The organism is Leadbetterella sp. DM7, assembly GCF_040829825.2.
GTDB lineage: Bacteria > Bacteroidota > Bacteroidia > Cytophagales > Spirosomataceae > Leadbetterella.
Window position 1 is genome coordinate 1 of record NZ_JBFOLH020000021.1, and the last position, 55,773, is coordinate 55,773.

Sequence of the window (55,773 nt, forward strand, 5' to 3'; positions counted from 1 at the left end):
TATTTATTAACTCATTTCGATTTCGGGGGTTAAATAACCCCCTTTCTATTATGTATTAAATTTAAGCATTTTATACATTATAACCTAATATGCTTCAATGCTTTTTTCCTTAACTAAATGGCATTGAAATAAATATTCTGATATCTATATTTTTAACTGGAAATATCGTCATAGAAGTTGGGATAATTCTAATTCAAGAAAATTTATTGATATGGGGAAATATATACTCGAAATCCTGGATTCTAGCCTTGTAAAACGCTTATCAAAAGAGCAGTTTATAATGCTAGTGAAGAATCTTACCGATCAATAACTCTGGAAAGACATAGATACATCCCAAGGAATTAGTTTAGGAGTCAACAAACCGATATATACTTCCAAAAAATCTGACGTCATTTATACATATGTCAAGTAATTGTAATTTTAATCATGAATTTTAAAAATATAGAAAAAGCAATTTGGGTAACAGGTGGAATAATTGTGATCATAATCATCTGGGGGACATATGCTACAAGTAAAAGACCATTTTCCATTTCAAATGATTTAGATGTATGGAAAGATAGAGCAGAGTTCATAGGAATAATACTTGGGCCCTACATTGCTATAGTTGGGGCATACTATGTTTGGAAGACTTTAGATGTTCAAAGTGAAGCAAAGGTGGTAGATGCATATGGAAGTGTTTATTCTAAATTGGAAGCTGAATTCCAAAATATCGTCAGACACACATCTGAATGGAAATCCTTAATAGATGCTGGAAGAATTACCGAAGGTTCAAGATTAAAAATAGAAATAAACAATACTCTCTGTTACTTATTAAAAGAATATTTCAACCTAAATGATGCTACTTTTAGGACTACTAAACATGAAAAAAATATTGCTCTAACAGCGATATTCATGGAGAATTTTAATGTCCAATTTAAAGCCTTCTTAAAAGAACGTATTGGATATAAGATAGTTCAAGATCAAATTGTAATAGATGATCATTGGGATTTACTATTAGAAAATTCAAAAACTCAAATAGTATTATGGTATTGTCAAAAGCAGGCTATGTTTCATGGTAATTTTAAACTTCCCTTTGTTAAGTAATGCCGGAAAACCAGGAGGCCGACCATCAATCTGATGTGGATTTAAAACTTAATCTATCTTTTGAATAAAAATCTTGCGCTCTAAAGAGATTACTTTGTTACTTTAGATCAATATACTTTTCATTTTCAAAATAAGAACCAATAGTTGATTCATCCTCCAGGATTTCTCTATAAACTTCATTAGTTAAAATAAGTTGCACAAATTTATTATAGGAGTAACAAAACTTTGAAGTTAGTTTAGCGATGTCCGGGAAATAGACTAACACATCTCTTTTGTTTCTTAGACGGTCGTAAAGTTCTTTATTCTTCCTTTTCTGTTCAGTAGGATCTGAATATCCCTTGTAGTAACTAGTCACAAATTGTTCATTAATTATCTCTGTAAACTTCTTAGTATGAATAACACCACTACTTTCAAAGTCATATTCGGGATGATGAGTAAGAATAAAAGATTTGGGATGCTTAATAAAATTTGCCCACTTTCTTATTTGTTGAAACACTTTGAAGTGCTTGTCTTGATAACTTGTTGGAAGTTGAATTATCTCAAATATCATTTCAATTCTTTCTACCAAAAGATAAAGCAAAAGTATATAGACAGTAAAGTCTTGTTGGACATCCGTTAATTCTTCATTTTTCTCTAAGTAATTCAAAATCAAATGTGTACTATCTGCAAAATTGCAACCCAAACAATTATGCCGTTCCCCATCAATACTACCAAATGCATCATGCATTTTACAAGCATTGGGTATCCCCTTATCATCTAATGCTTCAGCACAAAAAATCTCATAACATTCTTTGAATTTCTCTTGCACACTTGTCATATTGTTCTGGTTTATAATAGTGAAGGACTGCTAAAATACCGTTTAGCTATCACTATTGCCAATGTTGAAAGCGAAATACAAATTATCTTGCCCATCCAAAAATAGACTTAGAATATATGTCTTTGTCTTTCAACAAAAGTAATTTTAGGTTCTTCATATTTGCTGAGTGAACTTACCGTAAAAACTTCTTTTCTCAATTCAAGAGTTTCCTTAACTATTGTACTACAATGAACCTCATTTTCACTTATTCTTTCAATAATCCATTTAATAGATGAATTAGACTTGTGGAATACCTCATCTCCAATTTTAAAGTCACTCATAATTTAATTACTATGTTTTCTCATGAACAAATTTACCCCTTCAATGGCATTAAGTATCCTTTTTCTATCATTGACATCTTCAAAGTTTCCGTGAGTTGCCTCATTTCTGATTCCTGCCCATGAAGTGATATCTTTTAAGTCTTGTTTAGAAATTATGTTCTCTTCATAGAGTTTCCTGGAAATAGGGTCAATGGTTAATTTTACTTCTCCTACATCAACCTCTTTCTCTTCTGCTAGCTTCTTTAAAAACTCTTCAAGTGATGCTCCCATCAATATTCCGGCCGCGGCAGGATGAAACTTTTGATTATTCGCAAGTTCAATAGCCTGAACCATAAAGTCACTAATAATATCAATTTTAATATTATAGTTTTCCGTCTTATTTAAATCCAGATTAAGATTAAGATAATCTTTTAAAGATTTTAAGATATTCTTTGCTGCCCGGGCTTTTTCAGTTGCAGGACCATAACCAATAGAACTAGACCCACTTAATATCCTATAGAATTCAGTATCTCGACCAATATAATTATTGATAAATTGCAGAATTGTTATGAAGAAAGAATTACATGCAGAATTCGACCAATTATTTTCATCTTTTGGAAGAATTTCATCCAATTCCTCAATTTTTTTAATTAACTCGTTTACCTCCATTTTTACTGAGAGGAAAAGTCCTCTATTATTGTAAGTAGTTTAAAATCAGAATAAAATTCACACAACACAATGTTGCAAGTTATGAGTAAAACAGAAATACTAAAAGCCATTAATATCATTTTTGTTGGGAAGTACTTGCCTTACCAAACTGAAAATGATCCGAGTTTAATATTTCATTACCAATATTTAATAACTCACCCTTTATTTTCTCTATGATAGTATAAGCTTTTTCTGCTATTTGAATGATTTCTATGAGTCGCGCTTTATAACCTTGGTACTCAGTTGTCAGATCACACATTAAAAGCAGACGTTGTTGCCCCCAATAATTATTGTATAAACTTACCAGTGTTCTTACCTTCTCATATACCTGTGAGAAATAGATCAAAGCTTTACTTTCTACCCTTGACAACTTCTTGATTTCAATCAGGTAATTTTGATCAAAATTCTGGAAATTAAGTTTCTCAGATGCATCAATAACGCTTTTAGTTAGAGAAATCGAGTGTTGGATTTTACAAACAATTAAGCTTGCTTCTTCTATGTGCTTAGATATATTCATTTGATATTTTAATCGAGCATCCGAATCTATCTTATATTTCTCAATTTTGAAATCGTTTTCAGATTTCCGAATCTCCCGTTGCGTTTGAGATTTGTTATTCAAATATGTAGTTAAGAAAGCGATACCAGATCCAAAACCTGTAGCTATCAATGTGGCAATAATTTCATCCATTTTCATTATAAAGTCTTTCAACGTAGTGATTTAATAAATATAAAAAGATATGGTGGACTTCAGTGCTTGCTTTTAATAATAAAATTACAAAAGATATTTTTCAAATAAATAATTGGCTCGATCGATTTTGTCTTCTATTCTAAATGAGTTTTTATATGTCATTATGATAAGATTTGGAAACCTCTTCCGATTTTGTATAAGTCGTTAACTATTAACCCTTATTCATTTTATTATCTCTCATTTAACAATTTCATATTTCGCCCATTCAGAACTAAAAGAGTGCAAGAGTGCAACTTCTCCTTGCACCCTATCTTGCACTTGTACTCCTCTTCCCCCCGCCCTTACTTTGCCTCTGTAAATCAGGCAAAAGATCGGTTCAAACGGACTGGTTTAAAACAAAATAGCAAGCATATGTTCAGTAACATTTCATGGCAAAATTACTTGATAGGAGTGGCCATAGCCTTAGCGGTATACTACCTGGTGGTGGGGCTGAAGTTCTACCGCTCTGAAATCAGAAGTCTCTATAAGCCCAGGCCCAAAAGTACGCGGGAATTACAGGAAATAGATGAAGACCCGCCCGAGGAAAATGATGAGCTCACCGAGATAGAAAACCTGATCTCAGGGGTAAAAGAGGTGTTTAAAATGGCAAAAGATCAGCGACTGACTACCGGTGAGGTAGAAGAGTTTTTAAGCCTGGTCTTTGCCGAATACCCTTCTGTGAAACATTCTGACTGGCGAGACTCTGTCAATGAGCTGGTGGTTTCAGAATCCGAGAAGGTGGCTGGAATCCTTCTGACGACACAGCAGGTTAACCAGCTCTGGGCTAGATAAGGGCAAAATGCCCCCACACAACTTAAAGATTTTCGGGAGGTACTTCCCGCCGGGCCCCATGCGGCGGCGGCAAGAGGAGTGAGAGATGAGAGGGCTGACAGGCGGCAAAGGCCTCCCGATTTTATAACGATTTCAAACTTTTAAACGAGGAGACGGAAATGAGGAGGAGAACTAAAAGTTTGCGGGAGAGGTGTGCCCTTTGGGCCGCATTTATGGCAGCAGGCCTGCAAAGCATGGCTCAGGATGGCCTGGCCGGTATCAATGAAGCTGATCAGAAGGTAAGATCCTATTTCGAGCCAGGCACAAACCTGATGTATGCCGTGGGCGCTATACTGGGTCTGATAGGTGCCGTCAAGGTTTACCAAAAATGGAATTCCGGGGATCAGGATACAGGTAAGGTGGCAGCCGCCTGGTTTGGGAGCTGCATTTTCCTGGTAGTGGTGGCCACTGTAATCAAATCATTTTTCGGGGTATAAAGCGATGAAAGAGGTACTAAAAAAGATGTTGTGGGTTCAGTTGAATCACAGTTACCCCGAGCTACTTCTGCAGCTTCATCAGTCCGGAAGACTTACAGCCTACCTGGATGAAAGAACAGAGGAGATAATGGAGCAACTCGCTCTGGAAAACACGCAGGTTAACTATGCAGCAGTGGTAGAATCAGTAAAGGCGAGCACGGCCCGTCTGGGCCGCTCCGCCTACCGGTATGTTTACCTTACTCTTAAAGAGGATTTCCCCAGGGAATTTGAAGAAATGTGTACCAGTGGGCTGCTGGCCTATCATGTCATGAATATGCTCGGCGCGTGTCAGGAAGTAATGAACACCCTGGCGTTCGGCAAAGAGAATGAAGACGAAAGAGCTATACGGTACGCAGTGATTGAGAGGGTTCACAATTATCTATCGGGCGCTGATGGCTGGCAGCATCTATAAAATCAACAAGGGAATTAACCAGAGTATAGAGTTCCGGGGGCTTAAAGCTCAGTACATCTGGTACCTGGGAGGGGGCATGGTGGGACTATTGGTACTCTTTGCTATCCTGTACTTTATAGGTATTCCCTCACTAATCTGTGTAGGTGTTGTGGTCGTAAGCGGAGCTGGCATGATCATGCAGATTTACAGCATGAGCAGTAAATATGGTGAACACGGCCTGATGAAAAAGATGGCGGCACGGAGAGTGCCCAGGGCCATCCGGTGCCGAAGCCGGAGAGTTTTTTTAAAGTAATAAAAGACAACAAATATCAAGAGGAGATGGAAAAGGAGATGGTGGATATTTTGCCCATAATGGATGTAGATAACGACTGCATTCTTAGTAAAAACGGTGATGTAACGGTGGTATTTCGTGCCGAATTGCCGGAAATTTTTACCCTGTCGGATAGGGATTACGAGGCCTTTCATCAGGCCTGGGTGAAGGCTCTGAAAGTCCTACCCCCCAATACGGTATTTCATAAACAGGATTGGTTTTTGGACAGCCGTTATGAACCGGATTTTGAAAAGGAGGATCAGAGCTTTCTGAGCCGGAGCAGTGACCTTTTCTTTAATGAACGGCCTTACCTAAGGCACAGTTGCTATATCCTGCTTACCCGGAAACCTATGGGAATGAAAGCTGCCAGTTCGATGTTTTCGAGCCTTCTAAGAAAATCCATTGTGCCCCAGGAAACGCTGAGCCGCCAGATGCTTCAGGACTTCCTGGACACTACAGGGCAGTTCAGACGTATTCTGGAAGACAGCGGGTTTATACGCCTTACGCGTATGAAAGAAGCTGAGCTAAAAAGCAGCGCCAAAAAACAAGGGCTGATTGAACAGTATCTTTTCCTTTCAGAAAAACCACAGCCTTTTATCATTAACGATATCGTCTTTGATAAGGGCTTGCAGGTAGGTGATAAGCATTGCCAGCTCTACACCCTGGGTGATGCGGCCGACCTGCCAGCCTTGTGCGGTAGCCGTATTAATTATGACCGTTATAGCACAGACCGGACTAAATTCAGTGTCGGCTTTGCCTCAACACTGGGACAGCTGCTTCCCTGCAATCATATCTACAACCAGTACATATTCCTGGAAGATGCCTCCGCAACCATCCGTAAGCTGGAAAGTAAGCGGCTGAGACTACAATCGCTATCTGCCTACAGCCGGGAGAATCTCATCGCCCGTGATTCAGCGAACGACTTCCTTAACGAAGCCATCAGTGAACAGCGGCTACCGGTAAAAGCCCACTTTAATGTCCTGGTATGGACGGACGATAAAGATGAGTTGAAGCTGCTGAAAAACATGGTTTCATCTGCGCTCGCACAGATGGATGCAGTATCGAAGCAGGAGACACTGGGAGCTCCCCAGATCTTTTGGGCGGGAATTCCCGGCAACAGTCCGGACTTCCCGATGAATGATACCTTCGATACTTTTTTAGAGCAGGCTACCTGTTTTCTGAATTTGGAAACCGGTTACCGATCCTCTATAAGTCCGGTGGGGCTGCGGCTGGGAGATAGGCTCACCGGGAAGCCGGTGCACGTGGATATCAGTGATGAACCGATCAAACGGGGAATCTGTACTAATCGCAATAAATTTATCTTAGGCCCCTCCGGGGCGTACCGGGTCATTCTTAACTGAATGGCCCGGTACGCCCTGAAATTGGATCAGGAAAATCATTTTTTACTAACCATATGGTTCGAAGCTATTACGAGCAGGGAACCCACATCGTCTTGGTAGACGTCGGCCACAGCTATAAGGGCTTGTGCGATATGGTAAACGGATATTACTTCACTTATAGTGAAGATAACCCCATACGATTCAACCCCTTTTTTATCGGGGAAGGTGACAGCCTGGACACAGAGAAAAAGGAAAGCATCAAAACACTGCTACTCGCACTTTGGAAAAGTGGTAATGAACAGTTTAAGCGGAGCGAATATGTAGCGTTGTCTAATGCGATTACAGGTTATTTCCAATTTCTGGAAAAGCACAAAGATGTATTCCCATGCTTTAATACTTTCTATGATTTCCTGCGTGACGACTATGTACCGAGACTGGAAGCTGATAGAGTTAAAGAAAAGGACTTTGACATCAGTAATTTTCTTTACGTGCTCAGGCCCTATTATGCCGGAGGCGAATTCGACTATCTGCTCAATGCCACGGAAAATTTAGACCTGTTGCATGAACGGCTGATAATCTTTGAAATTGACGCGATAAAGGACTCTCCGATCCTGTTTCCCGTCACGGTGATAATAGTCATGGAGCTGTTCATAAACAAGATGCGCAAGCTCACAGGCATCCGCAAGATGATCTTAATAGAAGAAGCCTGGAAAGCATTGATGACAGAGAGCTTCTCGGAATACATAAAGTATTTGTTTAAGACAGTTAGAAAATTCTACGGCGAAGCGGTGGTGGTGACCCAGGAGATCGAGGATATTATTTCCTCGCCGGTCGTAAAGCAAGCCATCATTAATAACAGCGATTGTAAGATCCTCCTTGATCAGAGCAAGTACCAGAACAAATTTGATCACATCCAGGAACTATTGGGGCTGACTGACAAAGAGAAGGCATTGGTATTGTCCGTAAACAAAGCCAACGATCCGCTTAGGAAATACAAGGAAGTTTTTATCAGCCTGGGTGGCACCCTCAGCCGGGTATACCGAACGGAAGTTAGTATGGAGGAATACCTTGCCTATACGACCGAGCAGAGCGAAAAGCTCAGGGTGATGCAATATGCTGAAAAGTTTGGCGGCGATATCCGAAAAGGGATATCTGCCCTGGCGGAAGAACTCAAAACACAGAAGTCATGAAAAAGTACATCCGGATTTTTACTATGGCTATCCTGCTGACCGGAGTAGTCACCAGCTCTCAACCCGTGAGAGCTGCAAACCCGATCATTAAGGCCATCAAAGAGTTGATTATCAAGGTGATCAAAGCCATTGATATTGCTATTCAGAAACTTCAAAACAAAACCATTTGGTTACAAAACGCTCAGAAAGAATTGGAAAATATTCTTTCCAAGGCCAAGCTAAAGGAGATTGCTAACTGGACCGAGAAACAAAAGGAACAGTATCGCAAGTACTACGAGGAGCTCTCGAAAGTAAAAAACATCATTTCTACCTACCAGCGGATTCGGGATGTTCTGACTAAACAGAAAGATATGATCCGGGAGTATGGACGGGTTTGGGAGCTCTTTAAAGGGGACCGGAATTTTACGGCCGACGAGCTGGACTACATGGCCATTGTCTATGAGGGGATTCTGAAGGAAAGTTTGAAAAATGTGGACCAGATATCGCTGATCATTAAAGCGATGACTACACAAATGGCTGATGCGAAGAGGCTGGAAATCATTAATCACGCAGCCAGCCTGGTGGAACGAAACTATGACGATCTGAAGCTCTTCAATCAGGAAAATATGCTGCTGAGTTTGCAAAGGGCCAAAACACAGCAGGAAGTGCAGGCCGTTAAAAGCCTTTACGGCTTGCCCTGAATATTACCTGTAGTATCACTTAAGCAATTTTGATTATGAGACATTTACTGATTTGTGTACTGATACTTACCGTACTGCCGAACCTGAAAGCCCAAAAGCAGGATGAAAAATCGCTTACTCAGCATATCCTTCAGGTAGCAGCAAACAAGGTTCACCTGGAATACATAAAAAAGGGATACCGTATTGTACAGGAGGGCCTGGATATTGTAAGCTCCTTTAAAAGAGGGGAATACAAACTTCACGACGCCTTCTTTAAGTCTCTGAAAATGGTAAATCCGGCGGTTCGCCAATATGACAGGGTCGGACAGATCATCGACCTGCAAAAGCAGATAGGCCGCGAAGTCAATAGCTTAAAGAAAGAAACAGGAGGTTTCACAAAGCAGGAGGAGCTGTATATCCAAAGGGTTCTTAGCCGCTTGCTTAATCAATCCGAGTTTATCCTGGATGAGCTGATTACACTCACTACTGACTATAAGCTGGAAATGCGAGATGATGAGCGGATGGCGCGTATTGATAAACTATTTGCAGCCATGCAGGATGCCTACTCCTTCTGCAAAGCCTTCAGTGGTGATATCAGGCTGCTGGGCGGTTTAAGACTCAGCGAAGAAGAAGATGTTAAAATCAGCCGTGAGCTCCATGGGCTAAAAGATGAAATGCTATGAAAAAATGGATAATTGCTCTATGTCTTTTGGGGCTTTCTTTCGCTCATATTCCTCAGGCGCGGGCCCAGGAAACCGAAATTGCGCAATTGCTTCTCAACCTCGAAAAGCTCCGGCAGTTCCGGGCCATCCTGAAGCAGATGAAACAGGGTTATGAAATCCTGACAGGTGGTTATAATACGGTAATCAACATAGCGCAGGGAAACTTTAAAATTCACCAGGCGTTCCTGGACGGGCTACTAAAGGTTAGCCCGGCTGTAAAGAATTACAAGCGCGTGGCCGATATCATTGACTACCAGGTAATGCTGGTAAGAGAGTATAAAGCTGCATTGGGACGCTTCCGACAGAATGGAAACTTTAACGCTGACGAGCTGGCCTACCTGGAGAAGATCTATGGCAACCTTTTTAAAGGGAGTCTAAGAAATCTGGATGAGCTCACGGTGGTGATCACGGCCGGTAAGCTACGCATGAGCGATGACGAGCGGTTAAAAATGATTGACAGCATCTTTGAAGACATACAGGACAAACTCCTGTTTCTAAGACATTTTAACGCTGAAACCGATATACTGGCTATCCAGAGAGCCAAAGAAAAAAGCGATAGCCGCAGTGTTCAGGAGCTTTACGGAATCACCAATTAAGTAACGATGAAAATGGCAAATTGGAGAAGAGTTGCCTTTATGGCAGCAGTGGGATGGATATTGCCTCTAATAAGTAAGGCTCAGGGAGCAGCCGGATATGTGGGCGGATTGCAGGGCGTACTGGATCAGCTTTACAGTGAGATGCTTCCGCTGTGTAGTGGCCTGATCGGTGTCAGCAGGGGTATAGCCGGTTTTGCGGCTACCTGGTACATCGCCGCCCGGGTTTGGAGGCACATTGCCAATGCAGAACCGGTGGACTTTTACCCCTTGTTCCGCCCTTTCGTAATCGGGTTTTGTATCCTGATTTTTCCCACCGTACTGGCAATGATCAACGGTATCATGAAACCAACCGTTTCAGCCACTGCCCGTATGGTGAAAGATTCAGACAAGGCCATTGCCTTACTTCTTAAGCGGAAAGAGGAAGCCATAAAGAGAACCGACGCATGGCAAATGTATGTGGGAATAAATGGTCAGGGCGATAGGGATAAGTGGTACAAGTATGTCCACGGTGAGGATAGTTCCTCAGAGGGAATGCTGGAAAGTATAGGTAATGACATCAAGTTCGCCATGGCTAAGGCTTCCTATAGTTTTAGAAATTCAGTTAAAGAATGGATGAGCGAGGTGTTGAGGTTGCTTTTTGAGGCGGCAGCCCTCTGTATCAATACGCTGAGGACCTTTCAGATGATTGTGCTGGCTATACTGGGCCCGCTGGCCTTCGGGATTGCTGTCTTTGACGGGTTTCAGCATACACTTACGGCCTGGCTTGCCCGCTATCTCAATGTTTTCCTCTGGCTTCCTGTGGCCAATATTTTTGGTGCCATTATTGGTAAGATCCAGGAAAATATGCTTAAGCTGGACCTGTCGCAAATCGCTCAGGCAGGAGATACCTTCTTTAGCCGAACAGACGCCGGGTACCTCATTTTTCTCATTATAGGTATTGTGGGATACTTTACGGTGCCTTCAGTAGCTAACTACATCATTCACGCTGGAAGTAGCGCCTTCACATATAAAACTACCAGCACATATACTGCCGGTACTGTTATGGCTGCCAGTACAGCTAGTGCTGTGACGAGCTGGGGATTCAGTAAGATGTATGACACTTTTGGCAGAAGGCCCTCCGATCCTTCTAAGGACACAATGGGAGAAAGATTAAAAGGAAACCCGTAAATACCAGAGCACTATGTTTAAAAAAATGAAAAACATTGACACGGCCTTCAGGCACGTAAGAAGCTTTACCCTTGTGGTAATCGCAGCTTGCACACTCATCAGCGGGTATGCCCTCTACCAAAGCTCGCAATCGGTCTCCCGGATGCAGTCAAAAATTTACATACTGGCAAACGGAAAAGCATTGGAAGCATACGCAGCAGAAAGAAAAGACAATATTCCCGTAGAAGCCCGGGATCATGTCAGAACCTTTCATCATTATTTTTTCACCCTGAGCCCGGATGATAAGGTGATACGGGAAAACGTCGGTAAAGCACTGTACCTGGCAGATGAATCTGCTAAGCAGGCCTACGACAACCTGAAAGAAAATGGCTTTTATGCCGGGATGATTTCCGGCAATATCAGCCAAAGTATACGGGTAGACAGCGTAAGCGTGGACATCGACCACTACCCTTACCGGTTCCGCTGTTACGCCAGCCAACAGATCGTTCGGCCTATCAGCGTGACTACCCGGAGTCTGATAACAGAAGGGGCGCTTCGCAATGTGGCCCGCAGTGATAACAACCCCCACGGATTTTTAATTGAACGGTGGCAAACCATTGAAAACAGAGAAGTAAAAACTGAAAACAGACGATAAAAATGGAAAACTTACTAAAAACAGGCGCGCGATGGGCAGCTAATCTAAGCCGTAGGTGCAAACGGCGTCACCGGGTAACCGGACTGATCTTGTTCACTTTGCTGGCCACAGGATTTAGCTTTTACCTGATTGCCACTGCATTTCTGCCCCCCAAAGATTACCGGCTAAAAATCGAGCCGATTTCCCTGCCAGGCCTTTTTCACAAAACGGGAGAAATCTCTATCGATCCCCTGGAAAAGGTCAGGGTATTAGCTGACAGTTTACGCAGACACTACGGTTACGGACGCGACAGTACTTTATCTATTGTGCCGAGGTCAAAGACAAATTAAAGCATTCATCTAAATTTTATCAATCATGGAAACATCTGCCAAAAAATTACAGGAAAGAAAGTTCTACATGGCGCTACCCGCCCTGGCTCTTCCTTTCATTACTTTACTGTTCTGGGCGCTTGGAGGAGGAAAAGTCACTGAAAGCACAGCCCAACAGCCCGCTCACAGCGGACTACTACTTAGTCTTCCCGACGCGGTTCTGAAGGAAGACGCCCGACTCACCAAGCTTGACTTTTATAATCAGGCCCGCGCCGACTCACTGAAGCTGCAGGAGCTGATCCGAAATGATCCGAATTATCAAAGAGTAAGGCCGGAGGCCGCACCCCAGACCCTTAACAGCTCACGGGGGCTGAATACTTCTCTTAACAGTGATAAGCGATACGAAGATGCTAATGAAGAAAAAATATACCGGAAGCTGGCTCAACTGGAAAAAGAGCTTAACGCGCCTTCTTACGGCTCTTATCGGGAAGTCCCAGCTCCCTATTCGTCTGCGAGCACAGACTCCTACTCTCCCGAGATAGACCGGCTGGAAGAAATGATGAAGACGATGACCAGCACAGAAAGTGAGCAGAAGGAAATCGAGCAGCTCAGCGGCATGCTGGAAACCATTCTGGATATTCAGCATCCTGAGCGGGTCCAGCAAAGACTAACTGCTAACAGGCAGGAAAAGGAAAGTTTGCCTGTGTCCATAAAAGGAGATGAAAATACAGTTTCCCTATTAGAGAAAGAGCAGGCAGACCAACAGGGCGTAAACAAAGTGACAGTGGATTCATGGGATAATGATCCGCCTAACGGGTTTTTCTCCTGGTCGGAAAGTTCTAAATCACAACAGGTACGAAATACCATCCCCGCGGTTATTCACGAAACCCAACGGGTGGTGAACGGTTCAACAGTAAAGCTACGGCTAACCCAGGATGTAACCATTAATGGAATCCTGCTGCCCAAAGACAACTTTGTTTTCGGCACCGCCCAGCTTAGTGGCGAGCGGCTAAAGATCCATATTGAAGATATCCGCTGTGAGGATTCCATTTACCCCATAGATCTTACTGTCTATGATCTGGATGGAATGGAAGGAATTTATGTCCGTGGGGCTATCACCCGGGACGCGGTCAAACAATCGGCTGATCGCAACATTGCTACTTTGGGAATAAGTAGCCTTGACCCTTCACTGGGTGCTCAGGCGGCTTCAGCCGGGATAGAAGTAGCTAAAAACCTTTTGAGCAAAAAAGTAAAACTGATTGAAGTAACCCTGAAAGCTGGCTACCAGGTGCTACTTCAGAACGAAAAATCGGCCAGTTAACCCAATTGATAACTTTAAATTGATTATGTAATGAGAAAGAATGTTATAGCAGGATTAATGAGTTTAGCACTTCTATTTTTAGAGATTCGTGCCGACGCCCAGGTGGCCATCAGTGCAAAAACGCTTGAGATTACCTACCAGAAAACTTCCAGTATTGTTTTTCCCTTTGCCATCAGAGCAGTTGACAGGGGAAGCAGGGATGTTTTGGTACAAAAAGCGGCTGGCGTGGAAAATGTACTTCAGTTGAAAGCAGCCAAAAAAGATTTCCCGGAGACCAGTCTGACTGTTATCACCGCCGACGGGCGCCTGTACTGTTTTAATGTGCAGTATTCCCCCGCCCCCCAGGTCTTAAATCTTTCATTTTCTGAGGCTAGTGAGAAGGTGGCTAGCTTCAACGAAGAAGAAACCGATCAGGCTCAAGTGCACTTCGACTGTCAGTTAATTGCAACAGAGACAAAAAGAAATGTTAGCAAGAGTGACCGCCGGTTTGGTGTAAAACTTCAGCTAAGCGGGCTTTATATTCGCAATAATGTGATCTACTGCCAACTGAAACTGGAAAATGATACTCACGTGGATTACGACATCGGGCAGCTTCGCTTTTTTGTCCGGGATCAGAAAAAGGCCCGGCGTACAGCCACCCAGGAAGTAGAGATAAAGCCGATCTATACCGAAGGTAATACTGAGCAGATTTTGGGTAAAACCCAACATATAATAGTGTTTGCCTTGCCAAAATTCACGATCCCGGATAAGAAGTACCTGGCTATACAGCTCATGGAAAAGGATGGCGGTAGACATCTGGCCCTGAAGCTGCGCAACAACACAATAATCAAATCCGAACCCATCGATATGTAGTATCTGAAGACAAGTCTGGTAGGTTGTCTGCGGAATGGAGGATAGTTTAATAAAACATTAAAAGTATAATGAGATGAATCAGAAAAATTTTGATTACCTGCGTGAGCAAATCATTGCCACCGGATTCAGCGAGACACTGGAGGATAAGCTTAAAGCAGCTATCCAGGAAGGAAAAGCGGAGTTTAAACTTAATCATTCCATCCAGTACGGAAGAGATAATGTAGGTGTTGAGCTCAACTTCACCAGATCGAAGCAAAGTGATATGTATTTCTTTAACTCGTACCGGGTGAGCCTTGAAAAGGCAAAGGCTTTAGAAAAACTGGAGCAGACATTTTATATCAATAAGGGGGATAATATTGCCTTAAAAGAAGCATATCATCTTCTGAACACAAGAGCAGTAAATAAAGACCTGACCACCAAAGAAGGTCAGGTGGCAAATGCCTGGGTTATGATTGACTTCAAAGAAACCACTGCCAGCGGTAATTTTAAACTAAAATACTTCTATGAGAGTTACGGCTATGATTTGGAGAAAGTTCTGAGTGCGCAACCTATCCGGCAGCTGGCAGATCCCGAATCGAAAAGTAATCTCATTTCGGCGCTGAAGGAAGGTAATCGGGTACCGGTAACCATTCAAGTGGATGGGGTCGATAAAAATTACCACATTGAAGCTAACCCGCAGTTTAAAACCCTCAATATCTACGATTCGAATATGCAGCGGGTAATTAACCGCCAGTCTCGGACTGAAAAGCAATCTGTGGAGCAGGGGCAATCGGCAAAACAGGAGAGTAGTAAAGAGCGACAAACAGTCGCTGACGATGATGGCCCCACGGTGAGTCAGCAGCCTAAAGCAAAAAGGAGAAAGCAGGCCCAGACTGTATAAAGAAGTGTAAAATTATAAAATACTACCAAAATGAAGAATCAGTTTGTTGGAGCAAATCGGGTAGAAATGGAGCTGACCCTGTGGCGAAGCCGGGAAGAGCGCTTCAGTAAACTATTCTCAATGAGTATTTCGGCCAATCGTGCACTGCTGAGAGAAAAGCTGCACCATTATGAACGCGCAGCCATCAAATATAAGGGGACGAGTGATCCGGAAGAGCGCTTTGCCCTACAGGTAATGCAGCAGGAGAGAAGACAGATGGAAAAGCAGCTCTATCCCAACTTTCTGCTCCGTATGCTTCGCCGTCTGCTGGTTCTACCTGCAAGAGAGAGGATAAGTGTAAGGAAGGATGTTAAGAATACAGAGGCAAATAGCCGGTCTTTAAAGGAGCAAATCCAAAAGGCCGGCTTCTCTGGTCTCGCTTCAAAATTGGACGAACAGATCAGACAAGGCCAACCTCAATTCTCTATTCCAAATTCCTACTACATAAATGAAAGGGAAAGGGTCGATCATCACTTACACTTTGTCAGGGACCATACCGGCAACTACCAGTTTAACGGTTTTCAGGCCAAGCTATATGATGAAGCGAAGCCAGAAGCGTCCAGGCAATATTATGTTGAAGCCAGGGAGGGTATGGATATAGGGCGCGTTTACCAGCTTCTGGAAGGACGTGCAGTTCAGAAAGAAGGCACCTGGATTCAGCTGGATTTAAATGACAAGGATGCACAGGGAAATAACAGGGTCAAGGAGTTTCCTTTCAGCTATGGATTCGATTTAGAGAGGGTACTACAAGATTTACCCATTAAGGAGTTGCGGAACCAATCTACAGCCTATCAGCTGTTGGATAAGCTGAAGCAGGGGAGCCGGGAAGCAGTATCCTTTTTACAGGACGACAGGGAATACCGCTACTATATAGAGGCTAACCCTCAATTCAAGTCTGTGAGTATTTTTGATGAGCACTCCCGAAAAGTAACACTTTCCTCGGCTTTGGGAAATAAAACGCCTGAGGCTATAAAAGTCAGCCAGCAAATGAACCAGCAGCAGCAGTTGAATTTTAAAAAACTAAACGGGGTGAAAGTTCACCATTAGGATATGATCGAGACAGAGGAAATATTGAAGCCGTTGTCGGACTTCTTCGGAGCTATTGAAAAAGATCCCCGCATCAGTATTACCCATATTGGTATCTATGCGGCCTTATTGCAGTACAGGAAACAAAAGGGGCTCATCAACCCGATTATAGCTTTCAGTCACCAGATCATGCGAATAGCAAAGATCTCCTCTCCCACGACCTATCATAAGTGCGTAAGGGATTTAAGTGATTTCGGGTACATCGAATATGAACCTTCATTTCGTAGAAACCTGGGAAGTAAGATCTACTTTCCTGAAAACCAAGGAATAGTAATGAGTCAATTAAGCAAAAATCAAATAGCTCAATATTAAGGTCTAAGGGTATCTAACCACTGTGCAAGTTGATCTGTAACTACTGTTGTATCAATCTCGGGGTAGTGTATTTTCATGTACTCCGTAAATGCGGTTTGAGTCTTTATATTTTGCCATTCCATAACTGTAAGGCATAGCATGGGCCATTGTTTTGTGTCCTGCACAAAACCATACAAAGGAAGATAAGGTGGAGAGAAGTACAACGAACTTTCAACGAGCTGGTCATAAAAAGATCGGGAAAGAGCCATTTTCATATCATGGATAACCTCATAAGCAATAGTATGTCTGGTACCCTCCCTGACCGTTACAGCGAGGGCCGGCATACCCCTGCTTTGGAAGAAAGTGTACAGGTAATTAATGTAGCTATCTTCAGTAATATCGCACAAATCCTTGCTATAAAAGGCGTATTCACGTTTAAACAAATCCAGTGAAAAATCGTCAGGGTGTCTATTTATAATAAAGTCAATAACCTCTATTTCCTTAGAGGTTATTTCCTCAATGGATGGACCAAACTTATCAATCCCTATCTCATTGCTTGCCTTCACTGTTTCCCCGGTCGCCGCAGGAAGATCAGCTCTCCTATCAGGCAAGAAATGCCTGGACTTCGAAAACAGGTCAAAGTAGTAGCTTTTAAAAAAAATGTGTATACGCTTATGTGTGACTTGAATGTATAGAGGGTAGGTCATGTGACCATATAGTGACACTTGCTTTAGCCTGTTATTAAAGTAGATTTTATAACTTACTTTACTCATTTATTCCTCTGTTGGCCCGTTGGTTGTCGCTTCCCATTCTTGTCCCAAAACAAAAGTAAGCAGTTATGTAAAAGATTAAAGAATGTATATGAAAACTTTCGCTGAAAGTTTTTATTAAAAAGCGTTGATAATATATATATTATCAATACAATTTATTATCTTAGTATTGTTAAAGTATCCATCTGCACGAAAGCATTGTGTAGTTGATTATGAGGAGTTGCAAAATGGAAAAACTTAAACCCGAGCAGGCTGTAGAACTGCTTAGTAAAAATGGCATTGAAGTATCATTAGAACAAGCTGCCGCAATTCTCGACTTCCTGAATTTATTAGCTAATATTCTAATAGAAAGGTACTTAAAAAAGAATTAGAGTTCTATGTTAATTATATGTTGATTTTAAATTTAAACGAGTATGAAAATCGCTGATCTGTACATCCGCGTAAGTACGGATGAACAAGCCGAAAAAGGCTATTCGCAACGCAATCAGGAAGAACTACTGCGTAAGTATTGTGAAACTAACAACATTACCATCCGAAGAGTAATGTTTGAGGATCATTCTGCTAAGACCTTTATCCGCCCGGAGTGGAAAGCATATTTATCAGACTTAAGAAAAAATAGAGGTAAAGCAGATTTGGTCTTGTTTCTTAAATGGGACAGATTCAGTCGCAATGCTGGTGATGCCTACCAAATGATAAGTACACTTAGGAGATTAGGTGTGGAACCACAAGCTATAGACCAGCCTCTGGATTTATCCATTCCTGAAAATAAAATGATGCTTGCTTTCTATCTGACAGGGCCTGAAGTAGAGAATGACCGAAGAGCATTAAATGTAATTGATGGAATGATGAAAGCAAGAAAAGAAGGCCGTTATATGGGCTTAGCTCCTATTGGTTACATTAATAGAGCGGATGAAAAAGGGAAAAAATACATCGCTATTAACGAGCCTCAGGCGAGCGCAGTCCGCTGGTCTTTCGAAGAATTAGTCAAAGGGGTATATAATACCGAGCAAGTCTATAAAATGGCGCGAGAAAAGGGATTCACGGGTACAAAAAGTCTCTTTTGGTTCGCTATTCGGAATCCCGTATACTGTGGAAAGATATTTGTCCCCAAATACAGAAACGAACCCAGCACCTTTGTCCAGGGAGTACATGACCCACTAATTACCGAAGACCTGTTTTATCGGGTACAGGATGTACTGGATGGAAGAAAACGCAACCAATACAGGCTAAAGGTAGTTTCCAATTCGACTTTACCTCTAAGGGGATTCTTAACTTGTCCCACATGCGGTAAAATACTAACTGGCAGTGCATCAAAAGGACATACCAAACACTATTCTTACTATCACTGTTCTCTCGGTTGTAAATTCAGACAAAGGGCTGATGATCTTAATCAACAGTTTATTTATGAACTCCGAAAGTATATGCCGCGTCCAGAACTGGCTGAATTATATAAAGTGGTACTGAAACAAACGTGGAGCAGTCAAAATGATCATCTTGTGAATGAAAAAAGACAATTGCAGAAACAGATGACAGAGCTTGAAAATAAGCTGATTTATATTCGTGAACTGTTATCATCTAAGCTCATACAACCGGACGATTACCTGGAAATGAAATCAGACTATAAAACAAAGTTAGAAAAGCTAAAAGCCAGATTAAGCGGACTTTCAGATAATGATCTAAACTTTAAAGAGCTTCTTAACAAAGGAGTTAGTAATCTTTTAAGGTTGGATAAGATTTACGAGACCACTGATATTGATAAAAAGCGAGAAGTAATTAGTTCGATATTTCCTGAAAAATTGTATATCGAAAACAATGTACTTCGAACTTTTAGAGTGAACGAAGCAGTCAACTATATCTACCTGATAAACAGCAATTTAAGAGAAAATAAAAAAGGACAAGCGGAAGAAAATTCCGACTTGTCCTGTCAAGTGATCCCGGCAGGATTCGAACCTGCGACCCACAGATTAGAAATCTGTTGCTCTATCCAACTGAGCTACGGAACCTTCCATAAATTAAGAAAGCAGCTGTGAAGCTGCTTTTGTCGGGGTGGCAAGATTCGAACTTGCGACCTTCTGCTCCCAAAGCAGACGCGATGACCGGGCTACGCTACACCCCGAGGTGCTTTTTCAGCGGAGAGAGCGGGATTCGAACCCGCGGTACCGTTACCGGTACGTCAGTTTAGCAAACTGGTGGTTTCAGCCACTCACCCATCTCTCCGTCTCTCCGAAAAGGTTTGCAAATATAGACCCTTTTTACAGCACCGCAAAACTTCCAGCCAATATTTTTATGATATTTTTACAAGAACACCGGCCCGATCCCTTTAAGAATTTGGCAATAAACTACTTAATTCTTTCGGGGTTTTCCGATAAAAAAGCGGCCCACCCTGATTTTTTAGACCCGTTGCCCGTAAGCGCCTTGGTTTTGCCGTGCATAAAATGACAAACACCCACTGCCAGGGCATCCGTAGCATCATAAAACTTTCTTTCCAACGGCTGGTTAAAGAGCTTTTCCAGCATATAAGCCACCTGTTCTTTGGTGGCATTCCCGTTACCCGTTACACTCTGCTTCACTTTCTTGGGCAGGTATTCCACTATACTCACATCACGGGCCAATGCTGCCGCCATGGCTACACCCTGCGCCCGTCCCAGCTTCAGCATCGACTGCACATTTTCGCCGTAAAACGGTGCTTCAATGGCCATTTCATCCGGGAGATACTCCGTAATCAGCTGGGTAATGCGCTCAAAAATTCTTTTCAGCTTCAGCTCGTGCGAGCCCATCTTTTCCAGCCGCAACACACCATACTGGATTATCCTGAGCTGCGAGCTCTTCACTTCTATGATGCCGTATCCCAGAACCCGTGTGCCCGGATCTATCCCCAGTATGATTTTTTCATTTACCTTTGCTTCCAAATCTCCTGCTGTTTGAAGTTAATTACGCAAAATACCGTCCAAATTTTATCTAAACCTAATCTCAGGCGGTTTTTCAGGATCGTATTTCCCATACTCATGGCCGGGCTCCTTTTCTACCAGCTCTCCAAACTGGATGTATCCGCCGCTTTTCTCCGCCAGCTCACGGGGCTCATACAGCCGGGCTGGCTCCTGGCGGGGATACTGCTGGTACTACCCAATTATTATCTCGAAATCACCAAGTGGAAAACCCTGGCCGGGCGCCTCGAAGAACGCGATTTCCCGGCGGCTACAGCAGAGGTTCTGCGCGGCCTGAAGCTGGGAGTGGTTACCCCGCTGATGGCCGGCGATTACGTAGGCCGCAGCATGGATTTCAAAAAAGAAAACCGGCTTTCTGCCGTCCTGCTGAACCTGTACAACAGCATGACCCAAACCTGGACCGCCCTGTTCTTTGGCGGAGCCGCTCTCTTTCTCTGGTATTTTCGCGAAAAAGCCGCCTTTCTTTTCTTCCCCGCTGCGGTCATTTCGGGCGCTGCGCTCCTGGGCCTGGGTTTCCTGTACGGGCTTCTGCCCGCATTTCTTCGTAAGTGGAAACCGGTTCAGAAATACAGGATCACCCTTCCTCTCCCCGTAAAAAACAGGGTCATCGGACTTTCCCTGGCCAGGAGCCTCGTCTATAACCTGCAATATATCTGCTTCTATTCAGCCTTCGGCATTCACCTGGATCCCGCCGTCTTCTTTATCGGCATTAACCTGCTCCTGCTGGTGAAAACCGTTGGCGGCGGCCTCAACATCTTTGGTGACCTCACCCTTCGCGAGCTGGTCAGCCTTCACTTCTTTAGACTATACCAGGCCGATGAACGTTTAATACTCGTAGCTACTTTTGCAGTCTGGTTTTTCAGCGTTTTTACGCCGGTGATCGCAGGCCTCTTCTATAAACCTCAGAAAAATGCTGCTCCTGATCTTATATAGCCTCTTTCTGCTCTTCGCCACCGTGTTGTGGCTATCGGTAAAAACGCCCGTTCCCGAAAGCGCAGAAGAGCCCGTAACGGCCATAGTGGTGGTACGGAACGAAGAGCAGAACATTATCCCGCTACTGGAGAGCTTCCGCCGCCAAACCTATCCTCACCTGGAAGTGATCCTGGTAGACGATCACTCAACCGACAAAACCTTGGAATATGCCCGAAAGCTGGCCCTTCCCAACCTCCGGATTCTGCGGCTGGAAGAAAACGAACGGGGCAGCGCACCCAAAAAAGCCGGGATCGAAAAAGCCATGAGAGAAGCCAGGGGCAGCCTCATTTTCACTACTGACGGCGACTGCGTTCTGCCTCCTTCCATCATTGCGGTTTATGCCGGGCTTTTTCGCGATCCCGGCATCCGGATGATCTCGGGCCCGGTCACGTTTACCCGCAAAAAAGGGCTCTGGAACCAGCTGCAAACCGTTGAATTTGCCTCGCTTGCCGGTTCTGCCGCCGTAGCGGTCTTCCTGAAAAAACCCATTATGAGCAGTGCGGCCAACCTGGCCTACCGGAAATCGGTTTTCCGGGAAGTAGACGGATACGAGGGCAATTCGGGCATGGCTTCAGGCGATGACGAGTTCCTGATGAATAAAATTCACAGGAAATACCCCGGGGGCATCTTCTTTGCCCGGAGCAGGGACTGCATCGTGGAAACCCGGGCCACTGAAAATCTCCGCCAGTTTTATCAGCAGAGGAAAAGATGGGCCGGTAAATGGAACGCCGGACAAAACCCGGCTTCCAAAGCCGCCGCCGTCCTGGTTTTCCTGGTCAATGCTCTCACCATCGGCTTCCTCTTTACCGGGAAATGGGAGGTGGTTCTTTTCCGTTTTCTGGCTGAAGGCCTCTTCCTTTCGGTAATATTGCTCTTTTTCCGACGCGGGAAAGCCATTTTTTATATACCTTTGACCCAGCTGATTTACCCGTTTTACGCCGTATTCTTCGGGCTGATCTCGCTGATCCCTTCTTCCTATACCTGGAAAGGACGCCAGCTGAAATGAACAGGATATTTGAACTCATATACCCCCGGTTTCTCTGGCGCATGCCCGCCACGGAAAAATGCATTTACCTTACGTTTGACGACGGCCCCGTGCCCGAAGTAACTCCCTGGGTGCTGGAGCAGCTGGAGCAATTCAACGCAAAAGCCACCTTCTTCTGCGTAGGCGATAACATCCGGAAAAACCCCGGAACCTTTCAGCAGGTAATCAGCGCAGGCCACGGCATAGGCAATCACACCTACAACCACCTGAACGGGTGGAAAACACCGGTAGAAGAGTATCTGGGCAACATGCATAAGCTGGAAGAGCTGTACGCTACGCGCCTGTTCCGCCCGCCGTACGGGAGAATAAAAAAAGCGCAGGCCCGGCAGATTCTGCTGCATCACCGCATTGTGATGTGGTCAGTGCTCACCCGCGATTATTCTGCGTCTCTTTCACCGGAGAAATGCCTGAAAAATGCGATCAGGGATACCCGGAACGGATCTATCGTCTTATTTCACGACAGCCTCAAAGCTCAAAACAACCTCCGGCATGTGCTGCCCCGGTACCTCGGCCACTTCAGCCGGCAGGGATACCGCTTTGAGAAATTACCCGGCTAATTCAGCCGGTAGCTGAGAAACGAATGGCCTTCAAACACGCCTTCCCGTAAATCCCCTATGGTTTTTTCTCTCAGCCTTTTTACGATGCCCGATTTAAATAAGGAGAAATCGTGGTGCAGTGGGCAGGGGTTCTCCGACGAACACTCTTCTATCCCCATAAAACAACGGGTTTTATATCCTTCACCGTCAATCATCTCCACGATATCCATCACGGGCAGGTCCAGTACCGACTCCTTCACATAAAAGCCGCCGTGCGGGCCCTTTACCGACTGGATGACCTTTTTACGTACAAGGTCCTGCAGAATTTTAGCCAGGAAATGCTGTGGAATTTCCAGCTCACCCGCAATTTCATGAATGCCCACTTTCCGGTCTTCCTCTATTTTTGTAGCCAGATACACTATTCCCCGGATTCCGTATCCACAAGTCTTCGATATCATTATCAAATCTTTAAACAGGGTTGAGTTTCCTGTTTTTGCTACAAAGATAAAAAGACCCTTATATCCTTTTTTATGACATCTATCAGTTTATTTCAAAATGTAGCTCATAGTTTTCGCGTCGTAGCAGCCTCAATTTTGTTCTATCAAAACCTTTAAGAAATATGAACAAATCGTTATGGGCAGTCTTTCTTATTCTCATCCTGGCCGGATGTGGTAAGGGAGCAAAACAAAGAGCCGAATCTCCGGAAGTCAGTGAAGATATCCTTGAGAAACAGGAAGTTATTCACGGTACCGAAGTAACGGAAGTGAAGCTGACCAATCCGCTGGATGCGGCTATGGTAAAACACGGTCAGGAGATTTACGAAATGAAGTGCATGTCCTGCCACCGGCTGGATGACACCCGTTTGGTAGGTCCGGGCTGGTCAGGCGTTACCAAACGCCGTACAGCCGTGTGGCTGACCAACATGATCACCAATGTTGACATTATGCTGGAAAAAGACGCTGAAGCACAGAAAATGCTGGAAGAATGTCTGATCCGGATGCCTAACCAGAACGTGTCACTTGAGGATTCCAGGAGCATAATTGAATTTATGCGCAAAAATGACGGTGAAATATAATTTTTTGACCTAATATGAAAACCAATTATTACCTGATCAGCCTGGCACTAGGTGCTTTGGCGGTATCCCAGACAGCCTGTAGGCCCGGAGGCGGAAACGCGGGCTCTGAACTCGCGGGTGACGCCGCCCAGAAAGTATACGTGGCACCGGGCACCCACGACGAGTTCTACAACATCGTATCGGGTGGCTTCAACGGCCAGGTTTCCGTGATCGGATTGCCTTCCGGCAGAACATTGAAAAATATCCCTGTATTCTCCCAGCATCCGGAAAACGGCTGGGGATACAGCGAAGAAACCAAACCCATGCTGAATACCTCTCACGGCTTCATTCCCTGGGATGACTCTCACCACATTGCCCTCTCTACCACCAATGGCGAGCACGACGGCCGCTGGGCATTTATCAACGGGAACAACACGCCCCGGATAGCCCGGATCAGCCTTTCTTCTTTTAAAACGGAAGAAATCATCGAAATCCCGAACTCAGGAGGTAACCACTCGTCGCCTTTCATCACCTCCAACACGGAATATACCGTAGCGGGAACCCGTTTCTCCGTTCCGCCCGATAACGTATCCGATGTGCCCATCAGCTCATTTAAAGAAAACTTTAAAGGATACATCAGCTTTATCAGCATCGACAAAGAAACCGGCCGCATGGCCATTAAGTTCCAGCTGAAAACACCGGGTGTAAGCTATGACCTGGCCCGGGCCGGAAAAGGCAAATCAGCCGACTGGTTCTTCTTCTCTACCTACAATACCGAGCAGGCCAACTCGCTGCTGGAAGTAAACGCCTCGCAAAAGGACAAAGACTTTATCCTGGCGGTAAACTGGAAAAAAGCAGAGCAGTACCTGGCACAGGGCAAAGGCAAAAAAGAAGCAGGTACGTATGCCCATAACACCTGGGATGAAGACACCCACTCGGCCACTTCAACCATCATCAATGGTGTGATGACCCTCGACCCCAAAGATTGTCCCGATATGCTTTACTTCATTCCATGTCCGAAGTCGCCTCACGGCTGTGATGTAGACCCAACCGGAAGCTATATTGTAGGTTCAGGAAAGCTGGCAGCCGTAATCCCGGTATTCTCATTCGACAAAATGCAGAAAGCCATAGCGGGTAAAAAATATGACGGTCAGTTCGACGGTATTCCTATCCTGAAATACGAAGAAGTGCTTCACGGCGAAGTGCAGAAGCCGGGTCTCGGACCCCTGCATACCGAGTTTGACGGCAAAGGCAATGCCATTACCTCTTTCTTTGTGTCTTCCGAGCTGGTTCGGTGGAATATCGAAAAGCTGGAGATCATTGACCGCGTACCTACCTATTACTCTGTAGGTCACCTGAGCATTCCCGGCGGACCTACCGCAAAACCGCACGGTAAATACGTAATAGCGTACAACAAGATCACCAAAGACCGTTACCTGCCTACAGGCCCTGAACTGGCCCAGTCGGCTCAGCTGTACGACATCTCCGGCGATAAGATGAAGCTTCTCCTCGACTTCCCAACCACCGGAGAGCCCCACTACGCCGAGTCTATCCCGGCCTCGATGATCAAAGACAAAACACGGAAGATCTACGAGCTGGAGAAAAACAAGCACCCGTATGCAGCCAGGAGTGAAAAAGAAACCCGCGTGGAACGTAAAGGCAAAGAGGTACACATCTATATGACGTCTATCCGTTCGCACTTTGCCCCTGACAATATCGAAGGAATCAAAATGGGCGATGTGGTGTACTTCCACGTTACCAACCTGGAACAGGACTGGGACGTTCCGCACGGATTTGCCGTAAGGGGAAGCCAGAATGCCGAGCTGCTCATTATGCCGGGTGAAACCCAGACCTACAAATGGATTCCGACCCGCATAGGAGTTACTCCGTTCTACTGTACCGACTTCTGCTCTGCCCTCCACCAGGAAATGCAGGGATACATACGGGTATCACCGGCTAACAGCAATGTTCCGCTCAAATGGAGCTTAGGTAATACGCCGGAAGCCGCCGCCGAAAAGGCCGTAGCCGGCAAATAATTTCACGAAGAAAACAGAATACAGGTAGCTCCGGGTTACTGATTACCCGAAACTAAAAAGCCCGGAGCTGCCTGTACTCCCTTCTTCATTTTCCCTAAAGAAATGAAAAAATCAAACACTCAGACAGGCAGGATCTCTACTGCTTCCCAATGGATATTGATTATTGGGGCACTCAGCCTCCTGATCACCTACTTTGTACCTATCTGGCGCATAGATCTCTGGGCGCCTCAATACCCTGAAGGACTCACCATGAAAATATGGCTCTCCAAGCTCAGCGGACAGGTAGAGATCATCAACGGACTGAACCATTACATTGGAATGGCCCACATTAAAGAAGAAATGTTCCCCGAATTCAAAATTCTCCCCTATTGCGTGGCTTTCCTGGCGCTGGCGGGCGTGGTAGCCGCTTTATTACGAAAAAAAACAGCCGTACTGGCTTACTTTATCGTACTGGTGGCCGGGGCAGTGTATGCCCTTTACGACTTCTGGAAATGGGGATACGAATACGGACATAACCTGAGCGATGACGCCCCTATCAAAGTACCCGGAATGGCCTATCAGCCCCCTCTGCTGGGTTATAAAGAGCTGCTTAACTTCGGGGCCTACTCTATCCCCGATATCGGCGGGTGGATCTTCGCAGCCTTCGGTGTGGCCCTGATCTTTATCCTGTGTTACGAATTCAAATTCAGAAAACATGAAAAAATATCTTAAATTTACCTTTTTACCTCTTCTCCTGTGGTCTTGTGCTCCAAAAACAGAAGCTTTCAACTACGGGGAAGACCAGTGCTCTTTCTGTAAGATGTCTATTGTTGATGATAAATATGCTGCAGAAACCGTTACCTCCAAAGGTAAAGTGTATAAGTATGACGATATCAGCTGCATGATCCGTCACCACCGTACCATGGACAAAACCGACTTCGCGTTCCGGGTAGTCAATAACTTTGATACCCCTGAAGAGTTCCTGGATGTGGAAAAGGCGTTTTTCGTTCAGTCGGATGAATATTCAAGTCCCATGGGAGGCAATACGGCGGCATTCTCTGCCGCAGAAAAGAATGCAGGCAGCATCACGTGGCCTGAATTGCAGAAAAAATTTGACTGAAACATGCGTATCCTGAAACATAGTATCCTTTTTATGCTGGCAGCCGGTAGCGCAATGGCCGGGAAATACCCTGTAAGTTCAGCCAATGAACTTTACAGGGCAGTGGAAATAACCGCCCGGGATGGAGATACCGTTCTGATCAAAAGCGGGAAATATGCCGTCAGGAATATCGTGATCAGTAAACGGCTCACCCTTCTGGGCGAAAATTTCCCGGTGCTTGACGGCGGGTTCCGGAATGAAATACTCACCGTGAAAAGTAACGGGGTGCACATTGAAGGCATACAATTCGAAAACGTTCCCCAGACCAGCACCATCGACTATGCCGGGGTAAAAGTGATCGAATCGGAATACGTCACCGTAAAAAACAACCGTTTCAGGAATTGCTACTTCGGGGTGTATCTCTCAGCCACCAATCTCTCAAAAGTGATCGGCAACGATATTGCCGGAACACCAAAGGAAGAGCAAACCACCGGAAACGGGATACACGCCTGGAAATGCGACAGTGTATTTATTGACCATAACCGGGTAACCGGTCACCGTGACGGCATTTACTTCGAATTTGTCACCAACTCTGCCGTAAAAAACAACTACTCTTCCCGCAATATCCGTTACGGGCTGCATTTCATGTTTTCGCATAACGACACCTACGAATACAACACCTTTGAAAACAACGGTGCCGGGGTAGCCGTCATGTACACCCGGAAAGTCACCATGAAGCACAACCGCTTTATCAACAACTGGGGAGCCAGCGCTTACGGATTACTCCTGAAAGATATCTCCGAAAGCCACATGGAGCACAACCTCTTCAGCTCGAACACCGTAGGCATCTATATGGACGGCTGCAGCCGTTCTGTGCTGGAAAAGAATGAATTTTCGGAAAACGGCATTGCCCTGCGCCTCCAGGCCAACTGCGATGCCAATACCCTATCCGACAATAATTTTATACGCAACACCTTTAATATGGGAACCAGTGGCAATACCACCTACAATACCATATCAAATAACTACTGGGACAACTATGACGGGTATGACCTGGACCGTGACGGTACCGGCGATGTACCCTTTCGGCCTGTGAGTCTTTTTTCCGTACTGATCGAAAGAGTACCCCAGGCCATGATGATCTTTCGCAGCTTTACAGCATCGCTCCTGGAGCGTGTTGAAAAGATCATTCCGGGCATTACGCCTGACCGGTTAATGGATGAAAAACCCCGGATGAAGCCCGTTAAACTAGCCTCATTCGCTGCAAATAAAATGAACGTATGATCAGCTTCGAAAATGTAAACAAATCGTTTGGTCGCCTCCAGGTGCTGAAAAACATCAGCTTTGAAATGGAGGCCGGTCAATCGGTAGCCCTTATCGGACCTAACGGATCGGGAAAGACCACCCTCATCAAAACCCTGCTGGGCATGAACGTGCCCACTTCCGGTAAAATACGGGTAAAAGGGTATGATATCCAGTCCGATTACCATTACAGGGCTCATATAGGCTATATGCCGCAGATCGGTAATTACCCTAAAAATCTTAAAATAAGCCAGCTTATCGATATGATGCGGGATATCCGCCGGGAAAAAGGTGTGGTACAGAAGACCGATGAAGAGCTGATCGACCTCTTTCACCTCCGCGATATTTACGATAAGCCCCTGGGCACCCTGTCTGGAGGAACCCGCCAGAAGGTGAGCGCCACCCTCGCGTTTCTCTTTAACCCGGAAATCCTTATCCTGGATGAGCCTACGGCCGGTCTCGATCCGCTGTCGAGTGAGATCCTGAAAGAAAAAATCCTGGAAGAAAGCCTGAAAGGAAAGCTCATCATTATCACCTCGCACATCCTGGCTGACCTCGAGGAGCTGGCCACCCATATCATGTACCTCGAAGAAGGAAACCTGCAGTTGTTCAAAAAGCTGAGCGATATAAAAGAAGAAACCGGTGAAAACCGGCTCTCCCGCATTATTGCCCACCTGATGTCAAAAAAGGAGACGGCTGAGCTATGAAAAACGCCATGTATATCGTCATGCCGCTGGCCTTTATTGCCATGATTGTGGGCATCTATTGCGGCATTATACGAATAGGCCAGCCTTTGCCTTCGGGCCCTTACCTGCCTGTAGCGCACCACGGCGTGCTGATGGCCGGCTCTTTCTTAGGCACATTGATCTGCCTGGAGCGGGTAGCCACCTTCCCGGATAAAAAAGCCTGGATATTCGTGATCGTCATGGCCCTCAGCTTACCCCTGTTCATCGCTAACCAGGGGCGGTACGGCGTGCTTTGCCTGCTGACCGGAAGCGCCGGCTACTGCTGGATAACCATCAGCAATTACCGGAAATACAGGCTCAAAGGTGACCTCATTATGGCCATCGGCGCCACGTTTCAGCTGATGGCCTATGCCGTTTTCCTGTTCAGCTTCTCCTACCCCAGGGCTTTTGCCGCCTGGATGCTCTTCCTGGTGCTGACCATTACCGGCGAGAGGCTAAACCTGACCCGCTTTCTGCCGGTCAGTAAAAAAGCCTTTTATGAAATATATTTCTGGATAGGGCTTCTGCTGGTCAGCTCCTTCCTGTACCACCTGGGCTCTAAGGTAGTGGTAGGTGCCAGCATGATCGGGCTGGCCAGCTGGCTTTTAAGGCATGACCTGATAAGGGTCAACCTGAAACGGGAAGGGCATTACCGTTTTCTCGGGCTGGCCCTGCTGCTGGCCTACCTCTGGCTGGCGGTAACCGGTGTGCTGAGCATGCTCGAAATGGGCAACCCCTACCTCTATGATGCAGTGCTTCACTCGTTCTTTGTAGGTTTTGTGCTGTCGATGATCCTGGCTCATGCACCCATTATATTTCCCGGCCTGCTGAATATAAACACCACTCCGTTCCATCCGGTTTTGTACCTGTGGCTGGCGGGTCTGCACATTGGCCTGATCATCCGTATTTATGGCGACATGACCGAAAATTTTGAGCTCAGAAAGCTGGGCGGCATCTATAACGGTGTATTTTTCCTGGTCTACCTGCTGACCATCCTCTGGCTTATTGTAAAATTCAAACGAAGCAAATCATGAATAAAGTTATCAAATACGTGATCTATGACATTGTCAGGAACCGTTTTGTGCTCAGCTATACCCTCCTGCTGCTTTTTACCAGCCTGGCCTTCTACGGCTTCGGATCAGAAGGCAATAAAGGCGTTCTGAGCCTCCTGAATATCATCCTGATGGTGGTTCCCCTGGTGAGCATTGTCTTTACCACCATCCAGTTTTACAACTCCTATGAGTTCCTGGAGCTGCTTTCTGCCCAGCCTATCAGCCGCAAAACTATATTTCTCAGCCAGTTCTGGGGCATAAACATTTCACTTTGCCTGGCTTTCTTTATAGGCGTGGGCATTCCTACCTGGATTTACGACGGAACCGGTGCGGGCGCTACGCTGGTGCTCTGCGGCTTTCTCTTATCGCTGGTTTTTGTATCCCTGGCATTTTTTGCCTGTACACTTACCCGCGACAGGGCCAAAGGCATCGGCATTGCCCTGGGAATCTGGTTCTATTTCTGCCTGCTTTATGATGGCCTGGCGCTTACCCTGCTGATGCTTTTCAGCGATTACCCGCTGGATAAAGCCTCGCTGGTGCTCACCGCTCTTAACCCGGTAGACCTGGCCCGGATACTCATCCTGATGAAGCTGGATATCTCCGCCCTTCTCGGCATTACCGGTGCCATATTCCAGAAATTCTTTACTTCGGAAAAAGGCGTGATCGTTTCTGTTCTGCTATTGCTCCTGTGGATAGCGTTTCCGCTTCTCAAAGCCTACAAAACTTTTTTGAAAAAAGACTTATAATTTCATTTTTAGGGATACGGGTCTGCACAACTTCTTTTTCTTCCTGCATTAAGCGGTTCCCCGTCAGCAATACAGGTTCAGCTTCCGGCTGCACTCCTTAATGAGCAGGTACCGGGAGCTTATCACCGCTGAGGTTTATTTTATACCACCTTTTATTTTCATACAAAGCCCCCTGGTGGTCACCGGTATGCTGGTTAACATCAATTCCCAGCACTTTCTGATGGTAATAAAATCCTACATTCGTTTTCACAATGGTATGGCCTACAATAATTCTTTCCACCCCATACAGCCGCAGCGTTTCATCCACCACTTTTTCGTCAACAACCGGTTCCCTGAAATATCCCCGGAACCAGAAGAGCCCGTCACGACTGTTGAACAGCTTCAGTATGGTATCCTCTTTCACCGTATTTTTCAGGTCTTTCCACCCAATATAGGGCCTTGCTTTCTCGTTTATCTCGCCAACGCTCAATTTCAGCCCGTTGACATCCGGAGAAACCCCGCCGTGCAGGCACAGGTTACCTCCTATCTTTTCCATGATATTTTTACTTCTCAGCCACTTGCCCAGTTCCGAGTCTTTGCTGTAAAAGTCTTCATAAGGCACGCCCATAGCTTCTGAATTTGCAAAATATTTTTTGGCCACATATTTAAAATTACCGGCCAGGTTCATTATATCGTGATTCCCTAAAATGGTATGCACATATCCTCCTTTCTTTACGGCATCCTGTTCCAGCTTGTACAGCAGCCACAGCGTGGCCGAAACCTCAAGGCCCCTGTCAAACAGGTCTCCGCAAATAACCAGGTGGCCTTTACCGAATATCCACTCGTATTTTTTGTTGATCACCCGGTTGGCCAGAAGCAGGTTCCTGAGCGCATCAAATTCTCCTTCAATATCCGACAGTACCAGCATTTTTCCGGGTTGCTTCCAGAGGCAGGGCTCTGTGGGGTTCCCCGGCTTAAGCATTACCTCAAAGTTCTTTTCCGGTGCATTGGAAAAGCCGATCCTGAGCTTTATTTTTTCCCGGGCCTCTTTAGGAAAAACGGTTTTCACAGCTTGCCCGTTTTCAACGGAAAATACCCGGATGCTGTCGTTGGTATAGAAAACATGAGGGCCGTCAGAAAGATTGTCCTGGGCTTTTAAAGAATGAAAAGCCAGCAGGGCAAAAAAGAAAGCCAATAAGCGGGCAGGGTAAAGCATCATCTGTAAATCATCTATAGGGCAAATCTATAAAACTTTTCCCGATCCCAGTCGATTATCCGTTCCCGGCCTGAAAGTATATTTTCAGTCAAAGTGCCCGTTCTTCAATAATCCGCTTCTTTTCTTACATTCAGAATCCGCTGCAGCCAGCCCTTCATCATCTCTTTCTCTTCTTCCGGGTCGGGAACAAACTTCGGAACGGTGTCCAGGTCGGGCTGCCCGGCATCAACCCAGGCCGTGTACCAGAGGTCAGCGATCATCCTGACCGAACGCTTCATCTGCCGCTCTACCTGGTCTTCCAGCATCCGGTGGTATTTTGCCGAGAACCCTCGGGAATAGCTCCGTACCGTAATGCCGTTCCGTTCTTCTATGCTGAACTTGCGGTCAGGCGGGGTTTCACGTGTAAGCCGGCGTTCAAATTCCAGGACACTATCCAGGGCGGCATGCGCCTGTAAAACGGCTTGCCAGCTTCTTTCCCTAACATTCTTTTCATAAGCGGCCTTCCCGATCAGCAGGTCGTAATCTGTACTGAACAGCTCGGGCAGCCGCGACTCCCAGAACCCGTGAATGCCGTGCTGGCCCGTAAGCTGGCCGTTATAATTCTTCGTGGTATGCAGCGGAACATTCGCATCGGCAATATAATGGCCCAGGTCAGTGGCTGTCTGAAGAATCCGGTCGCTTTGCCGCAGCCGGAAAGCTTCGGTAAGCTGGTATTTCATCTTCTGCACCTGCCAGGGCACTATCCCGCTGGCTCTCAGGGCATCTTCGCCCAGCTGCTTTACGGCCTCCTCCCAGCTCAAACGCGGTAAAACGGTTTTCAGCGAGTCCGGGTAATTGTCCAGGTCAATAAAGTGCCGTTCTGCTTCTCCCGCCATAGCATAGCGGCGGCGATCCGGGTTAACGGCTTTCTCGGTAATGTATTCAATATGTTTCTTGAAAAAACCAGTCATCTCAGGCGGTAAAGAATACACCGCCAGGCGATTGATCAGGCTATGGGCATAAAAGCCCCAGGCAGGTGGTTCCGGCCCCGCGGGCACCAGCATCAGAAAGATCAGGAGTGTGGTCTTCATATTTTTATGGATTTATTCCTTAAAAATACAAAATACCGCCCGGAATTCCTAATGAAATGCTGTTTTTTAAGCGGTTACCCGTTCAGCAGGCCTGAAATATACCGGAATACAAGACCCGTAAAAACCGCTATTCCGAAGCTCAGCAGTGTACCGATCAAAATATATTCGGTTAATTTATGGTCTTTGTTCGTGGTCAGGTCACCGAAACGGAAGATCGACTTCGCGGTCAGTAAAAAGCCTACACCCTCCCATCTTCCGGTAACAACAAAGAAGAAAATAAACAGCCGCTCCAGGATGCCGATATACCTTCCCGCCTCGCTCATTCCCTGGTACTTTTTATCGCCACGGATCTCCGTAGACCATTTGGATAACAATACTTTCAGGATAATTCCGCTGGCATAGGAAATAAAAACCAGCGCCGTAACGGTCAGCAGAACCTGCGGAGACCGGAGAAGCGACAGGTTCAGCCCTTCGGGAAAATAATACAAAGCTACCCCGCCGATCACCAGCAAATGAAGTGCCTGGTCGGTTAAAAACAGAATACGCTCATTGTACCGGCCGTGAAAGCTCGCTTTAAGGCCATCAATAAACAGATGCGACAGGGGAATCACCCCAAAAGCCAGCGGGTAGCCGCTGTTAAAGCCCAATATCACTATCATGCACAGGATATGTACGCCGGTATGGTAATACAGGGCCGCAGAACGAAACCTGCGTTTGTTCCGGTCGCGTATCCAGGAAGCCGGCTGCAGGACAAAATCACCCAGAAGATGGGCTAAAACGAGTTGTACAGATAATTCGATCATAATTTTGTTATTTGGATTTTATAAAAGTCAATTAAGTGCCTGATTTCGTCATATCCTCCTCTTTTCAGGCCTTCGCTTATGCTGGCCTGGCTTTTCCGGCCCATCAGCTGGGCCAGCTTTCTCTGGGTCAGCTCAGGATATTTCAATTTATGGCGAATGATCTCTGCCGTAACCGGTTTCCAGTTGCCCGTTATGAAGTCGGTCAGCGAAAACATCAGGTTCAGGGTTTCGTCCAGCTCCGGGAAATCCGATTTTATCCGGAGAGTATGCTTTTTCAACTGTTCAAAACACTCGCCTGAATACACGAAAGCAGGGCCGTTAGACTCCAGCACCCGCTTTGACCGGTAGCTTATGTGGCCCAGCCCCAAAGCCATGCGTACATCCAGCGGGGCGGTATCTTTAAGCGCCGATTTAATGTAAAATACGGCATCCAGTGCCCTGTCGGCCGCTACTACAAGCTGGAAGCTGTCTCCCCTGTAAATCTCCCAGTCATGCGTTTCGCAGCCAAAATCAGCCAGTGCTGCCTTTAATGCAGCCAGCCATTTTTCGCTCCTGACATTCCTGGAATTAACGATATCACCGGTTATAACAACTTTCATTCCCCTCTTAATTTCCATCAAATCTACATCAAAAGAATGAAAACAACAAAATATCATATAAAAAACCGATATTCACTAATATCATTATTTTAAACGATATTTAATATTATCGTATAAATAAACGATATTTATAAAAATCGGCTATATAAACGATCAGCACAAAATAATGTCTTGCCCGGCCTTCTGAGCCCGGAAACCACCCGTTATTATTGTATATTTGTAAAAAAAGCATTCCATGAAAGATTTCTTACAAGAGCTTCACCTGCAGGAAAACAATTACGGTTTCTCTACCGGCCTCAAAAACAGGGACGGCAGGGGAAGCACGCTCCACTCGTACAACCCTACAGACGGCGGGCTTATAGCCGCTACAACACTTTGCACCGAAGCAGACTACCATGAAGCGGTAGCCGTGGCAAAAGAAGCGTTCGGAGTATGGCGGAAAGTACCGGCCCCCAAACGCGGTGACATTGTTCGCCAGATGGGAGATGCCTTTCGCCGGCATAAAAATGCGCTGGGTAAGCTTGTATCCTTTGAAATGGGAAAAAGCCTGCAGGAAGGCCTGGGCGAAGTGCAGGAAATTATCGATATCTGCGACCTGGCCGTAGGGCTCTCGCGCCAGCTGTATGGCCTGACCATGCATTCTGAAAGGCCCGAACACCGCATGTATGAACAGTGGCACCCGCTGGGAGTAGTGGGCATTATATCTGCCTTTAACTTCCCGGTGGCCGTATGGTCATGGAACAGCATGCTGGCCTGGGTTTGCGGTAACACCACCATCTGGAAACCGTCAGAAAAAACCCCTTTATCGGCCATTGCCTGCCAGAATATCATCAGTGAAGTACTGAAAAATAATAACCTGCCGGAAGGGATTTCCTGCCTCACTATCGGTGACCGGCAAGTGGGCGAAGCCATGGCAGCCGATGAAAACATTGCCCTCCTTTCTGCCACCGGAAGCACACGGATGGGCCGGGCCGTAGCCCAAAAAGTTTCTGCACGCCTGGGAAAATACCTGCTGGAGCTGGGCGGTAATAACGCCATTATCGTCACTGAAAACGCCGATCTTAACCTTGCCGTTCCGGCAGTGGTGTTCGGAGCCGTAGGTACTGCAGGACAAAGATGTACCACGACCCGCCGCCTGCTGGTGCACGAATCGCGGATACAAGAGCTCACGGCACGACTGGTGAAAGCCTATGAGCAACTGCAAACCGGTGACCCGCTTGATCCCGCCAACCATGTGGGCCCGCTTATCGATCACCATGCCGTGGAAAGCTACGAAGCAGCCATAAAAACGGCTCAGGAGCAGGGTGGCAAACTCCTTACCGGCGGCAAAACACTGGGTGGAAATTTTGTTCAGCCGGCCATCATTGAAGTGCCGGAGCAGATTCCGGTGATGAAGCACGAAACCTTTGCGCCTATCCTCTATGTCTTGTCGTTTAAAACACTCGACGAGGCCATAACACTCCAGAACGATGTGCCCCAGGGGCTTTCTTCTGCCATATTTACCCAAAATCTGAAAGAATCGGAAGCCTTTTTGTCGGCCTGGGGCTCTGACTGCGGTATCGCCAATGTCAACATAGGCACCTCAGGAGCCGAAATCGGCGGCGCATTCGGCGGGGAAAAAGAGACCGGTGGCGGACGGGAAAGCGGCTCTGACGCCTGGAAAGCCTACATGCGGCGACAAACCAACACCATTAACTACGGCAATACCCTGCCACTGGCGCAGGGAATCAAATTCGACCTGTAAAAAATCAGCCGTTACAATTGATCAGTCCCTTAGCTGCCAGGTAAGGGACGATCAGCCACAACAGCCCTTTGCCCAGGAAGAAGAAAAAGCCCACCCAACCCAGCTTCTTAAAATATTTAACCACCTTCTCCTTACGGGTCAGGGTTTGAATTTCTGTATTGTTTTTTTCCATCGATATAGAATTAGTGCCGGATTTACCCCACAGGGTCTGTTCAAAATTCTCCACCCTGGCGTTTCAGCTTATTTTTCCGCGATTCATTCCGCACCCACTGGTTCAGTTTCCGGGAGGCAAAGGCCGTGCCTATTCCTATGGCCGCGCCGGCAAACACATCACTGGGGTAATGCGCCCCGAGGTGCAGCCTCGAATACCCCACCGTGCAGGCATACAGCGCAGACGGCAGGATCACATACCATTTGGGGTAGGCAAGCGACAGCCCGGTAGCCGTAGAGAAAGCCAGGGCCGTACTTCCGGAAGGGAACGAGCTTCCTGAAAACTCCCTGTAATTCTGAATAGCAGGATGGGTGATATAAGGCCGGTCTTTATCTACCGCCTTCTTCAGAACAAACCCTATCCCATAGGTAGCCGCAGTAGTCACCGCCAGCGTATATCCCTCCCGCTTCAGGGCTGCATTGTCACCGATATAACCTGCCGCCAGCATGGCCGCCGGGAAACCTATAGCCAGGTAGTCCGATGAATTGCTGAGAAAATCCAGGGGCTTATCCATCTTCGTATTCCGGCCCAGGTTAATATCTTCCAGCTTCTTAAGATCCCAGCTTTTCTCCTGGCCAAAGCCCCGGAGACTTCCCAGGAGCAGTAAAAGAAAGACGACTTTCCTGATCATAAGAAACCTTCTTTACGCATCGACGCCTCCATTTTCTGATACAGCTCATCAGAAGCTTTGGCCAAAGGCAGGCGTACCCTTCCGTCGTATATGCCTTTGATATCCAGCACACATTTGATTCCTACCGGGTTCGATTCCACATACAGCAGGGTATCAAAATCAAGGAATTTTCCCTGTAGCCGCTTGGCTTTCTCAAAATCTCCGGCCAGAGCCGATTGCACCAGCTCATAAAACTCTTTGGGAAAACCGTTGCCAATCACCGAAATCACGCCTTTGTACCCCAGGCTGGCCTGAGCCGTAAAAAGATTATCATCGCCAGACAACAGCAGGAAATCTTCAGGAAGGGTTCTGGACAGGTCTATTGCTACTTCAATGCTGCTGGAAGCATCTTTCAACCCGATAATATTCGGATGCGCAGCCAGCTCGGCAATGGTTTCAACACTCATGGAGATCACCGTTCTGCCCGGCACATTGTATAAAATTACCGGTACCGGACTGGCATCGGCAATGGCCTTGAAATGGAGGTATATCCCCCGCTGAGAAGGCTTATTGTAATAAGGACATACCGAAAGAAGGGCCGTTACCCCGTTAAAATCGGTCTGGGCAATGGTATCCAGCACCGCCTGGGTATTGTTGCCTCCTATACCAAACACTATCGGCCGTTTACCTCCGTTGTACTGCTTTACGTATTCCAGGATCTCCGCACTCTCCTCTTTTCTCAATGTAGCCGACTCACCGGTAGTTCCGTTCACCACGTAATAGTCAATACCCTCCTTGTTCAGGTAATCCAGGTGTTTTCTCAATGCAGGAAAATCCACCCGGTTATCTTCGGTAAAAGGAGTAGTTAAGGCTGTTCCGAGGCCATATAGTTCTTTCATGTTTATTAATATTTTTACAAATTTAGAATCTTTCTATTTTCAGCGGCCACACTAGGCTCCTTTTTTATATAAAATACATACGGCGTGGGCCTGGAGGCCTTCTTTCCGCCCCACAAAACCCATGGTTTCTGAGGTGGTGGCTTTGACAGAAACCGCATCCGGCTCCAAACCCAGGCATTCGGCTATAACCCTTTTCATTTCCGGGATATACGGGCCTATTTTAGGCTCTTCCAGGATCAGTGTTGAATCGATATTGCCCACCGAATACCCTCTCTCCCCGATCATCTCATTCACCCTGGCCAGGAAATGCTTGCTGTCCATTCCTTTCCATTGCGGATCCGTATTTTTGAAATGTTTCCCGATATCTCCCAGCGACAACGCCCCCAGCATGGCATCACAAATTGCATGCAAAAGCACGTCGGCGTCTGAGTGCCCCATAGAGCCCACGGTATGCGGAATTTTTATTCCTCCCAAACTTAGCTCATACCCTGCGCTGAGCTGATGAACATCATAACCGTGCCCTATTCTGAATTGCATATTTTAATGTATTAAAATCCCAAATTTACGTAATTTTGGGCTTCAATACCATTGTATGATCAATTTCAATTACTTTGAGCTCAATAACGGACTCAAAGTTTATGTACACGAAGACCCGAAGAGCCTCACTGCCGCCTTTAACCTCTGTTATAACGTGGGATCACGCGACGAGCACCCGGAAAAGACCGGCTTTGCCCATCTCTTTGAGCACCTGATGTTCGGCGGTTCACGGCATATTCCTGCATTTGATGAGCCCCTTCAGAAAGCGGGTGGTAATAACAATGCATTTACCTCACCTGACATCACCAATTACTATATTACGCTTCCTGCCCAAAACCTGGAAACCGCCTTCTGGCTGGAATCAGACCGGATGATGGGCCTGTCTTTTGACCCCAAAGTGCTGGAAGTGCAGAAAAACGTGGTTATCGAAGAGTTCAAGCAACGCTATCTCAACCAGCCTTACGGAGATCTATGGCTCAGGTTCAGGCCGCTGATTTACCGGCAGCACCCCTATCAATGGCCTACCATCGGCAAGGAGATCAGCCACATTGAAAACGCAGTGATGGACGATGTAAAAGACTTCTTCTACCGGTATTACCTGCCCAGCAATGCTGTGCTGGCAGTAGCCGGCCCGGTAACGGCCGCTGAAGTGGAAAGGCTGGCCCGGAAATGGTTTGGGGGTATCCCGGCAGGAAAAATCAGCCCGAAAAACTTTCCTGCAGAACCGCCACAAACCGCCCCGCGCCGGCTGGTGCACCAGGCCGAAGTGCCGTTGAAAACCATTTATAAAGCCTACCATACGCCTCAGAAATATGAGCGCGGGCAATACGCGCTCGATCTGTTCGGTGATATTTTCGGGAAAGGACAGACCTCTCCGCTTTACCAGAAGCTGGTCAAAGAGCAGGCGCTGTTTACCGGCATTTCAGCCCAGAATATTTCGTATCTCGACAGTGGGCTGTTCCTTGTGCACGGTTCGCTGGCCCCCGGCATATCCCTGGAAGAAGCCGATCACAGCATAGAACAATGCCTGGAAGACGCGCTGAAAGCAGGCGATTACGAAGAAAAGCTCCGGAAAGTGAAAACGCAGGCCCTCTCTCTTGACAAATTCGGGGAAACTGAAATCCTGAACCGGGCCATGAAGATCGCTTTTGCCGCCAATGCCGGGGACGTGAATCTCGCAAATACAAGCATTCAGCACCTTGAAGCAGTGGGTCACGATGAAATGATCACTTCGGCTCGTAAGTTTTTAACAACCGAAAATTGCAATACCCTGCTTTATTCTCCAATTAGTACGTAAGATACGGCCGGATTGAGCCACTTAAATAACATTTTCTCAAAATAAGAACATTAGGTCTTGTGGCAAATTATTTATAAATTTGCAATGTGTTTATCAGAGGTTACTATGGCAATTGTGATTAAAAGCGTTCCGGTATTAAAAGAGGCAGCAGCTGTCAGGTTTGATAGTAATGCTCAGGATGCTATTGCCCAAAAATCATCTGTTAAATTCTCACAACAAGTGGCGGTTTCTTCAAAAATACTGGCCAAAGCTAAAATCTAAACACAATTTAATGTGAGCTTTCTGTATGAAAAGTGTACACTAAAAGTATACAATAAAGCCATTTTGGAAAATTGCAGGCCTTTTGATTGCGGTAATGATGACTTAAATGAATTCTTTGCCAGAGATGTGCTGAACTATACTTCCGAACTACTTGGAAAAAGTTACTGCTTCATATTTGATGATGATGAAAGTCAGATCGTTGCCGCTTTTACCATTTCTAACGATAGTATAAAAACCTATACCCTTCCAAACGCCCGAAAAAAGAAAATAAATGCGGAAATTCCCCGGCAAAAACAGATGAAGAGCTATCCTGCTGTTTTGATCGGGCGTTTGGGAGTAAACAAAGACTTCAGAAAAATTACCGGAGAAGATAAATCAATAGGTGACCAACTTATGGATTTTGTAAAGTCCTGGTTTATTGACAAAGGAAATAAAACGGGATGCCGCTTCATAGTAGTTGACTCTTATAACGACGTTTTTGATATCCAATTCCTTACTTATCTTTTCAAGATAATGTAGGGCTATATTGCTTTCGCCATTTTACATCCTTCCATACTGTCTTTGCGAAATTCCTAATCTGTCAGCCATATATTCCTGTGAATATTCCTGATTTTCGAAGATATGCTTTTCATTCTGAGCGTCTAATTATTAGAAATTAAATGCATAAATTAGACATTAAATGCATAATTACAAATAAACAAACTTCATAATTTTGCAGGTAGCGAAAAACAAGAGATGTATAGTCAAATTATATGATTTTATTAATAGCACTCTTGCAGAATTATAAAATTAATATGGAGATGTTGCTAATATGGATTCAAAAATTAAGATTGTTACCTTGAAGACAGCGAATCATCTTGATTAATACACCTACGAATTTGGCCGATCCTTTTAGAAAACAACAATTTAATAATCAATTACTTATGAAGTTAAAACTATTAACCCTATTAATAATAATAGGGGCTTGTACCAAGGAAAGAAATGAAAAGTACGAAATTACGGAAGAAGATAGAATGCATGAAGAGCAAGCTATCAGGATAGTTGATGAAGCAGTATCAAATATTGACCAAACTTTATTAGATAAACCGAATAAAGTCGCAAGTCCTGTTTCAAGGCTTCTAGCTAGCTCTGAAGAGGAGAAGGAAATTTCAAGATTCGTTGTCAGTACTCTGTATGACAAAAAACCTTCATTAGTAAGAGTTATCAGCGATGGGGGTATTTATCACGCTAGTTACATTAACTCTGAAGGTGAGAGAAGATCTACTAAAATTCAATTTATAGGGAATAATATCAGATGGGGAAACTCAGAGGGGAGATGGAGAGATCATCCACTTGATGAACAATTATCATATGAGATCAATGGTAAAAAAGTTTTTATCAAAATAACGTATTCGTCTGGAGAAGAATCTACAGACGAATACCAATTATAGTTTTTATCTTAAACTTCAAACCTAATAACTCTCATGAAAAAGAAATTCTTCCTTTTTATTATTTTTTTTGGGCTTACCTGCTGTTCAGTCAATGACCCAACACCATATGGCGGGTGTGGAACCCACAACGGAAAGACACTTTACCGTGGCCCCAAAGGAGGATGTTATTATATCAATTCTAATAATAATAAAACTTATGTTAGCAGAAGTGAGTGTAATTGTTGATTTTACTCATTTACAGGACAAATTAGAACTGTTAAATCTTTCAAAGATTACTGACCCTAAGAAAAACCCTATAACTAACTTAGTGGCGGTAGGAGCTAAAGTGAAGTCATTTCTCTCACTTTATGGCGTAGTCACAGAAACCGGGATAACCTTACCGTTAAAAAAGCGGGAAGCGTTCAGGGCAAAATCAGCCACATAGGCGCCCATCTCAAACGCCATCACCGGGCTCTGGTAGCCGGGGAATGCCTCTTCCAGCATTTCCGTCTGTACAGAACCCAGGGCCAGGCAATTGACTTTTACATTGTACTCTGCCAGTTCAAGGGCCATGCACTCGGTTAAAACGGCCAAAGCGCCCTTGGAGGCCGAGTATGCCGACAGGCCCGGAAATTTCACGCTGCCCTGGTATCCGCCCATGCTGCCGATATTCACAATGTGCCCCCCTTTCAGCATAAACGGAACCAGCGCCTGCGATAGCTTAAAGTGGGCCAGCACATTGGTATTCAGCATCCGGGTGAGCTCTTCGGCAGTGGTCTTCATAAAAGGCTTATTCACCAGCTGCCCTGCGTTGTTGATCAGCACATCTACCGTACCCAATGATTTCAGGACAAAATCCTCCAGCAGGGCCAGGTCATCATTTACCAAATCAAAGCTTACCGGCAGCAGGTTACATTCGGGATTCAGGCCCCGTGCTATTTCCAGCAATCGCCGTAGCTTTCCGGCATTCCTGGATACCGCCACCACCCGGTGCTCTGTTTTACGCACCAGGTCTAAAACAATCTCAAATCCCAGCCCGCTGCCGGCTCCCGTCACTACTATATTCATTTTACGCCTGTTCTGAATTAATCACCCGCAACCCGTCAGTGATTAATTTCGTGTATTCTGTGTTGTTTTCTTTCAGCAAGGCCAGGTAACGGGCGGCTTCTTCTGCCAGCCCGGGCAAGACCCGGCTGGCTATTTCCAAAATTTCCAGGGGCGCTAGCCAGTCGTCCGGATACGCTCTTTTCAACAGGGCCAACAAGTCTTTAAGCTGCCCAGTATGCTCGCCTGACTCCCGGATCTCCCTTATCCTGCTGTAAATATCGTGCAATTTAAGCGTCTTTGCGTCATATTTTATTCTCTCCGTTTTTTTAGGACTGACATGCTGAGTTTCTTCCCAGGCTGATTTGTCGGCTGCCCCGTTAAAAACGCTTACAATAGCCTCTCCTACGGCCATATCGTACGTACCCCATCCCGGTAAAAACAAGGTTTCGCCTTCCGGTCCCTGAACCGTGCATTCCGTAAAAGTAAGCAGCAGCAACTTCCCGTTTCTGAAAAGTGCAGCCTGTAAAACGCCATGCAGCGAGACCCCGCTTTCAAAGTCTAAGCGGCAGGAGCGGTTTCTTTCCCAGCCCCGGCTCAGCAGGTCAGCCGGTGAAAAATCTTCTAAGGGCTTCCGGGTTTCTTTCAGCAGGCCTACGGGCGAAGAAAACCCGTGTGTATGGTAGCTGCGCGAATGCCCTTCCAGCTCTTTCCCCTCATACGACAAGGCAGAGGGTCCGGTTGTCCGGATAAAAGCCGGCCTGCCCCGGGCTGCCTCATAGCCGGTAAAAACTCCGCTTACTTCCAGGCCGGAAGAATACCGGGCCGTGGATACATTTTTGCAGTCCACGGCCTTTTTCAAGCCGGCTTCTCCACCCGTTCTGAAGGCCATGGTGTCGGCAAACTGCTCCAGCACATCCGTCAGGTTACGGAAATCGGGAGTTACAAACAGCTGGGGCTGCGGCCGCGTAATGTCATACGGGTAATGAACGGCCTCCGGCGTATACCACAGCTTGGGCACCGCAGGATTCATACAGGTGCTGCTCTCGCCTATGGAAGACAGGAGACCGGCTCCATAAATTTTCGGGTTTTCCGGGCTGCCTATCAGGCCGTATTCTACGGTCCACCAATGCAGGCGGCTCAGCAACGCCATCTCCGACGGCTCGCCCATCGTGTCGGAAATGAATTGCAGCTGTTCCTCCGCCTCCAGGATCTCCGCCTCAGCTACCCCGGGGGTTTCTTTTAAAATGCTCAGCCGGCGGATGGCTTCGTACAGCTCAAAATCCCGGGCAGAAAACATGGCTTTGGTGCCGATGCTGCCGAAATAGCTCAGGTAACTATTGTATTCGGGTTCTACAATGATGGGCGCATGCCCGGCACTTTCATGAATGATATCGGGAGCCGGCGTATACTCAATATGCTTCAGCTGGCGGATGTCGGCCGCAATCACCAGCACCTTATGCTGCTGGTACTCCATAAAAGCAGAAGGCGGGATAAAGCCGTCAACCGTCACCGCCCCCCAGCCTATTTTTCCCAGGTGGTCATTAATGGTCTGAAGATCGGGAATACACTCAATACTGAGGCCGGCCTGTTGCAGTCCGCGGATATACGGATAATAGGCTACATGCTTCAGGTAGCTGTAATTTTGCCGCATCACGTAACGCCACACAGCCTGGTCTGTCCAGGTGTAGCGATCATAGCACTGGTCTACCACATATTGCCGGAGATAGGCGGGAAGCCGCTCTACCTGTGGGTTATTAAAGGTGTTCATGACAGCTAAGTTACAACTATTAATTGTCAAAGCAAATAATACAAATGATTATTTCTTTTATGCAAAAATCAACCTATATCCTGAAAAATTCTTTTACTTTGCAGGGAAACCGGATGGAACCCTTATGGCGATGAGATTTTACTTTATCAGATTTACGTGGATAGCCTTTATTCTGCTGGGGCTATACCTTATTCTGGATGATTTCAACGACCGTTTTCAAACGGCCCTTTATGCATTATGGATAGTGGTAGGGGTAATCTATTACCTGTTCTCCAAAGACAATTTCAGGCATTTCTGGCTTTCTGTCCTGGTGGCACTGGCCACGGTGGGTACCATTATCTACTACTTTTATTTTAAGAATTGGATGTTGTAAGTACCGGGCGATCCGTTAGTGGCACTTAGCGGAAAACTGCCTGCCACGACTGCCTTCTTACTCCTTTCGGGGTTCTACCAGCAATGTTTTTTCTTTCTCTACAATGACCTGCCCGGCCGCCAGGTTTTTGGCCTTACGCACGTACTTCTTTTGGGTATAAAGCACGGTAACCAGCTTCTCCGATTTCCGTTTGGAATACCCGGCAGCCAGGGAGGCCGCATATTCCAGGACTTCCGATGACGGGTTCGGGCTTTTGATCACCACATGTGAACCGCTTGTATCCCGGGCATGAAGCCACCAGTCGTCCTTACGGGCATATTGGGTGGTCAGCAGATCGTTATTTTTAGCGTTTCGTCCTACCCATATTTTGATCCCTTTACAGGTATATTCTTTAAAAGGGAGATCATCTTTGGCTGCTGCATTGGCTGAAGAAGCCATTTCTTTAGACACGCCTCTCAACTGCCTCAGGTCTTCGGTGCGTTCTATTTCCTGCAACCTTTCTGCCAGTGCTTCCAGCTTACTACCGGCCGCTTCAAGGTTCTTTTGCGCGGTTTCTATTTCGATCTTTTCATTTTTACTTTTCCTGTAGTAGGCCTCCGCATTTTTCTGGGGAGAAAGTTCTTTCTTCAGCCTGATCCGTACCGGTTCACCGGTGTAGAAATTATCCAGCTCCACCTCGGTAGCGCCTTCCTTCACGGCGTGCAGGTTGGCCATGAGAATATTCCCGATCTCTTCGTTTTTCACCCCGGAGAGCAGCTCATCCAGCTTATCCCGGGTGGTGCTGATGTAGTTCCGGGTTTTAGCCATGTCTTTAACGAGCTTTCCCGTGAGGTCAGATTTCAGCCGGTCGAGGGCCGTTACTTTCTGGTACCGGCTCACAAAAGCATTAATGGCCGAAAGGGCATCCGGTTGCTCCTCCCCCTGCAAAAGCGAGAGTTTCGGAACCGGTCCGCCTGAATCTATATAAAACCGCGGATTTTCCAGATAAGCAAGAAGCTGTACAACCTTTTCCCATTTTCCGGGAATATCCAGGCCATCAGCAGCGCGGTCTAAAGCCTCAGACAGGTCTTTCCCCAACGTAAAAAACTGTTTCCGGTAATTCCCGTCCAGGCTTTCAAAAGTGGCAAAATCGGCGTTGAGCTCCCGGTCAAAATCTTCCGGCTTCAGGGTCTTATCGGTCAGCAGCTTATTATTGAACATAGCCGTCAGGGTATTGCCCCGGTAAACCAGGAAGTTCGGCCGGTTACCAAAAAGCTTAATGACCAGGGTGAATTCCTGTCCCAGGGCTATTTTTACGGCCCGCTCATTCTCAAACACCCGGATTTCATTCACCGTATTTCCGTACAGCTCCTCCCACAGCGACACCGAGTTTTTCCTTGCCCGGCTGAACTCGTCTGCCACGGTAACCGATGAAAAATCGGGCTTAAGAATACACTTCAGGTACACATTATTGGAAAACCCCAGAACCAGCTCATCTTTTTCCTGCGAAAAACAGGTCAGCAGCTGCGTTCCGCTCAAAAGCCCGTTCAACGCTGCTGCCAGTTTCCTGAGAAAAAAATAATTATTATGCATTTCCGCTTTTTAGTAAAGTAACAGCTTGTTTTTATACACCCGAAGACAACTGCGCCATAGCCCCTTCCTTTAACGCATAGTTCGATATTTTGATTTTCTTTATCCCGAACGCCTGGAGCAAAAACCGGATCAGTACCATAGCCACCACAATCATGTCTACCCGCAGCTCTTTCATGCCGGCAATACGCATCCGTTCTTCCCGGGTGCTGAAAACCAGCTGCTCATAAGCTATTCCGAACTCTTCTGCCGGGTAGTCAAAACCGGCTATGTCTTCGGGTGGAAAATCACCGGTAGCTTTACAATAATACATATCGTTCAGTGTATCAAAGCTTCCGCTGGAACCGATCATCACCGCTGGCTGATACTGGTGTACCGCGTTGGTGAGGGGTAAAAGCTCTTCACGGAAGTATTGTTCCATTTTATGGATTTCCGGCTGGGAAATCGGGTCTTTTTTCTTGAAACGTTCCAGCAAACGCTGTCCGCCCATCTCAAAGCTCCGCATCCAGAGCACCTTTTCAGGGTTACAAATAATGAACTCCACGCTTCCGCCGCCGATATCCACGATCATGGCCGTTTCTTCTATTGCTACCGCCTGCCTGATCCCCTTATAGATCAGCAAAGCCTCCTCTGCCCCGTCTATCACTTTTACGGAGATCCCGGTTTCCTCCCTGATCCGGGCAAGCACCTCTTCCTTATTGCCGGCAGACCGCAGGGCAGAAGTACCGAAAGCAAACACCCGTTCATCAGGCACCTGGTATGCATCCAGCTTCTCCCTGAAAATTTTCAGCACCCGGATGCTCCTTTCTGCTCCTTCGGGTGTGATTTCGCCACGATTAATGCCTCCCATACCCATTTTTGCCGCAAGCGATTCCTTATAAATCACCCGGTCGTTATCAAAAATCAAAATATGGAAGGTATTTGTACCCAGATCCACAATGGCTGAAATCATATTTAATTATTCGTATATTTGTTGGGTCAAAAGTAACGTATAAAAGTTCACCGGCGACACATACCATCGAATAAGCAATGAATTTTACAGTTTTTCACCCTGTCTGCAGGCAGGGCAGGTTATTTATTTATTCCCCATCTCCCCTGTTTTTATGGAAACTATAGGATACGTGGTTGCTATAGCCATAGGGGTCTCTCTCGGCATGATCGGAGGCGGAGGTTCTATCCTCACCATTCCCCTGCTGGTGTACATTTTCGGCATTGACCCGGTTTTAGCCACAGTTTACTCCCTCTTTATAGTGGGTTCTACCAGCCTGGTAGGCGGTATTCCCAAATATACCCAGGGCCTGGTCAACCTGAAAACGGCTCTTTTATTCGGAATCCCCTCCATTTTGTCCGTTTTACTGACCCGGGCTTTTATCGCCCCGGCCATTCCTACCCATATCCTGCGTATCGGGAATTTCCACCTGACCAAGCCGGTGTTCCTGATGCTGCTTTTTGCCTCGCTGATGATAGGGGCCTCGCTGTCTATGATAAAAGACAGGAAGTCATCTCCAAAATTGAGCCGGAGCAAACCGTCCGACTACAAAACAGCGTGGATCATGCTTGAAGGTATCCTGGTGGGCCTGCTGACCGGCCTGGTAGGCGCCGGAGGCGGATTTCTCATTATCCCCGCGCTGATCATGTTCGGGCGCTTACCCATGAAAATAGCTGTGGGCACCTCCCTGATTATTATTGCAGCCAACTCGCTGATCGGATTCCTCGGCGGACTGGCCCATCACCGCGACGAGATCGACTGGAAATTCATGATCACCATCACCCTCCTGGCCATTTCCGGGATATTTATCGGGCACCGGATTTCAAAAAAATGGGACGGAGAGAAGCTGAAAAAAAACTTTGGACGGCTTATTTTGGTTTTAGGTATAATGATCCTTCTCAATGAGGGCATCAAAATCATCAAAATGTAATGAAAATAGAACAAATATATACCGGATGCCTGGCCCAGGGCGCTTATTACATCAGCAGTAACGGAGAAGCCGCTATCATTGATCCGCTCCGCGAAGTAGCCCCGTATATCCGGAGAGCCGAAAAAGACCAGGCCACCATCAAATATATCTTTGAAACCCATTTTCATGCCGACTTTGTGAGCGGGCATCTCGACCTGGCCCAAAAAACCGGGGCTGAGATCATATACGGGCCTACCGCCCGGCCTGACTTTACGGCACACATAGCCCATGACGGCGAGCTGCTCACGCTGGGAGACGTGAAGATCAAAGTAATTCATACCCCCGGCCATACCCTTGAAAGCTCCTGCTACCTGCTTATTGATGAAACCGGCAAAGAAACAGCCCTGTTTACCGGCGACACCCTGTTTATAGGCGATGTGGGCCGGCCCGACCTCGCACAGAAGGTCTCTTCAGATCTTACACAGGATAAGCTGGCCGGCATGCTGTACGACTCGCTTCACAACAAGATCATGCCACTGGCCGACGATATCACCGTATACCCGGCCCACGGCGCAGGAAGCGCCTGCGGCAAAAACATGAGCAAGGAGACCTCCGACTCGTTGGGCCACCAGAAAGCCACCAACTATGCGCTTCAGCCCATGAGCAAGGAGCAGTTTATCCGGGAGGTGACCGACGGCCTTTTGCCGCCACCCGCCTATTTCCCGGAAAATGTGATGATGAATATCAAAGGGTACGAAAGCATTGACACGGTCATCAAAAGGGGCTCTGAGCCCTTAAGTCCCGATGCATTTGAAGCCGCTGCCAATGAAACCGGTGCCCTTATACTGGATACCCGTGACCCGCAGGACTTTGCCCGTGGCTTCATCCCCAATTCCATCAATATCGGTATCGACGGCAGCTTTGCACCCTGGGTGGGCGCATTGATCACCGACATCCGCCAGGAGATCCTGCTGGTGACGGATCCCGGCCGGGAAGAAGAAGTGGTCACCCGCCTGGCCCGCGTAGGATACGATCACACCGCCGGTTACCTGCAGGGAGGTTTTGACGCCTGGAAAGAAGCCGGAAAAGAAACCGATACCATCCGGTCGGTTAGCGCGGAAGACCTGAACGGTATTCAGAAGCAAAACCCCGGAATCAACATCCTGGATGTCCGGAAACAGAATGAATTCCAGTCCGAACACATCGCAAACGCCGAAAATATGCCGCTTGATTATATTAATGAGCACTTCGGAGAGCTGGACAGGGAAAAAGAATACTACATACACTGCGCCGGCGGCTACCGCTCTATGATTTTTGCTTCTATCCTGAAATCCAGGGGATTTGAAAAAGTGACCGACATCCGGGGCGGATTCAAAGCCATCCGGGAAAGCGGCCTTTTCTCTCTTACTGATTTTGTTTGTCCCGATACGCTGAAAAACTGACCCGTCATGGCCAACAACTGGAAAAAGCTTTCCTCCGAAACCGTCTATGAAAATGCCTGGATTGAAGTACAGCATCATGAAGTGATCAATCCCTCAGGCGGGCCCGGAATTTACGGGCAGGTCAACTTCAAAAACCTGGCTATCGGGGTTGTACCGCTGGATGCCGGCGGCAACACCTACCTGGTGGGGCAGCACCGTTTCCCTATTGACGAATATACCTGGGAAATTCCGGAAGGCGGTTGCCCGGAAAATGAAGATATGCTGGACTGCGCCAAAAGAGAGCTCATGGAAGAAACGGGGCTTCGGGCCGACAAATGGACCCTCATTTCCAGGATACACACCTCCAATTCGGTATGCAATGAAACCGGCTTTATCTTCTTGGCCGAAGAGCTGACCATGGGTACGGCCGAGCCCGAGGAAACAGAAGACCTGACCCTGAAAAAGCTTCCGCTGGAAGAAGCCTTCCGGATGGTCATGGCCAATGAGATCACCGACTCGCTTTCAGTGGCCGGTATCCTCAAAACAAGGATCCTGAAAGCCGGTTCAAAAGAGAATTAAGGCCTGTCCTGCCCTGAATAAAACAGACTGATTCTAAATTACTTACGAAAAGCACCCTTCTTCCTAAAAAAGCGCGGCTATTTTTAGGCGAAATACTATTTTTTTCGATATTGCGCTATAATACAATTCAAAATCAATGACTTATCCCGAGGCTCATTGATCAGATTCAACCTATAAAGCAAATGAAAACTTTAAAAAAAACCGGCCTCATCCTGGCCGGTCTCGTCACAGTTATCCTGGCGGCTGCTCTTCTTGTTCTTTTCCTGTATTTCCCGAATGTTGACCCGGCCCCTGACCTGAAAGTAGAGCTTACCCCTGAAAAAATAAAACGCGGCGAGTACCTGGCCAATTCCGTGACCGTCTGCATGGATTGTCATTCGCAAAGAGACTGGGAAAGCTATGCCGGCCCGCCGAAACCCGGCACCCTGGGCATGGGAGGTGAATTATTTGCCCGCGAGTTTGGCTTCCCCGGGATATTCTATTCGAAAAATATTACTCCTTTTGCGCTTAAAGACTGGACAGACGGCGAGATTTACAGGACCATCACCAGCGGGGTAAACCGCGAAGGTGAAGCGCTGTTCCCGGTCATGCCCTTCCATTTATACAGCCGCCTGCACGATGATGACATCCATTCCATCATTGCTTACCTGAGAACCCTCCCGCCCATTGAGAATACTGTTCCGGAACGTACGGTCGACTTCCCCTTTAACCTCATCCTGCGCACCCTCCCGATCCGGAAAAGCCCGGTTGGGCGTATCCCGCCGAAAAGTGATCCGGTCGCTTACGGGGCATATATGACCACTGCTGCGGGGTGTATAGAATGTCATACGCCGGTGAAAGACGGGCAGTTGATAGAAGACCAGGTTTTTTCAGGAGGAAGAGAATTTGCCATGCCGGGCGGCACCCTCATATCACCCAACATCACCCCGGATGAAACGGGCCTGGGTCACTGGACAGCCGATCAGTTTGTGCAAACCTTCAAACAATACCAGGACAGCACCTGGAAATCGCCCCGGCTGACTGTAAACGACCCTAATACCCTCATGCCATGGATCATGTACAGCCACATGGAGGAAGATGACCTGAGGGCCATTTTCGCTTACCTGCAGACCCTGCCGCCGGTCAGCCGTACGGTACAGAAGTTTTCCGGGGGGAAGTAAAGCCGGCTTACTGGATATTTTCAAGCCCTTTGATCGGCTCCACCGCTTTGTGGTGGGTCAGGTCAAAGTGGCAGGGAAACACGGAAACGTAATTGTTTTCCAGTGCCCAGATATCCGTGTCTGTCGAATCGGGTTCCGTATTAACGTAATGTCCCCCCATCCAGAAATAAGGCCTTCCGCTGGGATCTCTCCGGGCGTCAAACTCTTCTTTCCAGTATCCCCGGGTCTGGCGGCCCACTTTGACCCCCCGGATGGGCTCGGCAGAAGCTTTCGGGAAATTCACGTTAAGCGCAGTATCGGCCGGCAGGCCTTCGTTTAGCACCCAGGCGGCAATTTCACGTACGTACCTCCGGACATGCCCGAAATCGGCATCATAATTAAAATCATCCAGCGAAAAGCCGATAGACGGTATCCCTTCAATGGCACCTTCTATAGCAGCCGACATCGTACCCGAATAGATCACGGAAATAGACGAGTTGGACCCGTGATTGATACCGCTGACCAGCAGGTCGATCTTTCTTCCCTTCAGGAACTCGTGTTTGGCCAGCTTTACGCAGTCGGCCGGTGTGCCTGAGCATTCGTACGACTCAATAAGACCGAAAATAGGTGATTTTTTTATATGGATGGTGCTGGCTACCGTAATGGCATGTCCCATTCCCGAATTCGGGCTGTCAGGAGCTACCACAAATACTTCACCCAGCTCCGACATTTCTTCGATCAGTACTTTTATTCCTTTCGAGGTAATTCCGTCATCGTTGGTAACTAAAATCAGAGGCTTCATGTTGAATTTAATGTAAATTGTACGCAAAAGTACGCAATCTGTACAGCACTTATGTAAAGAAACTTTTATTTCTTCCCGCCCTTAAGCTATCTTTGTACTCCTTATATTTTAAAACGTATATTCATGCATATCGCCATTACCGGCAACATAGGTGCAGGCAAAACCACGCTGGCAGAAAAGCTGGCGGAACATTACGGCTGGGAAGTTTACTACGAAGCGGTAGACGGCAACCCCTATCTCGCCCCATTTTACGACGACATGCCCCTCTGGTCATTTCATCTCCAGATCTTCTTTCTCAACACCCGTTTTGAGCAGGTGCTGAAAATCAAGGAGCAGGACGAAAAAACCATTATCCAGGACCGCACCATTTACGAAGACGCCTATATTTTTGCCCAGAATCTCTACGACAGCGGGCACATGAATGAAGTAGACTTCAACACCTATAAAGGCCTATTCAACACCATTATGCGGGCCATTTCACCCCCTGACCTGATGATCTACCTGAAGGCTGACCTTCCCCGCCTGCAGAAGGGGATCCGGAAAAGAGGCCGTGAATACGAACAGAACATGGATCCTGCCTACCTGCTGGGCCTGAACAGGTTGTACCAGCAGTTTGCCGGTCAGTACCACCACGGAAAATTCCTGGAAATCGACGTCAACGACCTCGATTTTGTAGAGAAAGCCGATGACTTCAAAAAAATCACCGATGTGCTGGAAAAAACCATCAATATCGGCACCCAGCTGAAGATTTAACTTTATTTATAATTTCGGCTTCCGATTTATTGAATGCTATTTAGTTATTTTGTCCAAATTTCTTCAGAATAATCTATTTATACTTATGAATTTTAATAAACTGAATAATCTGGGAGGATGGTTTGTTTTTCTTATCTCCCTGATTACATTTACGCTCACGGTTGAACCCACGGCCAGCTTCTGGGACTGTGGCGAGTTCATTGCCTGCGCTTTCAAGCTGCAGGTGCCTCACCCGGCCGGAGCGCCTTTCTTCCTGATGATCGGCCGGATTTTCTCGCTGCTGGCAGGCTCAGACGTCTCAAAAGTAGCCTTCCTGATCAACATGGTTTCGGTTCTGGCCAGCGCATTTACCATTCTTTTCCTGTTCTGGACCATCTCCATGATTGCCAGAAAAATAATCGGCAAGCCTGACAGCGAACTCACTTCTACTGACACCCTGCTGGTGCTGGGGTCAGCCTTAACAGGGTCACTGGCCTATAACTTCTCCGAATCTTTCTGGTTCTCGGCCGTTGAAGCGGAAGTATACGGTATGTCATCCTTCTTTACCGCTATCGTGGTATGGGCAGCCTTCAAATGGGAGAGAATCGAAAACCCGGCAGCGCAAAACCGCTGGCTGATCTTCCTGGCCTACCTGGTAGGGGTTTCTATCGGGGTTCACCTCCTGAACCTGGTAACCATACCGGCCCTTGCCCTGATCTATTACTTCAAAAAGCAGGACAAGCCTACCCTTACCGGCGGCTTCCTGGCCTTCATGGCCGGTATGGTGGTGCTGGGCATCATCAATGTAGGCGTAATTACGGGTATACCTTCTATCAGCTTCTGGTTTGACAAGCTGTTTGTCAACAGCTTCGGTATGCCTTTCGGTTCCGGTATGATCTTTTTCGTTCTTTTGCTCATTGCAGCGCTCGTATACGGGATCCGGTATACGCATCAGAAAGGAAAAATCACTCAGAACACGGCGCTGATCGCCTTTGCCTTCATCCTGATCGGGTTTTCTTCCTACACCATCGCGTTAATCCGTTCCAATTTTAACCCACCGCTGAACGAGAACAACCCCAGCAATGTGCTGAACTTTACGTCCTACCTGAAAAGGGAGCAATACGGTTCAAGGCCTTTGCTGTACGGTCCGATATTTTCTGCCCAGCTCACGGGCATTGAGCGCGGAACCCCGAACTACATGCAGGGAGAAAAGAAATACGAGATTTACGACTACAATTCCGAATACGAATGGGACAGCAAGGGTAAAATGCTTCTGCCCCGTATCTGGAGCCAGGATCCGGGTCACATAGCCCTCTACAGGGCCAAGCTGAATATCCCGGAGGGCCAGAACCCGTCTTTTGGCGATAACCTGCGCTTTATGTTCTCGCACCAGTTCGGTCATATGTACTGGCGTTACTTCATGTGGAACTTCTGGGGGCGCTCATCAGACATCCAGGACTCCGGCATAACCAATATCCTGGAATCCAAAGGCTCCCTGCCGGCATCCCTGGCCGCTAATAAGGCCCGTACCAATTTCTTCGGCATCCCGCTTATCCTGGGCATCGCCGGGTTCCTCTTCCTGTATTTCCGGAGAGAAAAAGACGCTATTGTTACATTTCTCCTGTTCTTCCTGACCGGGCTTGCGCTGGTTGTATACCTGAACTCGCCCCCGGTAGAGCCGCGGGAAAGAGACTATATCTACGCCGGTTCTTTCTATTTTTATGCCATCTGGATAGGCCTGGGCGTAATGGCTGTTGCCACCTATGCGCTTAAATTCCTGAAAGAAGGAACCGCACGGGCCGGCCTGGCCACGGTTCTGGGGCTCACCGCACCGGTCATTATGGGCTTCTCTTCCTGGGAGGGCCATGACCGCACCGGTAGGGTTCACCAGGTGGATTTTGCCCGCAATATGCTGGCCAGCTGTGAGAAAGACGCCATCCTGTTTACCGGTGGTGATAACGATACTTTCCCGCTCTGGTACGTGCAGGAAGTAGAAGGCTTCAGAACAGATGTGCGGGTATGTAACCTCAGCCTCCTGGGTACCGACTGGTACATTGACCAGATGAAGCGAAAAACCTACGAATCGGATCCGCTACCCATTTCGCTGAACGCCGAGAATTATTTCAAGGGCATTAATGACCATATTCCTTATGTAGCCAACCCGAATCCGCAGATCAAGGCGGGTATTGACCTCCGGGAATACCTGAACCTGATCCGGCGCAAAGATCCGGCAATCCAGCGGATGGTCAGCAACGGTGATATGATCAATATCCTGCCTTCGGCCAACCTTTTCTTCTCGCAGAATGCTGAAGAAATAGCCCGGCTTCCTTTCGTGAATGAAGAGCAGAAATCACTTATATCCGATCGTTTTGAATGGAATTTTGGCGAAAGAGACATCCTTAAAAACGACCTTATCGTTTTGGATATCATTGCCCAGAACAACTGGAAAAGACCGGTTTACTTCGGCGGTACGCTGCCGCAGAACCAGTACCTGGGGCTGAAAGAGTTTATGCAGCTCGAAGGATACGCCTACCGGCTGATGCCCTATAAGATCGAGGGGGCCAAAGACGGCTTCGTGAATTCGGAGATCCTGAAGAAAAACCTTTTCACGAAAATGCAATGGACCAACCTTGACAATCCCGATGTCTATTACGATACCGAGTCGTTCCGGGTACCTTTCATTACCGCCCGGTATGCTTTCCTGCGCCTGGCCGATGAATTCCTGAGAGAAGGCAACAAAAAAGAAGCGGAAGAAACGCTTGACAAAGTGATGAAGCTGATGCCCGATAAATCAGTGCCTT

At 46.7% G+C, this 55,773-nt stretch carries 60 protein-coding genes, 3 tRNA genes and 1 pseudogene (1 of these 64 only partly in view); 41 read left to right on the forward strand and 23 right to left on the reverse strand.

Going from position 1 to position 55,773, the window contains the following annotated elements; genetic code table 11:
* The first annotated feature begins 426 nt into the window (after positions 1-426).
* Positions 427-1,083: a hypothetical protein gene (locus AB2U10_RS17600; RefSeq protein WP_367916377.1), complete on the forward strand. Its 657-nt coding sequence runs from the start codon at positions 427-429 to the stop codon at positions 1,081-1,083.
* Between the two features lie 97 nt (positions 1,084-1,180).
* On the opposite strand, the gene AB2U10_RS17605 is transcribed toward AB2U10_RS17600, so the two are convergent.
* The 4 genes from AB2U10_RS17605 to AB2U10_RS17620 form a co-directional block, all read right to left on the reverse strand.
* Positions 1,181-1,900, reverse strand: coding sequence for a hypothetical protein (locus tag AB2U10_RS17605; protein ID WP_367916376.1), 720 nt, complete (start codon positions 1,898-1,900; stop codon positions 1,181-1,183).
* A gap of 107 nt (positions 1,901-2,007) precedes the next feature.
* Positions 2,008-2,220: a hypothetical protein gene (locus AB2U10_RS17610; protein ID WP_367916375.1), complete on the reverse strand. Its 213-nt coding sequence runs from the start codon at positions 2,218-2,220 to the stop codon at positions 2,008-2,010.
* A gap of 3 nt (positions 2,221-2,223) precedes the next feature.
* On the reverse strand, positions 2,224-2,868 hold the full coding sequence (locus tag AB2U10_RS17615; RefSeq protein WP_367916374.1) for a hypothetical protein: 645 nt from the start codon (positions 2,866-2,868) through the stop codon (positions 2,224-2,226).
* A 115-nt stretch (positions 2,869-2,983) separates the two neighbouring features.
* Positions 2,984-3,601: a hypothetical protein gene (locus AB2U10_RS17620; protein WP_367916373.1), complete on the reverse strand. Its 618-nt coding sequence runs from the start codon at positions 3,599-3,601 to the stop codon at positions 2,984-2,986.
* Between the two features lie 405 nt (positions 3,602-4,006).
* Between AB2U10_RS17620 and AB2U10_RS17625 the strand changes: the two genes are divergently transcribed.
* The 15 genes from AB2U10_RS17625 to AB2U10_RS17695 all read left to right on the forward strand — a co-directional run bounded on the left by AB2U10_RS17625 (position 4,007) and on the right by AB2U10_RS17695 (position 16,418).
* Positions 4,007-4,426 (forward strand): hypothetical protein, encoded by a 420-nt coding sequence (locus AB2U10_RS17625; RefSeq protein WP_367916372.1) that lies wholly within the window; start codon positions 4,007-4,009, stop codon positions 4,424-4,426.
* A gap of 158 nt (positions 4,427-4,584) precedes the next feature.
* Positions 4,585-4,902 (forward strand): DUF4134 domain-containing protein, encoded by a 318-nt coding sequence (locus tag AB2U10_RS17630; protein ID WP_367916371.1) that lies wholly within the window; start codon positions 4,585-4,587, stop codon positions 4,900-4,902.
* A 127-nt stretch (positions 4,903-5,029) separates the two neighbouring features.
* Positions 5,030-5,353, forward strand: coding sequence for a hypothetical protein (locus tag AB2U10_RS17635; RefSeq protein ID WP_493820743.1), 324 nt, complete (start codon positions 5,030-5,032; stop codon positions 5,351-5,353).
* Positions 5,334-5,645, forward strand: a complete 312-nt coding sequence (locus tag AB2U10_RS17640; RefSeq protein ID WP_367916369.1) for a DUF4133 domain-containing protein — start codon at positions 5,334-5,336, stop codon at positions 5,643-5,645. Before AB2U10_RS17635 ends, AB2U10_RS17640 begins: the two co-directional genes overlap by 20 nt.
* A gap of 26 nt (positions 5,646-5,671) precedes the next feature.
* The gene (locus AB2U10_RS17645; protein WP_493820745.1) at positions 5,672-7,024 is read left to right on the forward strand and encodes a TraG family conjugative transposon ATPase; all 1,353 of its coding nucleotides are present in this window, start codon (positions 5,672-5,674) and stop codon (positions 7,022-7,024) included.
* Between the two features lie 53 nt (positions 7,025-7,077).
* Positions 7,078-8,193, forward strand: a complete 1,116-nt coding sequence (locus AB2U10_RS17650) for a TraG family conjugative transposon ATPase (protein WP_493820746.1) — start codon at positions 7,078-7,080, stop codon at positions 8,191-8,193.
* Complete coding sequence (locus AB2U10_RS17655; RefSeq protein WP_367916368.1) at positions 8,190-8,873, forward strand: conjugal transfer protein TraI; 684 nt, start codon at positions 8,190-8,192, stop codon at positions 8,871-8,873. The genes AB2U10_RS17650 and AB2U10_RS17655 overlap by 4 nt, the downstream gene beginning before the upstream one ends.
* Positions 8,874-8,908: 35 nt before the next feature.
* A complete protein-coding gene (locus AB2U10_RS17660; RefSeq protein ID WP_367916367.1) occupies positions 8,909-9,535 on the forward strand; it encodes a hypothetical protein in 627 nt (208 codons plus the stop codon).
* Positions 9,532-10,170 (forward strand): TerB family tellurite resistance protein, encoded by a 639-nt coding sequence (locus tag AB2U10_RS17665; RefSeq protein WP_367916366.1) that lies wholly within the window; start codon positions 9,532-9,534, stop codon positions 10,168-10,170. The genes AB2U10_RS17660 and AB2U10_RS17665 overlap by 4 nt, the downstream gene beginning before the upstream one ends.
* Positions 10,171-10,182: 12 nt before the next feature.
* Entirely contained in the window at positions 10,183-11,337 is a 1,155-nt protein-coding gene (gene traJ, locus AB2U10_RS17670; RefSeq protein ID WP_367916365.1) for a conjugative transposon protein TraJ, read from the forward strand.
* Positions 11,338-11,362: 25 nt separating this feature from the next.
* The gene (gene traK / locus AB2U10_RS17675) at positions 11,363-11,971 is read left to right on the forward strand and encodes a conjugative transposon protein TraK (RefSeq protein WP_367916364.1); all 609 of its coding nucleotides are present in this window, start codon (positions 11,363-11,365) and stop codon (positions 11,969-11,971) included.
* A gap of 354 nt (positions 11,972-12,325) precedes the next feature.
* Positions 12,326-13,600 (forward strand): conjugative transposon protein TraM, encoded by a 1,275-nt coding sequence (gene traM / locus AB2U10_RS17680; protein ID WP_367916363.1) that lies wholly within the window; start codon positions 12,326-12,328, stop codon positions 13,598-13,600.
* Between the two features lie 30 nt (positions 13,601-13,630).
* Positions 13,631-14,452, forward strand: coding sequence for a conjugative transposon protein TraN (gene traN, locus AB2U10_RS17685; RefSeq protein ID WP_367916362.1), 822 nt, complete (start codon positions 13,631-13,633; stop codon positions 14,450-14,452).
* 73 nt (positions 14,453-14,525) lie between these two features.
* Positions 14,526-15,332 (forward strand): hypothetical protein, encoded by an 807-nt coding sequence (locus AB2U10_RS17690; protein ID WP_367916361.1) that lies wholly within the window; start codon positions 14,526-14,528, stop codon positions 15,330-15,332.
* A 30-nt stretch (positions 15,333-15,362) separates the two neighbouring features.
* Positions 15,363-16,418: a hypothetical protein gene (locus AB2U10_RS17695; RefSeq protein WP_367916360.1), complete on the forward strand. Its 1,056-nt coding sequence runs from the start codon at positions 15,363-15,365 to the stop codon at positions 16,416-16,418.
* A gap of 347 nt (positions 16,419-16,765) precedes the next feature.
* Here the strand turns inward: AB2U10_RS17695 and AB2U10_RS17700 are convergent, their stop codons facing one another.
* Positions 16,766-17,521 carry a hypothetical protein gene (locus AB2U10_RS17700; protein WP_367916359.1) on the reverse strand — a complete coding sequence of 252 codons (756 nt, stop codon included), beginning with the start codon at positions 17,519-17,521 and terminating at the stop codon, positions 16,766-16,768.
* A gap of 224 nt (positions 17,522-17,745) precedes the next feature.
* Between AB2U10_RS17700 and AB2U10_RS17705 the strand changes: the two genes are divergently transcribed.
* Entirely contained in the window at positions 17,746-17,889 is a 144-nt protein-coding gene (locus AB2U10_RS17705) for a hypothetical protein (protein WP_367916358.1), read from the forward strand.
* 42 nt (positions 17,890-17,931) lie between these two features.
* Positions 17,932-18,714, forward strand: a pseudogene (locus AB2U10_RS17710) (recombinase family protein); the annotation flags it as partial.
* Positions 18,715-19,447: 733 nt separating this feature from the next.
* Here AB2U10_RS17710 and AB2U10_RS17715 read toward each other — a convergent pair.
* The 4 genes from AB2U10_RS17715 to ruvC form a co-directional block, all read right to left on the reverse strand.
* Positions 19,448-19,521 (reverse strand) — tRNA-Arg (locus tag AB2U10_RS17715).
* Positions 19,522-19,559: 38 nt separating this feature from the next.
* Positions 19,560-19,634: transfer RNA gene (locus AB2U10_RS17720), tRNA-Pro, on the reverse strand.
* Positions 19,635-19,648: 14 nt separating this feature from the next.
* A tRNA-Ser gene (locus AB2U10_RS17725) sits at positions 19,649-19,735 on the reverse strand.
* 122 nt (positions 19,736-19,857) lie between these two features.
* Entirely contained in the window at positions 19,858-20,427 is a 570-nt protein-coding gene (gene ruvC / locus AB2U10_RS17730) for a crossover junction endodeoxyribonuclease RuvC (protein WP_367916357.1), read from the reverse strand.
* A gap of 96 nt (positions 20,428-20,523) precedes the next feature.
* On the opposite strand from ruvC, the gene AB2U10_RS17735 reads away from it, so the two are divergent.
* The 3 genes from AB2U10_RS17735 to AB2U10_RS17745 are packed head-to-tail and all read left to right on the forward strand — an operon-like array spanning position 20,524 to position 23,037.
* Positions 20,524-21,396, forward strand: coding sequence for a hypothetical protein (locus AB2U10_RS17735; protein WP_367916356.1), 873 nt, complete (start codon positions 20,524-20,526; stop codon positions 21,394-21,396).
* Positions 21,374-22,441, forward strand: coding sequence for a glycosyltransferase (locus AB2U10_RS17740; RefSeq protein WP_367916355.1), 1,068 nt, complete (start codon positions 21,374-21,376; stop codon positions 22,439-22,441). The genes AB2U10_RS17735 and AB2U10_RS17740 overlap by 23 nt, the downstream gene beginning before the upstream one ends.
* Complete coding sequence (locus tag AB2U10_RS17745; protein WP_367916354.1) at positions 22,438-23,037, forward strand: polysaccharide deacetylase family protein; 600 nt, start codon at positions 22,438-22,440, stop codon at positions 23,035-23,037. The genes AB2U10_RS17740 and AB2U10_RS17745 overlap by 4 nt, the downstream gene beginning before the upstream one ends.
* On the opposite strand, the gene AB2U10_RS17750 is transcribed toward AB2U10_RS17745, so the two are convergent.
* Positions 23,034-23,474, reverse strand: coding sequence for an RrF2 family transcriptional regulator (locus AB2U10_RS17750; RefSeq protein ID WP_367916353.1), 441 nt, complete (start codon positions 23,472-23,474; stop codon positions 23,034-23,036). The two genes, AB2U10_RS17745 and AB2U10_RS17750, sit on opposite strands and share 4 nt — an antisense overlap.
* Positions 23,475-23,635: 161 nt before the next feature.
* On the opposite strand from AB2U10_RS17750, the gene AB2U10_RS17755 reads away from it, so the two are divergent.
* The 8 genes from AB2U10_RS17755 to AB2U10_RS17790 all read left to right on the forward strand — a co-directional run bounded on the left by AB2U10_RS17755 (position 23,636) and on the right by AB2U10_RS17790 (position 31,009).
* Complete coding sequence (locus tag AB2U10_RS17755) at positions 23,636-24,091, forward strand: c-type cytochrome (protein ID WP_367916352.1); 456 nt, start codon at positions 23,636-23,638, stop codon at positions 24,089-24,091.
* A gap of 14 nt (positions 24,092-24,105) precedes the next feature.
* Complete coding sequence (gene nosZ / locus AB2U10_RS17760) at positions 24,106-26,106, forward strand: Sec-dependent nitrous-oxide reductase (protein WP_367916351.1); 2,001 nt, start codon at positions 24,106-24,108, stop codon at positions 26,104-26,106.
* A 102-nt stretch (positions 26,107-26,208) separates the two neighbouring features.
* Complete coding sequence (locus AB2U10_RS17765; protein ID WP_367916350.1) at positions 26,209-26,817, forward strand: hypothetical protein; 609 nt, start codon at positions 26,209-26,211, stop codon at positions 26,815-26,817.
* Positions 26,801-27,205, forward strand: a complete 405-nt coding sequence (locus AB2U10_RS17770) for a nitrous oxide reductase accessory protein NosL (RefSeq protein WP_367916349.1) — start codon at positions 26,801-26,803, stop codon at positions 27,203-27,205. Before AB2U10_RS17765 ends, AB2U10_RS17770 begins: the two co-directional genes overlap by 17 nt.
* A 3-nt stretch (positions 27,206-27,208) precedes the next feature.
* Entirely contained in the window at positions 27,209-28,468 is a 1,260-nt protein-coding gene (gene nosD / locus AB2U10_RS17775) for a nitrous oxide reductase family maturation protein NosD (protein WP_367916348.1), read from the forward strand.
* On the forward strand, positions 28,465-29,193 hold the full coding sequence (locus AB2U10_RS17780; protein ID WP_367916347.1) for an ABC transporter ATP-binding protein: 729 nt from the start codon (positions 28,465-28,467) through the stop codon (positions 29,191-29,193). The genes nosD and AB2U10_RS17780 overlap by 4 nt, the downstream gene beginning before the upstream one ends.
* Positions 29,190-30,245 (forward strand): DUF8744 domain-containing protein, encoded by a 1,056-nt coding sequence (locus AB2U10_RS17785; protein ID WP_367916346.1) that lies wholly within the window; start codon positions 29,190-29,192, stop codon positions 30,243-30,245. Before AB2U10_RS17780 ends, AB2U10_RS17785 begins: the two co-directional genes overlap by 4 nt.
* On the forward strand, positions 30,242-31,009 hold the full coding sequence (locus AB2U10_RS17790; RefSeq protein WP_367916345.1) for an ABC transporter permease: 768 nt from the start codon (positions 30,242-30,244) through the stop codon (positions 31,007-31,009). Before AB2U10_RS17785 ends, AB2U10_RS17790 begins: the two co-directional genes overlap by 4 nt.
* Before the next feature lie 97 nt (positions 31,010-31,106).
* Here AB2U10_RS17790 and AB2U10_RS17795 read toward each other — a convergent pair whose 3' ends face one another.
* The 4 genes from AB2U10_RS17795 to AB2U10_RS17810 all read right to left on the reverse strand — a co-directional run bounded on the left by AB2U10_RS17795 (position 31,107) and on the right by AB2U10_RS17810 (position 34,676).
* Positions 31,107-32,207, reverse strand: a complete 1,101-nt coding sequence (locus tag AB2U10_RS17795; protein WP_367916344.1) for a metallophosphoesterase — start codon at positions 32,205-32,207, stop codon at positions 31,107-31,109.
* A 101-nt stretch (positions 32,208-32,308) separates the two neighbouring features.
* A complete protein-coding gene (locus tag AB2U10_RS17800; RefSeq protein ID WP_367916343.1) occupies positions 32,309-33,274 on the reverse strand; it encodes a zinc dependent phospholipase C family protein in 966 nt (321 codons plus the stop codon).
* A gap of 74 nt (positions 33,275-33,348) precedes the next feature.
* Complete coding sequence (locus AB2U10_RS17805; RefSeq protein ID WP_367916342.1) at positions 33,349-34,077, reverse strand: DUF3307 domain-containing protein; 729 nt, start codon at positions 34,075-34,077, stop codon at positions 33,349-33,351.
* Positions 34,074-34,676, reverse strand: a complete 603-nt coding sequence (locus AB2U10_RS17810) for a SatD family protein (protein ID WP_367916341.1) — start codon at positions 34,674-34,676, stop codon at positions 34,074-34,076. The genes AB2U10_RS17805 and AB2U10_RS17810 overlap by 4 nt, the downstream gene beginning before the upstream one ends.
* Positions 34,677-34,911: 235 nt before the next feature.
* Between AB2U10_RS17810 and amaB the strand changes: the two genes are divergently transcribed.
* A complete protein-coding gene (gene amaB / locus AB2U10_RS17815; RefSeq protein WP_367916340.1) occupies positions 34,912-36,420 on the forward strand; it encodes an L-piperidine-6-carboxylate dehydrogenase in 1,509 nt (502 codons plus the stop codon).
* A gap of 4 nt (positions 36,421-36,424) precedes the next feature.
* Here the strand turns inward: amaB and AB2U10_RS17820 are convergent, their stop codons facing one another.
* Genes AB2U10_RS17820 through ispF form a run of 4 tightly spaced genes read right to left on the reverse strand, consistent with a single transcriptional unit; the run spans position 36,425 to position 38,677 of the window.
* Positions 36,425-36,592: a hypothetical protein gene (locus AB2U10_RS17820; RefSeq protein WP_367916339.1), complete on the reverse strand. Its 168-nt coding sequence runs from the start codon at positions 36,590-36,592 to the stop codon at positions 36,425-36,427.
* Positions 36,593-36,632: 40 nt separating this feature from the next.
* A complete protein-coding gene (locus AB2U10_RS17825; protein WP_367916338.1) occupies positions 36,633-37,262 on the reverse strand; it encodes a phosphatase PAP2 family protein in 630 nt (209 codons plus the stop codon).
* Complete coding sequence (gene dapA, locus AB2U10_RS17830) at positions 37,259-38,140, reverse strand: 4-hydroxy-tetrahydrodipicolinate synthase (RefSeq protein WP_367916337.1); 882 nt, start codon at positions 38,138-38,140, stop codon at positions 37,259-37,261. The genes AB2U10_RS17825 and dapA overlap by 4 nt, the downstream gene beginning before the upstream one ends.
* Positions 38,141-38,191: 51 nt before the next feature.
* Complete coding sequence (gene ispF, locus AB2U10_RS17835; protein ID WP_367916336.1) at positions 38,192-38,677, reverse strand: 2-C-methyl-D-erythritol 2,4-cyclodiphosphate synthase; 486 nt, start codon at positions 38,675-38,677, stop codon at positions 38,192-38,194.
* A gap of 55 nt (positions 38,678-38,732) precedes the next feature.
* Between ispF and AB2U10_RS17840 the strand changes: the two genes are divergently transcribed.
* The 4 genes from AB2U10_RS17840 to AB2U10_RS17855 all read left to right on the forward strand — a co-directional run bounded on the left by AB2U10_RS17840 (position 38,733) and on the right by AB2U10_RS17855 (position 41,665).
* Positions 38,733-39,974, forward strand: a complete 1,242-nt coding sequence (locus tag AB2U10_RS17840; protein ID WP_367916335.1) for a M16 family metallopeptidase — start codon at positions 38,733-38,735, stop codon at positions 39,972-39,974.
* 105 nt (positions 39,975-40,079) lie between these two features.
* On the forward strand, positions 40,080-40,235 hold the full coding sequence (locus AB2U10_RS17845) for a hypothetical protein (RefSeq protein WP_367916334.1): 156 nt from the start codon (positions 40,080-40,082) through the stop codon (positions 40,233-40,235).
* Positions 40,236-40,247: 12 nt separating this feature from the next.
* Positions 40,248-40,754 (forward strand): N-acetyltransferase, encoded by a 507-nt coding sequence (locus AB2U10_RS17850; RefSeq protein ID WP_367916333.1) that lies wholly within the window; start codon positions 40,248-40,250, stop codon positions 40,752-40,754.
* 404 nt (positions 40,755-41,158) lie between these two features.
* Positions 41,159-41,665 carry a hypothetical protein gene (locus AB2U10_RS17855; RefSeq protein ID WP_367916332.1) on the forward strand — a complete coding sequence of 169 codons (507 nt, stop codon included), beginning with the start codon at positions 41,159-41,161 and terminating at the stop codon, positions 41,663-41,665.
* Positions 41,666-42,010: 345 nt separating this feature from the next.
* Here AB2U10_RS17855 and AB2U10_RS17860 read toward each other — a convergent pair whose 3' ends face one another.
* Complete coding sequence (locus tag AB2U10_RS17860) at positions 42,011-42,712, reverse strand: SDR family oxidoreductase (protein ID WP_367916331.1); 702 nt, start codon at positions 42,710-42,712, stop codon at positions 42,011-42,013.
* 1 nt (position 42,713) lies between these two features.
* Positions 42,714-44,459, reverse strand: coding sequence for an aromatic amino acid hydroxylase (locus tag AB2U10_RS17865; RefSeq protein ID WP_367916330.1), 1,746 nt, complete (start codon positions 44,457-44,459; stop codon positions 42,714-42,716).
* A 130-nt stretch (positions 44,460-44,589) separates the two neighbouring features.
* On the opposite strand from AB2U10_RS17865, the gene AB2U10_RS17870 reads away from it, so the two are divergent.
* Positions 44,590-44,832, forward strand: a complete 243-nt coding sequence (locus AB2U10_RS17870; RefSeq protein ID WP_367916329.1) for a hypothetical protein — start codon at positions 44,590-44,592, stop codon at positions 44,830-44,832.
* A gap of 57 nt (positions 44,833-44,889) precedes the next feature.
* Here AB2U10_RS17870 and AB2U10_RS17875 read toward each other — a convergent pair whose 3' ends face one another.
* Both AB2U10_RS17875 and AB2U10_RS17880 read right to left on the reverse strand, forming a co-directional pair.
* Complete coding sequence (locus AB2U10_RS17875; RefSeq protein WP_367916328.1) at positions 44,890-46,404, reverse strand: NFACT RNA binding domain-containing protein; 1,515 nt, start codon at positions 46,402-46,404, stop codon at positions 44,890-44,892.
* Between the two features lie 31 nt (positions 46,405-46,435).
* Complete coding sequence (locus AB2U10_RS17880; protein WP_367916327.1) at positions 46,436-47,353, reverse strand: Ppx/GppA phosphatase family protein; 918 nt, start codon at positions 47,351-47,353, stop codon at positions 46,436-46,438.
* Positions 47,354-47,504: 151 nt separating this feature from the next.
* Between AB2U10_RS17880 and AB2U10_RS17885 the strand changes: the two genes are divergently transcribed.
* From AB2U10_RS17885 to AB2U10_RS17900, 4 genes are all read left to right on the forward strand, one after another.
* A complete protein-coding gene (locus AB2U10_RS17885; RefSeq protein WP_367916326.1) occupies positions 47,505-48,320 on the forward strand; it encodes a sulfite exporter TauE/SafE family protein in 816 nt (271 codons plus the stop codon).
* Positions 48,320-49,741, forward strand: a complete 1,422-nt coding sequence (locus tag AB2U10_RS17890; protein WP_367916325.1) for an MBL fold metallo-hydrolase — start codon at positions 48,320-48,322, stop codon at positions 49,739-49,741. Before AB2U10_RS17885 ends, AB2U10_RS17890 begins: the two co-directional genes overlap by 1 nt.
* Positions 49,742-49,747: 6 nt before the next feature.
* On the forward strand, positions 49,748-50,299 hold the full coding sequence (locus tag AB2U10_RS17895; protein ID WP_367916324.1) for an NUDIX domain-containing protein: 552 nt from the start codon (positions 49,748-49,750) through the stop codon (positions 50,297-50,299).
* Between the two features lie 182 nt (positions 50,300-50,481).
* The gene (locus AB2U10_RS17900) at positions 50,482-51,459 is read left to right on the forward strand and encodes a c-type cytochrome (protein WP_367916323.1); all 978 of its coding nucleotides are present in this window, start codon (positions 50,482-50,484) and stop codon (positions 51,457-51,459) included.
* 7 nt (positions 51,460-51,466) lie between these two features.
* Here AB2U10_RS17900 and surE read toward each other — a convergent pair whose 3' ends face one another.
* A complete protein-coding gene (gene surE / locus AB2U10_RS17905) occupies positions 51,467-52,240 on the reverse strand; it encodes a 5'/3'-nucleotidase SurE (protein WP_367916322.1) in 774 nt (257 codons plus the stop codon).
* Between the two features lie 123 nt (positions 52,241-52,363).
* Here surE and AB2U10_RS17910 point away from each other — a divergent pair, with 123 nt between their 5' ends.
* Both AB2U10_RS17910 and AB2U10_RS17915 read left to right on the forward strand, forming a co-directional pair.
* The gene (locus tag AB2U10_RS17910) at positions 52,364-52,993 is read left to right on the forward strand and encodes a deoxynucleoside kinase (RefSeq protein ID WP_367916321.1); all 630 of its coding nucleotides are present in this window, start codon (positions 52,364-52,366) and stop codon (positions 52,991-52,993) included.
* An 85-nt stretch (positions 52,994-53,078) separates the two neighbouring features.
* On the forward strand, positions 53,079-55,773 hold the 5' portion of the coding sequence (locus AB2U10_RS17915; protein ID WP_367916320.1) for a protein O-mannosyl-transferase family. 293 nt of this gene lie beyond the right edge of the window; only the first 2,695 of its 2,988 coding nucleotides appear in the window; it begins with the start codon at positions 53,079-53,081; the stop codon falls past the right edge of the window.

Excerpts from the sequence above, each read along its gene's own strand:
- AB2U10_RS17600 (WP_367916377.1), top strand. The coding sequence starts at position 427 with ATGAATTTTAAAAATATAGAAAAAGCAATTTGGGTAACAGGTGGAATA.
- AB2U10_RS17605 (WP_367916376.1), bottom strand. The coding sequence starts at position 1,900 with ATGACAAGTGTGCAAGAGAAATTCAAAGAATGTTATGAGATTTTTTGT.
- AB2U10_RS17610 (WP_367916375.1), bottom strand. The coding sequence starts at position 2,220 with ATGAGTGACTTTAAAATTGGAGATGAGGTATTCCACAAGTCTAATTCA.
- AB2U10_RS17615 (WP_367916374.1), bottom strand. The coding sequence starts at position 2,868 with ATGGAGGTAAACGAGTTAATTAAAAAAATTGAGGAATTGGATGAAATT.
- AB2U10_RS17620 (WP_367916373.1), bottom strand. The coding sequence starts at position 3,601 with ATGAAAATGGATGAAATTATTGCCACATTGATAGCTACAGGTTTTGGA.
- AB2U10_RS17625 (WP_367916372.1), top strand. The coding sequence starts at position 4,007 with ATGTTCAGTAACATTTCATGGCAAAATTACTTGATAGGAGTGGCCATA.
- AB2U10_RS17630 (WP_367916371.1), top strand. The coding sequence starts at position 4,585 with ATGAGGAGGAGAACTAAAAGTTTGCGGGAGAGGTGTGCCCTTTGGGCC.
- AB2U10_RS17635 (WP_493820743.1), top strand. The coding sequence starts at position 5,030 with ATGGAGCAACTCGCTCTGGAAAACACGCAGGTTAACTATGCAGCAGTG.
- AB2U10_RS17640 (WP_367916369.1), top strand. The coding sequence starts at position 5,334 with ATGGCTGGCAGCATCTATAAAATCAACAAGGGAATTAACCAGAGTATA.
- AB2U10_RS17645 (WP_493820745.1), top strand. The coding sequence starts at position 5,672 with ATGGAAAAGGAGATGGTGGATATTTTGCCCATAATGGATGTAGATAAC.
- AB2U10_RS17650 (WP_493820746.1), top strand. The coding sequence starts at position 7,078 with ATGGTTCGAAGCTATTACGAGCAGGGAACCCACATCGTCTTGGTAGAC.
- AB2U10_RS17655 (WP_367916368.1), top strand. The coding sequence starts at position 8,190 with ATGAAAAAGTACATCCGGATTTTTACTATGGCTATCCTGCTGACCGGA.
- AB2U10_RS17660 (WP_367916367.1), top strand. The coding sequence starts at position 8,909 with ATGAGACATTTACTGATTTGTGTACTGATACTTACCGTACTGCCGAAC.
- AB2U10_RS17665 (WP_367916366.1), top strand. The coding sequence starts at position 9,532 with ATGAAAAAATGGATAATTGCTCTATGTCTTTTGGGGCTTTCTTTCGCT.
- traJ (WP_367916365.1), top strand. The coding sequence starts at position 10,183 with ATGGCAAATTGGAGAAGAGTTGCCTTTATGGCAGCAGTGGGATGGATA.
- traK (WP_367916364.1), top strand. The coding sequence starts at position 11,363 with ATGAAAAACATTGACACGGCCTTCAGGCACGTAAGAAGCTTTACCCTT.
- traM (WP_367916363.1), top strand. The coding sequence starts at position 12,326 with ATGGAAACATCTGCCAAAAAATTACAGGAAAGAAAGTTCTACATGGCG.
- traN (WP_367916362.1), top strand. The coding sequence starts at position 13,631 with ATGAGAAAGAATGTTATAGCAGGATTAATGAGTTTAGCACTTCTATTT.
- AB2U10_RS17690 (WP_367916361.1), top strand. The coding sequence starts at position 14,526 with ATGAATCAGAAAAATTTTGATTACCTGCGTGAGCAAATCATTGCCACC.
- AB2U10_RS17695 (WP_367916360.1), top strand. The coding sequence starts at position 15,363 with ATGAAGAATCAGTTTGTTGGAGCAAATCGGGTAGAAATGGAGCTGACC.
- AB2U10_RS17700 (WP_367916359.1), bottom strand. The coding sequence starts at position 17,521 with ATGAGTAAAGTAAGTTATAAAATCTACTTTAATAACAGGCTAAAGCAA.
- AB2U10_RS17705 (WP_367916358.1), top strand. The coding sequence starts at position 17,746 with ATGGAAAAACTTAAACCCGAGCAGGCTGTAGAACTGCTTAGTAAAAAT.
- AB2U10_RS17735 (WP_367916356.1), top strand. The coding sequence starts at position 20,524 with ATGGCCGGGCTCCTTTTCTACCAGCTCTCCAAACTGGATGTATCCGCC.
- AB2U10_RS17740 (WP_367916355.1), top strand. The coding sequence starts at position 21,374 with ATGCTGCTCCTGATCTTATATAGCCTCTTTCTGCTCTTCGCCACCGTG.
- AB2U10_RS17745 (WP_367916354.1), top strand. The coding sequence starts at position 22,438 with ATGAACAGGATATTTGAACTCATATACCCCCGGTTTCTCTGGCGCATG.
- AB2U10_RS17750 (WP_367916353.1), bottom strand. The coding sequence starts at position 23,474 with ATGATATCGAAGACTTGTGGATACGGAATCCGGGGAATAGTGTATCTG.
- AB2U10_RS17755 (WP_367916352.1), top strand. The coding sequence starts at position 23,636 with ATGAACAAATCGTTATGGGCAGTCTTTCTTATTCTCATCCTGGCCGGA.
- nosZ (WP_367916351.1), top strand. The coding sequence starts at position 24,106 with ATGAAAACCAATTATTACCTGATCAGCCTGGCACTAGGTGCTTTGGCG.
- AB2U10_RS17765 (WP_367916350.1), top strand. The coding sequence starts at position 26,209 with ATGAAAAAATCAAACACTCAGACAGGCAGGATCTCTACTGCTTCCCAA.
- AB2U10_RS17770 (WP_367916349.1), top strand. The coding sequence starts at position 26,801 with ATGAAAAAATATCTTAAATTTACCTTTTTACCTCTTCTCCTGTGGTCT.
- nosD (WP_367916348.1), top strand. The coding sequence starts at position 27,209 with ATGCGTATCCTGAAACATAGTATCCTTTTTATGCTGGCAGCCGGTAGC.
- AB2U10_RS17780 (WP_367916347.1), top strand. The coding sequence starts at position 28,465 with ATGATCAGCTTCGAAAATGTAAACAAATCGTTTGGTCGCCTCCAGGTG.
- AB2U10_RS17785 (WP_367916346.1), top strand. The coding sequence starts at position 29,190 with ATGAAAAACGCCATGTATATCGTCATGCCGCTGGCCTTTATTGCCATG.
- AB2U10_RS17790 (WP_367916345.1), top strand. The coding sequence starts at position 30,242 with ATGAATAAAGTTATCAAATACGTGATCTATGACATTGTCAGGAACCGT.
- AB2U10_RS17795 (WP_367916344.1), bottom strand. The coding sequence starts at position 32,207 with ATGATGCTTTACCCTGCCCGCTTATTGGCTTTCTTTTTTGCCCTGCTG.
- AB2U10_RS17800 (WP_367916343.1), bottom strand. The coding sequence starts at position 33,274 with ATGAAGACCACACTCCTGATCTTTCTGATGCTGGTGCCCGCGGGGCCG.
- AB2U10_RS17805 (WP_367916342.1), bottom strand. The coding sequence starts at position 34,077 with ATGATCGAATTATCTGTACAACTCGTTTTAGCCCATCTTCTGGGTGAT.
- AB2U10_RS17810 (WP_367916341.1), bottom strand. The coding sequence starts at position 34,676 with ATGAAAGTTGTTATAACCGGTGATATCGTTAATTCCAGGAATGTCAGG.
- amaB (WP_367916340.1), top strand. The coding sequence starts at position 34,912 with ATGAAAGATTTCTTACAAGAGCTTCACCTGCAGGAAAACAATTACGGT.
- AB2U10_RS17820 (WP_367916339.1), bottom strand. The coding sequence starts at position 36,592 with ATGGAAAAAAACAATACAGAAATTCAAACCCTGACCCGTAAGGAGAAG.
- AB2U10_RS17825 (WP_367916338.1), bottom strand. The coding sequence starts at position 37,262 with ATGATCAGGAAAGTCGTCTTTCTTTTACTGCTCCTGGGAAGTCTCCGG.
- dapA (WP_367916337.1), bottom strand. The coding sequence starts at position 38,140 with ATGAAAGAACTATATGGCCTCGGAACAGCCTTAACTACTCCTTTTACC.
- ispF (WP_367916336.1), bottom strand. The coding sequence starts at position 38,677 with ATGCAATTCAGAATAGGGCACGGTTATGATGTTCATCAGCTCAGCGCA.
- AB2U10_RS17840 (WP_367916335.1), top strand. The coding sequence starts at position 38,733 with ATGATCAATTTCAATTACTTTGAGCTCAATAACGGACTCAAAGTTTAT.
- AB2U10_RS17845 (WP_367916334.1), top strand. The coding sequence starts at position 40,080 with ATGGCAATTGTGATTAAAAGCGTTCCGGTATTAAAAGAGGCAGCAGCT.
- AB2U10_RS17855 (WP_367916332.1), top strand. The coding sequence starts at position 41,159 with ATGAAGTTAAAACTATTAACCCTATTAATAATAATAGGGGCTTGTACC.
- AB2U10_RS17860 (WP_367916331.1), bottom strand. The coding sequence starts at position 42,712 with ATGAATATAGTAGTGACGGGAGCCGGCAGCGGGCTGGGATTTGAGATT.
- AB2U10_RS17865 (WP_367916330.1), bottom strand. The coding sequence starts at position 44,459 with ATGAACACCTTTAATAACCCACAGGTAGAGCGGCTTCCCGCCTATCTC.
- AB2U10_RS17870 (WP_367916329.1), top strand. The coding sequence starts at position 44,590 with ATGAGATTTTACTTTATCAGATTTACGTGGATAGCCTTTATTCTGCTG.
- AB2U10_RS17875 (WP_367916328.1), bottom strand. The coding sequence starts at position 46,404 with ATGCATAATAATTATTTTTTTCTCAGGAAACTGGCAGCAGCGTTGAAC.
- AB2U10_RS17880 (WP_367916327.1), bottom strand. The coding sequence starts at position 47,353 with ATGATTTCAGCCATTGTGGATCTGGGTACAAATACCTTCCATATTTTG.
- AB2U10_RS17885 (WP_367916326.1), top strand. The coding sequence starts at position 47,505 with ATGGAAACTATAGGATACGTGGTTGCTATAGCCATAGGGGTCTCTCTC.
- AB2U10_RS17890 (WP_367916325.1), top strand. The coding sequence starts at position 48,320 with ATGAAAATAGAACAAATATATACCGGATGCCTGGCCCAGGGCGCTTAT.
- AB2U10_RS17895 (WP_367916324.1), top strand. The coding sequence starts at position 49,748 with ATGGCCAACAACTGGAAAAAGCTTTCCTCCGAAACCGTCTATGAAAAT.
- AB2U10_RS17900 (WP_367916323.1), top strand. The coding sequence starts at position 50,482 with ATGAAAACTTTAAAAAAAACCGGCCTCATCCTGGCCGGTCTCGTCACA.
- surE (WP_367916322.1), bottom strand. The coding sequence starts at position 52,240 with ATGAAGCCTCTGATTTTAGTTACCAACGATGACGGAATTACCTCGAAA.
- AB2U10_RS17910 (WP_367916321.1), top strand. The coding sequence starts at position 52,364 with ATGCATATCGCCATTACCGGCAACATAGGTGCAGGCAAAACCACGCTG.